Raw genomic sequence first — 46,406 nt, 5'->3', positions numbered from 1 at the left:
GCGAACACCACGTCCGGGTGCGCGAGCAGGAAGGCGTCCACCAGCGAGTCCATCACCGCGGCGCCCGGCTCCTCGTTCCCGATGCCGAACGACATGTTGAGCACCAGCGGCAGCCGCCGCTCGGCGGCGAACCGGACCGCGTAGTCCATCGCCCGGATCATCGACCCGGTCGTGGAGAGGCCGCCGCGCGCGTCGTTCGCGATCTTGAGCCCGATGATCTGCGCGCCGGGCGCCACGCCGTCGAAGCCGCGGACCGAGTACAGGTCGTGGCCTGCGGCGATCCCCGCCACGTGGGTGCCGTGGCCGGCCGTGTCCAGGACCAGCGAGAGGCGCGGGCGGCCGGCCTCGTCCACGCCGAGGTTCACCGCGCCGGTGATCGGGCCCGTGCCGCGGGGACCGGAGCGCGGCCGGAACGCGAACGTCTGGCCCTTCACCAGGTAGTCGCCGAGCGGCGTCTCGTCGGCCAGGGAGCCGTTGCCGTTGGTGTCGATGAAGGCCACCCAGCCCGCCGCGCTCCGGACCACCACCACGCCGAAGCGGTCGCGGTTCGAGCCGTTGCCGTTGAAGTCCGCGGCGGGCGGGTCGCCGAACGACAGCTCGCGGATCACGCCGCCGTACCACTCGGAGTCAACGGCGGCCGCGCGCACGACGTCGGCGCCCTCGAGGGTGAGGCCCCCCGGGAGCACGATCAGGTCGCGCGCGTCCGGGCGCACCGGCACGAGCGCGACGTCGCCCTCGCCCGAGAAGTTCCGCAGGTCCAGGATCTTGGGCTGGCCCGTCGAGGTGGTCTGGAGCCCTGGCACGCCCGGGTCCACGCCGCTGTCCAGGATGCCGATCAGGACGCCGCGTCCGTCCCACGCCGGATGCGCGGCGTGCCAGGCGGTGACCCCGGTGAGATCCAGCGGCATCAGTCCCAGCATCATCGCGGTGGCGGGCGGCGCCACCGGCTGCCGGGGCTTCGGCGTCGCGTCCGGGACCACGGCCGGCTCGGCCGGTGCAGCGGCAGCGGGCGCCCCCGCGGACGGCACGGGAGCGGCCGGCTCCGGAGCGCGCGCGGCGGTGGCGCACGCCGCGAACGCCACCGGGAGCGCGGCGAGCAGCGCCGGTCGAGGACGCAGACGCAGCCCCATCAGGCGAGTGCGCTCGGAAGCACGTACGGGCCGAGATGCGGGCCGTCGTGGTTGGCGACGATCCGCAGGATGAACGCCAGCTGCCCGCGCAGCTCCTCGGGGGTCAGGATCGCATCCACGTAGCCCCGCGCGCCGGCGAACTTCGCGTCGAGCTGGTGCTCGTAGTCCGCCCGCATCACTTCCACCGCCGCCTCCAGCTTGGGGGGCGTCGCCCCCTGCTTGCCCGCCGCCTCGAGGGCGGGGCCGTGTACCGCCTGGACCGCCGACTCGCCCTCCATCACCCCCATCCGGCCCGTGGGGAGCGAGACGATGAAGTCCGGATCGAAGCCCTGGCCGGCCATCGCGTAGTACCCGGCGCCGGACGCGTGGTTGACCGTGAGCACCAGCTTGGGAACGGTGGCGGTCGCCATCGCCTCGACGAACTCGGCGCCCGCGCGGATGATGCCGGAGCTCTCCGCCTCGGGCCCCACCATGAAGCCGGAGACGTCCTGGACGAACAGGATCGGGGTCCGCTCGCGGTTGGCGGTCTCGATGAAGTAGGCGACCTTCCTCGCGCTCTCGGTGTACACGATGCCGCCGAAGCGCGGTGCCTCGCCCGCCCTGCCCTTGATCAGCTTCCGCTCGTTGGCGATCAGCGCCACGACCCGCCCCTCGATGGCGGCGTGGGCGCAGATCATCTCCTGGGCGACGTCGCGCTGGAACTCCTCGAGGGCGCCGTCGTCCACGAAGCAGGCCAGGATCTCGCGCATCTCGTACGACATCCGGTGGTCGCCCGGCAGGATCTCGTAGAGATCCGTGGCGGGCCGGCGCGGCGGACGCGCGACCCGTTGCGGCGCCAACCGCTCGGGGCTCGGCCGCGGCAGGCGGGCCACCGCCTCGCGCAACACGGCCAGGCACTCCCGGTCGTCATTGGCGAGGTAGTGGGCCACCGCGCTCGTGCCGGTGTGCATCCGCGCGCCGCCGAGCGACTCGCTGTCCACGACCTGGCCGGTGGCCCCCTTCACGAGGTTCGGCCCGCCGAGGCCCATGAAGCTGGTGCCGTCCACCATCACGATGACGTCGGAGAGCGCGGGCAGGTAGGCCCCCCCGGCGACGCACTGACCCATCACCGCCGCGAGCTGCGGCACCTTGAGGTAACGCCGCATCAGCGAGGTGTAGTAGAAGATGCGGCCGGCGCCGTACTGGCCGGGGAAGACGCCGCCCTGGTAGGGCAGGTTCACGCCGCCCGAGTCCACGAGATAGACGATCGGGACCCGCTCGCGCATCGCGATCTCCTGCGCGCGCAGGATCTTCTTGATGGTCTCCGGCCACCACGAGCCGGCCTTCACGGTCGCGTCGTTGGCCACCACCACGACCTCGCGGCCCACCACCGTGCCGACCCCGGTGACCACCCCGGCGCCGGGCGCCTGCCCGTCGTACTGGTCGTAGGCCACCAGCAGGCCGATCTCCAGCCACGGCGCTCCCTCGTCCACGAGGAGCGCGACGCGCTCGCGCGCGGTGAGCTTCCCCGCGGCGTGCTGGCGCTCGACCTTCTCCGGGCCGCCGCCCTGCCGCAGCCGCTCGGCCAGGGCACGGTACTCGTCGGTGAGGATCTGGAGGCGGTGGGGAGACGAGGCCATCAGGGCCGCAGGTGCTCGCGGGCCCAGTCGTGGATGTAGGCGATCAGCTCGGCGGTCGGCGTGCCGGGACCGAACAGGCTGCCGACGCCGCGCGAGCGCAGGCTGCTCATGTCCTCCCGGGGGATGATGCCGCCGCCGGTCACGAGGACATCGCCCCGGCCCGCCTCGCGCAGCAGCTCCACCACGCGCGGGAACAGCGTCATGTGCGCGCCCGAGAGCACCGACAGCCCGACCACGTCCACGTCCTCCTGCACCGCGGCCGCGACGATCATCTCCGGCGTCTGGTGCAGGCCGGTGTAGACCACTTCCATGCCCGCGTCGCGCAGCGCCGCCGCCACCACCTTGGCTCCGCGGTCGTGGCCGTCCAGTCCCGGCTTCGCGACCAGGATGCGGATGGGGCGCGGCAGAGCGCCGGCCGCGGGCGTGGACGGTGCGGTGGGCATAGCGCGCGGAACCTAGCCGCGGCTCCGCGTCGATACAAGCTCGTCGCGGGGCACGCTAGTCGGACGCGCGGAAGCGGAGGATCGCCGCGAGGCGGTCGAACCGCCCGGCGTCGGCGCCGCGGACCACGGCCACGCGGGCCCGCTGGCGCAGGGCGTCCTCGATGGCCTCGTCCAAGAGGTCGGCGAGCGGCAACGGCTCGCCCTCGCCGCGGGTCCCGGCGGCGGTCTCGGCGAGCCGGCCGCTCGTGCTCCACCGGTAGCCGGGCACCGTGGCGTCCGCGTTCACGATCAGGGTGCGCACCTGGCCGCGGGACAGCGCGCGGAGCGTCGGCTCGACCGCATCGGTCGCCAGGCCGCCGTCGCGCAGCGCCGCCAGCTCGCGCAGGGCCGCGGCGGAGGCCTGTTCGGCCGCGGCCGACAGCAGCTCCAGCGCCTGCGCGCGGATCTCCGCCTCGCTCACCTTCCGGGGCGCGAGGTGCAGCACGCCGAGCACGCGCTCGCGCAGCTGCGGGGCGAGGTGCGGCAGCAGCGCACTGGCGTCCACGCCGACGCCGCCGACCACGAGGCCGTCGTACGAGCGCGCCCGCAAGTGCGCGGCCACGGTCTCGGCCACGAGGGCGAGGTGCCGGTGCCGCTCCTCCCGGATGCGGTTGTGGAAGCGGTACTCCCCCACGCCGGGCATCACGCCCCGGCCGCCGCTCAGGCGCGTCATGCCGCGCTCGCCGTGAAAGCGGGCGGGCCGCGTCGCGCCCGGCGCCACGATGCCGTCCAGCTCCGACACGCCCTCCAGCCCGACGTCGAAGAACCGCGCGGAGCGGCGATCGGCCACCACCGCCAGGAGCCGGGTGCCGGCCTCGACCAGCGCCACCAGCTCTCCCACCACCGGCGTCCGGTCGACGACCACGCGGCTCTTGAGCACGTAGGGCAGCGGCACGGCGCGGAACAGCCCGGCGGCGGCGAACACCGCGACGCCGCGGGTCCCGGGCAGACCCGAGGAATCCCCGAAGAAGGCCTCGACCCGGTCCAGCTGCCGCTTCACGGCTTCGCGGTCGTCGTGCGAGAAGCCGAGGATGTCCAGGCGCTCCGCCGCGCGGCGCAGCCGGTTCTTGAGCTTGATGCGGTACTTCTCGCCGGCCCGGTCGCCGGGCTCGAGCTTCTGATAGCAGGACACGACCCAGCCGCGCGACGTGCCGAGCGCCAGCAGCTCGGCCAGGGCGCCGCCGACGCCGCTGCCCGCGCGGCGACCGGCGGCCGGCCGGCTAGAAGAAGATGGGCTCGCGGTACGAGCCATAGACGTTCTCCAGTGCTTCCCGGATCTCGAACAGGGTCGCCCACGCTCGAGCGGCGTCGAGCATGGCGGGGATCAGATTGTCGCCGCGGCGCGCCGCCTCCGCCAGCGCGTCCAGGCGCCGCCGCGCGACGTCGCCGTCCCGGGCGCGCCGCAGCCGCGCCAGCCGCTCGGCCTGCGCGCCCGCGGCTTCCTCGCCGATCCTGAGGAGCGGGATCGGGACCTCCGGCTCGTCCACCACGAAGTCGTTCACGCCGACCACCACCCGGCGGCGCTGCTCCAGCTCGCGCTGGTGGCGCGCCGCCGACTGCGCGATCTGCCGCTGGAACCAGCCGGTCTCGATGCCCCGCACCACGCCCCCCATGCGCTCGATCTCGGCGAAGGTGGCCTCCGCCTCGTCTTCGAGCTGCCGGGTCAGCGCCTCGACGTACCAGGAGCCGCCGAGCGGATCGCTCACGTTCGCGACGCCGGTCTCGTAGGCGAGCACCTGCTGGGTCCGCAGCGCCAGCTGGACCGCCTGCTCGGTGGGCAAGGCCAGCGTCTCGTCCATCGAGTTGGTGTGCAGGGACTGCGTGCCGCCGAGCACGGCGGCCAGGGCCTGGTACGCCACCCGCACCACGTTGTTCAGCGGCTGCTGCGCCGTGAGCGTCACGCCCGCCGTCTGAGAATGGAACCGCATCATCAGCGAGCGCTCGGACTTGGCGCCGTAGCGCTCGCGCAGGTGCCGCGCCCAGATGCGGCGCGCCGCCCGCAGCTTGGCGATCTCCTCGAAGAAGTCGTTGTGGATGTCCCAGAAGAAGCTCAGCCGGGGCGCGAAGGCGTCCACGTCCAGGCCGCGCGCCAGCCCGCGCTCCACGTAGGTGAAGCCGTTGGCGAGCGTGAACGCCAGCTCCTGGGCCGCGGTCGCCCCCGCCTCCCGGATGTGGTAGCCGGAGATCGATATCGTGTTCCACTGCGGCGCGTGCGTCGCGCTCCACTCGAACAGGTCCACGATGATCTTCAGGGCCGGCTCCACCCCGTAGATCCAGGCGTGCTGCGCCATGTACTCCTTGAGGATGTCGTTCTGGACCGTGCCCCGGAGCTTCGTGCTCGCGACGCCCTGCCGCTCGGCCGCGGCCACGTAGAAGCAGAACAGCATCGCGGCCGGCCCGTTGATCGTCATCGAGGTGGAAACCCGGTCGAGCGGAATGCCGTCGAACAGGGTCTCCATGTCGGCCAGGCTCGAGATCGCGACACCGCACTTCCCCACCTCGCCCATCGCGCGCGGGTGGTCGGAGTCGTAACCCATCAGCGTCGGGAAGTCGAAGGCCACCGACAGTCCCGTCTGGCCCCGGCCCAGGAGGAACTTGTAGCGCGCGTTGGTCTCGACTGCGGTGCCGAAGCCCGAGAACTGGCGCATCGTCCACAGCCGTCCGCGGTAGCCGGTGGCGTGCACGCCGCGCGTGTACGGGTACTCGCCCGGCAGGCCCAGCTCGGCGCCGTGATCCAGGTCGGGCACGTCCAGCGGCGTGTACACGGGCGCCACGGGCCGCCCCGAGGCCGTCGTGAAGTCCACGTCGCGGACCTCGCCCCGAGCGACCTTCTCCTGCCACGCGGACAGCTCGCGCCGCAGGTCCTCCAGCTCGCGCTGCTTCGCCTCGAGCTGCTCCGCCAGCCGCCTGACCACCAGATCGGACTCGAACACGCTCATGCGCCGTCGCTCCTCCGGATCCGATTCACCACCGCCGCCGCCGCATCGTACGGGCTCCGGCGGCCCGCCGCGACCTCGGCGAGCGCGGCCTCCAGGTCCGCCCTCGGCCCCGCGTCCGACCAGGCCCACCGCCTGAGCGCCCGCTCGAACACGTCCCGCGTGCGCCGCTCGAGCTGGCGTGCGCGCCGCGCCGCCAGCGCGCCGTCGCGCTCCAGGAACGCGAAGTGCCGGTCCAGGGCGCCGCTCAGCTCCGCGACGCCCTCGTCCCTGGGCGCCACCGTGGCCAGCACGGGAGGCTGCCACGCGGCGTCGTCCCCGCCGATGGCCGGTGCAGCCGTGTCCCCTGCCGTCTTCCCCGTCGGGATCCGGGTGCCGTGATGTGCCGGCACGTGGCGGAAGACCTGGCCGCTCTTGAGGCTGATCGCCACCTCCAGCTCCTGTCGCAGCCGGTCGGCCCCGGGCCGGTCCGACTTGTTCACCACGTACACGTCCGCGATCTCCATCAGGCCGGCCTTCATCACCTGGATGCCGTCGCCCGACTCGGGCACCAGCACCACCACCGTGGTGTCCGCCACCGACGCGACCTCCAGCTCCGACTGCCCGACGCCCACGGTCTCGATCAGGATCCGGTCGAACCCGTAGGCATCCATCACGTCGGCCACCTCGCCGGTCGTGGTCGCCATGCCGCCCAGCGAGCCGCGCGACGCCATCGAACGGATGAACACGCCCGGGTCCAGGGCCGCACGCTCCATCCGGATCCGGTCGCCCAGGAGCGCCCCCCCCGTGAACGGGCTCGATGGGTCGATGGCGATGATGCCGACCGTGAGGCCGCCCGCCCGGCAATGCGCCGCGAGCCGCTCGATGAGCGTGCTCTTGCCGCCGCCCGGGGGCCCGGTCACGCCGATGCGGCGCGCCGAACCCACCAGGGCATGGAGCCCCGCGAGCAGCGCCTCGGAGCCCGGCGCGCCGTTCTCCACCAGGGAGATGGCGCGCGCCAAGGCGGCGGGCTTGCGGGCCCTCAGACCCTCGAGGATGTTCGCGGGTTCCACCATCTAAATTGAGTCAGGACATAAGGCTAGGTCAAGCGACCTCAGCCAGTTCATCGGCTCGCCGGCGGTGCGGGCACGCTCGGGCCGGCTGCCCCCGGCGCCGCCCGGACCACCAGCCGGACGAGCCTGGTGGGGGTGGCCTCCAACACGTCGAACTCCAGGTCCCCGAGCACGGTGCGCTCGCCCGCCTTCGGGATCCGTCCGACGCCCCAGGCCAGGTACCCCCCCACCGTCTCGACCCGCGGCGGAGCCTCCAGGGGGACGGCGAAGTGCTCCCGCACCGCCGCCAGGGGATGGGAGGCGTCCACCACCAGCACTCCCCGCTCGGGCGCGACCGGCTTGGGGCCGGGCTCGTCCAGCTCGTCGAAGATCTCGCCGACCAGCTCCTCGAGCAGGTCCTCCATCGTCACGAGGCCCGCGGTGCCTCCGAACTCGTCCAGCACGACGGCCATGTGGCGCCGTTCCCGCCGGAGGTCGAGCAGGGCGTCGGCGCAGCGGCGGGATCCCGGCACGACGGCCACCGGCCGCACGCCGACCTTGCCGCCGGGGCCGGCCTTGATGACGTCGAAGGCGTGGACCATTCCCACGATGTCGTCGGGCGAGGAGCGGTACACCGGGATCCGCGTGTAGCCCGACGAGGCCACCAGCGCCGCGAGCTCCGCGGCCCCGGCCGACTGGGGCGCGGCGACGATCCGGGTGCGCGGCGTCATCGCCTCGCGCACCACCCGGTCCGCGAACGCCATCACGCCGGTGACGATCTCCAGCTCGTCCTCGCCAGCCAGGCCCGCGGTGGCGCTGTCGCGGAGCAGCGCCGCCAGCTCGGCCCGTTCCGTGGCGGCCCGGCCGCGGACGATCCGGCCCACCAGCGCTCCTCCCTGCCGCAGCCGCGGCACGAAGGCGCGCACCAGCGACTCCGGCCAGCGGCGGCCCACGGCGCGCGGGAGGAAGTACGCGACGAAGCACAGCACGGGCACCCCGACCACCAGCTCGAGTGCGAGGGTGGTCCCCAGCGCGGCCGTCCGCAGCGCCCACGGCGCGCAGACGCCGGCCACCGCGACGCCGACGGCCACGAACGCGTCGGCCGCGGCGGCCACGTCGCCGGGGCGCGACAGCAGCGTCACCGCGGCGTCCGCGCCCTCCAGCCGGCGCGCGACCCAGCGGGTGAGCTCCAGCCGGCTCACCGCGCGGACCGCCACCGACGCGGTGGCGCCGAGCGCGGCCAGCGCGAGCCCGAGCAGCACGAGCAGGAGGCTCACGCGCCCGCCCGCTCGAACCGCAGCCGGCGGATGCTGCGGCGCACGACCTGATCCACCGTCACCTGCCAGCCGTGCAGCTCCAGCCGCTCGCCCGCGACGGGCACGTGACCCAGCGCCGAGTAGGCGAGGCCGCCGGCCGTGGTCACCTCTTCGTGGGCGAACGGCGTGCCGAGCGCGCCGGCCAGCTCGTCGAGCGGCGTCCGCCCGTCCACCAGCCAGCTCCCGTCCGCCTGCTCGGCGACGTGCCCCACCTCGGAGGCGTCGTACTCGTCGCGGATCTCGCCGACGATCTCCTCGAGGACGTCCTCGAGCGTCACGATGCCGGCGGTGCCGCCGTACTCGTCCACGACCACCGCCAGGTGGCCCGGGCCGCGCTGGAAGTCCCGCAGCTGCGCGTCCAGGGTCTTGGTCTCCGGCACGATGTCCACGGGCCGCACCAGCGAGCGCCAGGCGCCCCGCGCCCCCGGGTCGGCACTGAACAGCGCGGGCAGCAGATCCTTGGCGTACAGCACGCCGACGATGTGGTCGAGGTCTCCGTCGAAGGCGGGAAGCCGGGCGTGCTCGGCGCTCGCCACCACGGTCACGGTGTCCTCGAACGTGCGGGCGCAATCCACGCCGACGAGGTCCACGCGTGGGGTCATCACCTCGCTCACCATCGTGTCCGCCAGCGCGAATACGCCGAGCAGCATGTCGCGCTGGGCGGGGTCGGGCGCGGCGGTCTGGCCGCCGGCCGCGATGCCGACCAGCCGGCCGAGCGCGCGGTCCACGATCCCGGCCGCGACGATGAGGGGGACGATGATGTCGAGGGACGTGGCGGCCGTGCGCACGGCAGCGGGCCCGAGCCGCGCGCCGCGCCACAGGCCGAGCGCGCGGGGCCCGAGGTCGCCGACAGCGGCGACCACGACCACGACGGTCGCCAGCGCCAGGGCGGCACGGGCGATGTCGGTGCGCCACCACGCCAGCGCCCCCGAGGCCCCGACCGCGGCGAGGGCGAGGAAGACGATGCGGCCCAGCGCGAGCGCGCGGCGGAACCGCTCGGGCTTCTCGGCGTAGGCGCCGACCAGCGCCGTCTCGGCCAGGGCCGGATCGGCAGCCAGGGCTCCGTCGGCGAGCGCCAGCAGCGCCGCCCACGCCGTGGCGAGGGCGGCCCCGGCCAGGGGCACCGCGACGCCGCTGGTCACCGGCGGCCCAGGCGCGCCAGCAGCAGCTCCTGGCGGCGCCACATCCGGCCCCGGGTGCGGCCCGGGCCCTCCGGATGGTCGTAGCCCAGCACGTGCAGGACCCCGTGCACCACCAGGCGGCGCAGCTCCTCGCGCTCGCCGGTCCCGAACCGCGCGGCCTGGCGGGCCGCGATCTCCGGCGCGCAGTAGATGTCGCCCACCACCAGGCCGCTCACGCCGCCGAGACCGAAGGCCAGGACGTCGGTCTCCCGGTCGTGACCGAGGTGGCGGCGGTTGAGGCCCCGGATGCGGCGCCGGCCCACGAACGAGATGGACAGGACGGCGCGCCGCACGCCCTCGGCCCGCAGCACGGCGCGCGCCAGCCGCACGGCCTCCGCCCGCGGCAGCCTCGCGCGCACCCCGGCCGACACCCGCACGTCAACCGTGGTGGCCGCTCTCCCAGTCAGCGGTGATGCCGCCGGAATCCTCCGGGTACTCCACGCGGTTGTGGAACATCGCCGTGTAGGCGCGCACGAACTCCTGCTTGACCGTCTCGATCTGCGCGAGGGTGAGCGGCGCCTCCCGCAGCTGCCCGCTCTCGACCCTGGACTCGATGAGGTGGTCGATGGCGTCGGCCACCGTCTCGGGCGTCGGGTCGTCGAGGACCCGCAGCGCCGCTTCCACCGCATCGCCGAGCAGCGCGACCGCCGTCTCGGCCGAGCGCGGCAGGGGGCCGGGGTAGCGGAACAGCTCCTCGCGGGCGAGGGCGGACGGCTCCTCGGCGCGGGCCCGCTCCAGGAAGAAGGAGATCGGCGAGGTGCCGTGGTGCTCCGGGATGAAGGCCCGCACCGCCTCGGGCAGCCGGTGCTCGGCGGCCAGGGCAAGCCCGTCCTCCACGTGGCGCCGGATGACCGCAGCCGACACGCTGGGCCGGAGCTGGTCGTGCGGCCGCTTCCCGCCGCTCTGGTTTTCGGCGAAGTACTGCGGGTGCTTGAGCTTCCCCACGTCGTGGTAGTAGCAGCCGACCCGGGCCAGCAGTCCGTTCGCGCCGATCGCGTTGCACGCGGCCTCGCACAGGTTGGCCATGGCGACGGAATGCGCGTAGGTGCCCGGGGCCTCCGTCGCGAGCCGGCGCAGCAGCGGCCGGTCGGGATCCGACAGCTCCAGCAGCGTCAGGTCGGTCGTGCTGCGGGTGAAGCGCTCGGCCAGCGGCAGGACCAGCATCGCGAGCGCCGCCGACGCCAGGGCGTTGATGCCGCCGAGGACGGCCGATCTCCCGATCGCCGCCGCCGGCTCGCCGGCCGCAGCCCCCGAGACCACCGAGGCGACGGCGTAGACCGCGGCGACGATCGCGATGGAGTAGTACGTCTGGGTGCGGCGCCGGATGCGCTGCACCGAGAGCGCCGCCGCGACGCCGCCGACGAAGGTGAGGAACAGGGCCTGGGAGCCGCCCGAGGCCGGCTGGACGCCGATCACGGCCGCGAGCACCATCGCGGCGACCGCCGCGATGCGGCCGTCGAACAGCACGGAGAACGGGATGGCCGCGAGCGCGATCGGAATCAGCTCCGGCGTGGCCGGCGCCCAGCGGGCCAGCATCCCCGCGGCGGCGACCACGACCGCGAAGCCGGCGGCGAAGAACCCGAGCGAGCGCAGGGACTCGTACAGCGGGCGCCGCACGAAGTAGCACACGACGCCGAACAGCACGCACAGCACGGTCTCCAGGCCCACCAGCCCGAGGGCCGAGACCGCGCCACGCACCCGGCCGGCGCCGCCCCGCTCGAGCACCGCGCGGTAGGCCGCGAGCTTCGCCGCGGCGAGCTGGTCCACGACCTCGTGCGCCCCGATGATCTTCTCGCCCGGCTGGACCGACGCCTCGACCGAGTCGACGGTCAGGCGCAGCGCGTCCCGGCGCCGCTCGGTCTCGGCGCGCTCGTACACCAGCGTCGGGCGGAAGAACGTCCCGAGCAGCCGCTCGTAGACCTGCTCGGCGGCCGCCGCGCGGCGCTCCGGCTGCAGCTGGGCCGCCCGCTCGAGGAAATCCCCGAACGGCCGCAGGCTGTCGCTGGTGACGACCCGCTCGTCGGCCCCGCGCCGCAGCACGACATCCCGGCCGAGCTCCGTGGTGGACAGGCCGGGCGCGAGATAGCCGTCGGCGGACTGGCGCAGCGCCGCGACCAGCGAGCGCCGCAGCGCCGCGCGCTGCCCGGGGCCGGCGAGGGCCGCGAGGTCGGCGCCCTCGAGCGGCACGCCGGCCGCGCGGGAAGCGTCCCGGAGCGTGCCGCCGGCCGCGACCGCAGAGTCCAGCGCGGCGAAGTAGTGCGCCGCGGCGTCCGCCGCGCTGTCGGCCAGCTCCGGGTGGGAGGTGATCAGCGGCTTCACGGTGGCGGCCAGCGCCTCGGCCTCGCGGGCGCGCTGCGCGGCCGTCTTCGGCACCAGGAAGCCGAAGGGCGCGATCACGTCCACGCTGGCCACGGCGCCCACGGCTCGCGGCGCCGACACCAGCCAGGCCGCCCGCGGGAAGGCCAGGTACGCCACGACCGCCACCAGCAGCGCGAGCAGCAGCCGGGAGGCGTGGCGGCGCACCGCGGGCAGCAGCCTCACCGGCTCTGCTGATCCTCCCGGTACGCGCGAATGATCTCGCGCACCAGCCGGTGCCGGACCACGTCGGCCTCGTCCAGGTAGCAGAAGGCGATGCCGTCGATGCCCGGCAGGATGCGCTCGACCTGCACGATCCCCGACTCCTCGTGCTGCGCGAGGTCGATCTGCGTCTTGTCCGCCGTGATCACCGCCCGCGAATTCACGCCCAGCCGGGTCAGCAGCATCTTCATCTGCATCCCGGTGGTGTTCTGCGCCTCGTCGAGGATCACGAACGCGTCGGCCAGCGTCCGGCCCCGCATGTACGCCAGGGGCGCGATCTCGATCACCCGCGTCTCGAGCGCGTGCTGCACCCGGTCGTGCGGCATCATGTCCTCGAGCGCGTCGTACAGCGGGCGCAGGTACGGGTCCACCTTCGCCTGCATGTCGCCCGGCAGGAACCCGAGCCGCTCGCCGGCCTCGACGGCCGGACGCGCGAGGATGATGCGCCGCACCCGCTTCTTGTGCAGCAGGTCCACGGCGACGGCGACCGCGAGGTAGGTCTTCCCGGTCCCGGCCGGGCCGATGGAGACCACGATGTCGTTGTCGAGCATCGCCTGGACGTAGGCGCGCTGGCCGGCCGTCTTCGGCGCCACGATCCGGCGCAGCCCCGGCAGCACGATCTTGAGGTCGCCGTTGGGCGCCGGCGCCCCGTGCCCCGCGCCCTCCTCGGCGATGCGGCGCACCTCCTCCGGACCGAACGCCTCACCCATCCGGGCCAGGTCCACCAGCGCCTGCGCGAGCCCGGTCGCGCGCTCCACCGCCTCGAGCGTGCCCGCCAGCGAGAGCTGGTCGCCCCGCAGCGAGACCCGGACGCCCGCCAGCCGCGCCAGCTCGTGCAGGTTGGCGTCGTGCACGCCGGAGAGCGCCAGCGGGTCCGCGCCCTCCACGCTGAGGCGGTGCACGACGTCGGCCGAGCCGGTCACTCGACGATCCTCACCCGCAGCACGTCGAGGTCCTCCTGGCGCACGTGCGTCGGCGCGCCCTCGAACAGGGCGCGCGCGGCCGCGGTCTTGGGGAACGCGATCACGTCCCGCAGCGACTCGCCCCCCGCCAGCAGCATGGCGATCCGGTCGAAGCCGAGCGCGATGCCGCCGTGCGGCGGCGCCCCGGTGCGCAGGGCTTCGAGCAGGAACCCGAAGCGGTGCTCGGCCTCCTCGGCGCTCAGCCCGAGCCGCTCGAACACCAGCGACTGGAGCGCCGGATCGGTGATGCGGATCGAGCCGCTGCCCAGCTCGACGCCGTTGTAGACCGGGTCGTAGTGCAGCGAGCGCGCCGCCTCCGGGTTCGCGGTCAGCAGCCCGACGTCGTCCGGATGCGGCGCCGTGAACGGATGGTGCATGAACGTGAGCGCCCCCGTCTCGAGCTCGCGCTCGAACAAGGGGAACTGCTCGATCCAGACGAACGCGTGCTCGCGGGCGGGCGCCGGCTCCAGCCGCGCGATCACCGCCAGCCGCACCCGGCCCAGGGCGGGCAGCGCCACGGCGTCGGGGCCCGCGCACCCCAGCACCAGGTCGCCCTCGGCCAGCGCCAGCGCCTCCAGCGCCGCCTCCCCGAAGGCCTTCGCGCCCGGCCCGGTGACGCCGTCCGCGGCGCGCTTCGCCCACACCAGCCCCGACGCGCGCATCGTCTTGGCCTCGGCGGTGAGCTGATCCAGGTCCTTGCGCGACAGCGCCGCCCCGCCGGGCACCACCAGCGCGTGCACGTGCTCGCCGCGCGCGACCGCGGCCCGGAGGAACTCGCCGCTCCCCTCGCCGATCCGCGCGGTGAGGTCGCGGATCTCGAGCCCGAAGCGGAGGTCGGGCTTGTCGGTGCCGTAGCGCGCCATCGCGTCGCGATACGCCATCCGCGGGAACGGCGCCTGGACCTGCTTGCCCGCCTCGTCCCACAGCGCGACCAGCACCGCCTCCGTGACCGCGTAGATGTCCTCGGGCGTGACGAACGAGCACTCGAGGTCGATCTGCGTGAACTCGAGCTGGCGGTCAGCCCGCTGGTCCTCGTCCCGGAAGCAGCGGGCCAGCTGGAAGTAGCGGTCGTACCCCGACACCATCAGCAGCTGCTTGTAGAGCTGCGGCGACTGGGGCAGCGCGTAGAACTGCCCCGGGTACACGCGCGAGGGCACCAGGAAATCCCGGGCCCCTTCCGGCGTCGGCTTGGTGAGGATCGGGGTCTCGACCTCGAGGAAGCCGCGGCGCGCCAGCTCGCTCCGGGTGCGCTGCAGCAGGCGGTGCCGCAGCTCCAGGCTCCGGTACAGCTCGGGGCGCCGCAGGTCGAGGTAGCGGTAGCGCAGCCGCAGCTCCTCGGCCGCCAGCGCCTCCCCGCGCACCCGCGCGACGGGGATGGCCGGCGTGACGGTCGGGCCGACGATCGCGACCGAGGTCGCATGCACCTCGACCTCGCCGGTGGGCATCTCGTCGTTGGCCTGCCCCGCGGGACGGCGCTCCACGACGCCGTGGACGATGATGGCCGCCTCGGCCACCAGCGCTCCCGCGCGCTCGAGGACCTCCGGCGGCGACCAGCCCGGGCCGAAGGCGACCTGGACGATCCCCTCCCGGTCGCGCAGGTCCACGAACACGATGCCGCCGAGGTCGCGCCGGCGGTGCACCCAGCCGCCGAGGCGGACCTCCGAGCCGGCATGCGCCGCGCGCAGCTCTCCGCACCAGTGCGTGCGCAGTGACGTCGCGGCTAGCGAAGCCATCGGGCGAACCTCGAATTCATCAGTCGCATCCCCACGTAGAGTCCCAGCGCACCGCCCACGGTGTCGCTCACCCAGTCGCTCACCTCGGCGTCGCGGCCCGGAATGAACAGCTGGTGCAGCTCGTCGAGCGCGGCCCACGCCGAGAGCAGGATCCCGGCCACGACGAGGCGCCGAGACGGCCAGCGCCGCAGCACCCCCACCCGCGCCACCAGCCCCCCGATCCCGGCGTACAGGGAGGCGTGGCCGAGCCAGTCCAGCGGATGCGGCAGGTCGACCGGGATGGCCTTCCCCGGCAGCGACGTCAACGTCACCTGCAGCACCAGCCACAGGACCAGCGCCACCCACGCCCGGCTCGGGACGTCCTGATCCGGGCTCACTGCCCCTCGGCCTCGCGCACCACCTGGCAGAACGCCTCGGCCGTTCCCGCCTCCAGCAGCCGGTCCCGCACGTACTCGCGCCGCACCAGGCGGGCGATCCGGGCCAGCACGCGCACCTGCGATGCCGCCACGGTCTCGGGCCCCGCCAGCAGGAAGAACAGCCGTACGGGCTTGCCGTCCAGGGCCCCGTAGTCGATGGGGGTCGAGGTCTGACCCGCCACGAGCATCAGGCCCGGCAGCGAAGGGGTGCGCGCGTGGGGGATCGCCACTCCGTGGCCGAAGCCCGTGGACTGGCAGTCCTCCCTCTCGCGGACGGCGTGCAGGATGTCCTCGGGCGAGCCGCCGGAGGAGTGGACCAGCAGCTCCACCAGCTCGCGAAGGATGGTCGCCTTGTCCCGCGAGACGAGGGGGACTCGGACGCGTTCTGGGGCCAGCAGTTGGCTCAGGAGCACGACGGCGGGAGGCGCCTCATGACGCGCGGAAGTTAATGGCGCTCCACAACTTGAGCAAGCTGACCGATCGCTTGACAGCGGCCAATCCACGGGTGAAGCTTCGCCCATGCGCGCCCGCGGAGCCGTCCTCGCCCTCGTGGTCGTCGGCCGTCTCGGCATCGCGCGCGACGCGTTCGGCCAGGCGGCCGTCGCCTCCGACCTGTGGCAGGTCGCCGGCGCGACGCTCGTGGTGCCGCCGCCACTGGTCGAGGACGGGTCGGCCGCCCTCTGGATGCCCGCCGTGGTTCTCGACCGGTCCGGCTCGATGCTGCGCATCGGCGTGGAGGCGATCCACGCCCCTTCCGACGTCGGCGTGAGCGGAGGCATCGCTGCGGTGGGGATCCGCCTGGGCGCGCTCGGCACGCTCAACGCGGTGTACGGCCGGCTGGGCGTGGACGGCCTGGTCCGCACGGAGACGAGCCCGGAGGGCATCGGGGGCGACGTCCCCGTGTACGCGGAGGTGATCTCGCTGGGCTTCGCCCGCTCCGTCGCTCCGGGCCTGGTGGCGGGCGCGGCGGTGCGCAGCATGGCGGGGCAGCTCGATGTCGAGTCCCGCAACCAGCTGGGGCTGGACGTGGGCCTGCGCTACACGGACCCGAACCGCATCACGCTCGCGTTCGCGACCCGGTTCTTCGATCCGACGTTCCGGCAGGCGGAGGAGGCGGCGTCCTACAGCGTCGCTACCTCCTACCGCACACTGCCCAGCCCGATGCTGGGCAGCAGCGGCGTCGTGACCCTGCGCTACGGCGCCACCTGGTCCCACGGGGAGGGCGTGCAGCACCTGCTCTCCGCGGGCCTCGCGCTGGCGCGCGTGCTCGAGGTGGACGTGGGCGCGGCGCGCGAGGTCGAGGACGGCGTGTCCGTGTGGCGCAGCCGCCTGGGCTTCGGGGTCGTCGCCGGCCGGTATCGGGTCTACCTGGCCCGGGACGGGGGGGTGAACGACTTCGGCGCGACCTACCGGTTCGGCCTCACGACGGCGTGGCGATGAACAACCTGCTGGACCTCGTGCCCGCTGCGGCCAGGGATGCGCTGGGCACGTGGCTGGCCGGCCGCGGAGAGCCGCCCTATCGCCTCACCCAGGTGCTGCCGCGGCTGTGGCAGCGGCCGGTGCGCCGTTGGACGGACGCCACCGACCTTCCGGTGGCGCTGCGCGAGGCGCTCGACGCCGAGTGGCCCCTGCCCTCGCTCGTGCTCGAGACCCGGCAAGTCTCGGGCGACGGAACGGAGAAGATGCTGTGGCGGCTGCCCGACGGGGAAGCGATCGAGTCGGTCCTGATCCCCGAGGGAGCGCGCCGCACGCTGTGCATCTCGTCCCAGGCCGGGTGCCCGCTGCGCTGCGCCTTCTGCGCGACCGGCACGATGGGCCTGAAGCGCAATCTGGCGGCGTGGGAGATCGCGGCGCAGGTGCGCGAGCTGCTGCTCGCAGCCGAGCCCGTGACGCCGACCAACGTCGTGTTCATGGGAATGGGCGAGCCGCTGCTGAACTGGCCGGCCGTCTCGGCCGCCCTGACGCTGCTCAACCACCCGGACGCGCTGGGCATCGGGGCGCGGCACATCACGGTGTCCACGGTGGGGATCCTGCCGTCGCTCGCCGAGCTGGCGAAGCGGCCCGAGCAGTTCCGCCTCGCCGTGTCGCTGCACGCGCCCACCAGCGCGACCCGGCTCACCCTGATGCCGATCGAGAAGCGCTACCACCTCGGCGACCTGCTGGCCGCGCTCACGGCGTTCCGCCGGCGGGTGACCTTCGAGTATGTGCTGATCGACGGGGTGAACGACCGCGACGAGGACCTGGTCGAGCTGGCGCGGATCGCGCGGCGCGCCGGCGCGATGGTCAACCTGTTGCCCCTGCATCCCGGCGGGGCGCCGGGGCTGGCGCCGACGCCGCGGGGACGCATCGCCGGCTTCGCGGCGGGACTGCGGCGCCGCGGCGTCGAGGCGGTCGCGCGGCGGAGCCGCGGCCTCGACATCGCCGCCGCGTGCGGCCAGCTACGGATTCTGCGCGGCGAGCCGGGTGGCGAGGTCCCTGCCCAGGCGCACGGTGACGTCCACCAGCCGGCCGGCATCCGGGAGCTGGCGCACCGTCCGGACGCCTAGCGCGCGCGCCACCCGCGTCCCGCCCGCCAGGCTGCCCCGCCGCACCAGCACCTGGGTCGAATCCCCGACCTGTCCCGTATCCGAGCCGAAGTAGACCACGTCGATGCCGGCGTCGCGCAGCAGGCGGGTGGCGGCGCGGGCCAGCCCCACGGCCGGCGTGGGGTTGAGCACCTCCACCACCACGTGGTCGCGCTCGCCCGGGATCGGCCGAGCGGGCGCGACACGCGCGGGCGTGCGCGCCCACCACCAGGTGGCGAGCACCGCGGCGGCCACGCCGAGCCCGATCAGCCCGACGACGACGAGGCGTCCGCGACGAGGCTGTTCCAGAATTCCCACGTCTCCAGGGCGATCGGGCCGCCGGACTTGAGCCGCCACCCGATGCGCATCGCCGCCACCTCGCGGAGCACCGCGGCCGGCTCGGCCGGGCAACGCGCCAGCCAGCCGTCCAGCGCCACCCGTTCGTAGGTGCGCCCGGGCTCGATGTAGTCGGCGAGGTAGAGCATGCGTCCGGCCGCGTCCCACCGGGCGTAGCCGAAGGAGTGGTAGCGCACGGCGTCGAGCACGCCCTGGTCGTGCTCGCCGTCGGCGGCGGCGGCGGTCGCCGCTGCGGGCCCGTGCCAGGTCTTCACCGGCCAGGGCGGGTGAGGGCCGTAGCGCCCGAGCACGGTCTCGTCGGCGTCGCGCAGCGCGTCGTGCAGCAGGGCCGCGCGACGCCACCGCGCCAGCTCGGCCGCCGGCACGCCACGCCCGGCGCCCCACCGCTCGAGCACCGCCACCACCCGGGCGATGTGCTCGATGCGGCCGGCCCCCACGACCGACCAGGGCGGCAGCGCACGGCGGACCTCATCCGGCGACACGGACGTCCCCCTCCAGACCCGCGCCCAGAACCACGTTGTCGATGAGCCGCGTGCCGCCCACCCGGGCCGCCACCGCCAGCACCGATCGTGCGTCCACCGATTCGAGCGGCTCGAGATCGTCCGGGCCGACGCACGCCACGTAGTCCACGGCCAGGCCGGCGCCCTCGAGCACCCGCCGGGCGCTCTCCGCGACGGCGGCCGCTCCGCGCTCGCCTCCCCGGAAGACCGCCGCGCCGCAGGCGAGCGCGCGCGCCAGGGCCGTCGCGGCCGCGCGGGACGACGCGTCCAGGTAGGCGTTGCGCGACGAGAGCGCGAGCCCGTCCGGCTCCCGGACCGTCGGCACCACCACGATCTCGACCGGCAGGTTGAGGTCGCGCACCATCCGCCGGATGAGCGCGGCCTGCTGGAAGTCCTTGCGTCCGAACACCGCCACGTCGGGCTGGACGACGCCGAACAGCTTCAGGACCACGGTCAGCACCCCGGTGAAGTGCCCGGGCCGCGTCGCTCCCTCCAGCCGGTCGGCGGCGGGCCCCGCCACGACCGTGACCTGCGGCGGCTCGGGGTACATCCCTTCGGTCGAGGGCGCCCACAGCACGTCCACCCCGGCGCCGCGCGCCACGGCGCTGTCCCGCGCCAGGTCGCGGGGATAGCGCGCGAAGTCCTCGCCCGGGCCGAATTGCAGCGGATTGACGAACACGCTCATCACCACGAGGTCGGCGCGCCGGCGCGCCTCCGCGATCAGGGCGACGTGGCCTGCGTGCAGCGCGCCCATCGTCGGCACCAGGCCGACGCGCTGCGCGGCGCGACGGGCCTCCCGGGCGTGCGAAGCCATGGCGGACGGCGCCGAGACGGACAGCATCGGGGGGCTAGAAGGAGTGGTCGGCGTCGGGGTACGCGCCGCCGCGCACTTCCTCGCCGAACCGGGCCACCGCGGACCGCACTTCCCCGGCCAGCGATGCGTAGCGCTTGAGGAACTTCGGCTCGAAGCCGTCGTTGAGGCCGAGCAGGTCGGGCAGGACGAGCACCTGGCCGTCGCACGCGGGGCCGGCGCCGATGCCGATGGTCGGGATGCCGCGCGCCGCGGTGATCCTGCCCGCGAGTGCAGCGGGCACCAGCTCCAGCACGAGGCTGAAAGCGCCGGCGCTCTCGAGGGCCGCCGCGTCGCTCTCCAGGCGTCGCGCGGTCTCCTCCTCCCGCCCCTGCACGCGGTAGCCGCCGAGCGCGTGGACCGACTGCGGGGTGAGGCCCAGGTGGCCCATCACCGGAATCCCGATCTCCACCATCGCCTGCACCGTGGCGGCCATCGTCGCGCCGCCCTCCAGCTTCACCGCCTGGGCGCCGGTCTCCTTCATGATCCGGCCGGCGTTGCGCAGCGCCTCCTCGCGGCTCACCTGGTAGCTCAGGAACGGCAGGTCCACCACCAGCAGCGCCCGCTTCACGCCGCGTCGCACCGCGCGGGCATGGTAGATCATCTGCTCGACGGTGGCCGACAGGGTCGAGGGCTCGCCGGCGAGCACCTGGTTCACGGAGTCGCCCACCAGCACGCAATCCACGCCCGCCTCGTCCACCAGCCGGCCGAACAGCGCGTCGTAGGCCGTCACGGTGACGATCCGGCGGCCCGCGGACTTCCAGACGAGGAAGTCGCGGGTCGTGACGGGGGCGTCCTTGGTGGGGGCGGACATCGGTGTGGAACGCTAACAGAGAGCAGCAACGACGGAAAGAGTCGGCAGTGGAGTTGCGAGACGCACAGTTGCGAGTGGTTGGGAGAGGCGAGTCGTGAGGCGGACGGACCGGTTGTCGTTACCGCCCACTCGCCTGCACCCTCCCAGCTCCCAACTCATCACCACTCACACCTCGGCGTCCCGCAACTATCCCGCCTTCTGCGCACTCCCCACGGCCCACCCGGGATCCATCCCGATCTCCTTCAGCTCCCGGATCCAGAACTCGCGATTGGGCAGCTCGGGATGCGGCACCCGCAGATCGCGGAGATCCACGCGCTGGTCCGCGTACAGCACCAGATCGCAGTCGAGCGTCCGCGGTCCCCAGCGCATCGCCCGCACGCGGCCCTCCGCGCGCTCGACGCCGAGCAACGCGTCGAGCAGCGCCCACGGCCCGAGCGCCGTCTCCACCTTGAGCATCTGGTTGAGGTAGGGGCCCTGCGGGACCGGGCCCAGCGGCGCCGTCTCCTCCACGGCGCTGGCGGCCACGACGCGCGTGGCCGTCAGGCGCCCGATCGCGTCCCGGGCCCGGGCCAGGATGGCGGCCCGGTCCCCGAGGTTCGATCCGAGCGCGACCGCCGCGACCGCGCTCAGAACGAGAGCTGCAGGCCGGCGGAGAGGATGGTATCGGCCTTCTTGAACCCCGGCTGCGGCTGGTTGGCGACGTGCACCACGTAGCCGAGCTTGAGGCCCACGTTGTTGGAGATCGGCGCCGCCAGCGCGCTCTCGGTGTTGATCAGCATGTTCTTGGGATTCTCGACGTCCGCCAGGTACTCGACCTTCTGCTCGAAGAACGCCCGGCTGGTGAAGTTGAGCTTGTAGTGCGCGGCCAGCCGCCCGGTCCAGAACTGCTGCACCGGTCCGGCCACACCGGCCTGCTCGATTCGACCGGCGCCGGCTTCGAGGTCCAGGACGCTGGTGGGGCCGGTCAGGACGCCGCAGGCGAGCCCCGCGGCTTCCTCGAACCGTCGCGCGATCCCGGCGAACCGGTTGCGGGTGAAGTCGCCCAGCGCGTAGACCCGGAGCCGCGCGCTCACCGCGCGGTCCGCCCTGAGGCCGGCAATGAGCGTGTTCACGGTCTCCACCCCGCTCGTGTATCCGTTCACGATCGAGAAGGTCTGGGTGAACTTCCACGGCTCGGGCCGGACGACCAGTTGCTCGGCGACGTTCAGCGTGCGGACGCTGGAGTTCCCCGACGTGCTCACGAATCCGAGGTCGATCTGGGTCCGCACCAGCGGGGGCGGCGGTGCGGGTGCGGCGGCCGGCGCAGGCGCCGGAGCCGGCGTCTGCGACCGCGCCACGGCCGGGGCGGCGATGGCCGCGCCCAGCACGAGGAGCCAAAGGCGTTCGTGCATCCCCACTCCGGGAATCAGGCGGTTGGACCGGCTTCCTCCCGGGAGCGCTCGATCACCACTTCGACCGACTCGAGCGGCCCGGGAATCGGGGCGTGCGGCTTGCGGGCGGCCACGCGGACGCGCGCGACGTTGTCGAGCGCCAGCGCCTTGGAGGCCACCAGCTCGCACAAGCCCTCGAGCAGGCGGTGATGGCTGGTGCCCACCGCCTCGGCCACCAGGCGGTAGAGGAGCCGGTAGTCGAGCAGCGCCTTCGGTGAATCGGTGACGCCCACGCGCCGCAGCGACAGGAAGACGGTGACGTCCAGCTCCAGCGGCTGCGGGATGTGCTCTTCGTGCGGCAGCAGGCCGACCAGCGTGTGGAACCGCATCCCCCGCAGCGTGATCGCGTCGTTCGGCATGCAGCAACGGTATGCGGGTCAGCCCCGCGCGTCCAGCGCCGCGCGTACCGAGCGCAGCCACTCCAGCGCGGCGGGAGCGCCGCCCCGGGCCATGCACGCCACCACGGCGCTGCCGATGACCACGCCGTCGGCGAGCCTGGCGACCGCCACCGCCTGCTCGGCCGTGGCGATGCCGAACCCGATCGCGAGGGGGAGCCGGGTCGTCGCCCGCAGGGCCGCGACCTGCGGCGCCAGCGCGGCCGACACGCCCTCGCTCGCGCCGGTCACGCCCAGGCGCGACACCAGGTAGAGGAACCCCTGGCTGCGCGCGGCGATGACGGCCTGGCGCGCGGCGGACGTGGTGGGCGCCACCAGGCGCACCAGCGGGAGACCGGTCGATCCCAGCGCCGATTCGACCGCATCGTCGGCGCCCACGGGGAGATCGGTGATCAGCACGCCGGCCGCGCCCGCGTCGCGGGCCTCGCGCGCGAACCGGGCGGGGCCGCGCGCCAGCACGGGATTGAGGTAGGAAAAGATCACGGTGGGGGCGCCGCGGCCGGCGCGCGCGAGCAGCGCCAGCGCGCCGCCCAGCGTCATGCCGCCGGCGAGGGCGGCGTGCGTGCTGGCCTGGATGGTGGGGCCGTCCGCCACGGGATCGCTCCAGGGCACGCCCAGCTCCACGACGTCCACCCCCGCCGCCGGCGCGCCGCGCAGGAACGCCGTCGTCTCGGCCGGGCTCGGATGGCCGGCGGTCACGTACGCCACCAGGCCCGGCCGTCCGGCCTCGCGGAGCCGGGCCCAGCACGCGGCGAGGAGGCCGGCGGGCGCCGGCTCAGACAAAGTAGTCGGAGACCCGGATGCCGTACTTTTCCGGATTCGAGACCTTGATGATGCTGCGCAGGAAGTTGCCGCCGGCGTCCCGCTCGGAGAGGTCCACGACGTGGCCGGGGTACACCACCGTGCCGGTGGCGTCGGAGACGACCCGCGCCATCGGCCGGTGGAGGAACTCCGGATTGGGATTCGAGGCCGCGACGATCGCCAGCTCGTAGGAATCGAGGATGATCAGCGTGCCCACCGGGTACACGCCGATCAGATTGATGAAGGCCTTCACCAGGATCTGGTCGTAACCGCGCTTGGGGTTCTCGAGCATCTCCTTGAGGACCCCGTCGGGCTGGATCGGCGTCGTCTGGTAGGTGCGCCGGGACGTGGCGGCGTCGAAGCCGTCGGCGACCGCGATGATCTTGGAGAAGATCGACACCTGCCGGGGCCGCAGCGTCTTCGGGTACCCGGTGAGGTCCGACTTCATGTGGTGCTCGTAGGCGGTGATCATGCTGCGGTACGGGATCTCGCCGTAGCCGCGCATCGCGAACAGGGTCAGCACCCCGAGCCAGGGGTGCGCGGTCATGATCCGCCACTCCTCCTCGTCGAGGCTGCCGTCCTTGTTCAGCACCTCCAGCGGCACGCGGGACTTGCCCACGTCGTGGAACAGCGCCGCCATCCCGAGGTCGTAGAGCTGCAGCTTGGTGAGGCCGAGCTTGCGGCCGAGCGCGACCGCGAAGATGCACACGTTGACCGAGTGCGTGAACGTGTAGTCGTCGTAGTCGCGCAGCGTGGTGAGGCCCACCAGCGCCGACTCGGCCGAGAGCACCTGGTCCACGATCGCCTGCACCGCCCGCTTCACCTTCTTCACGCTCGCCGTCCGTCCCATCCGCACGGAGTTGATGACCTCCTTGGTCACCGCGACGGAGCGCTGGTAGGTGCGCTTGGCGTGCTCCTTCGCCCGCTCCTCCTCCTCCTCGCTCGCCTCCGACTCGACGGGCGGCTCGACGACGATGTGGGTGACGCCGCCCTCCTGGAGCTTGGTGATGAGCTCGAAGAAGCGGTTGACCGTCGCGTCGCGCACCGACACGGCCAGCAGCAGCGACAGCAGCGTGGTCCACTCGCGCCGGTCGGCCCCCTCCGAGGCCCGCACCACGCCGACGCCCACGGCCTTGAGGATGCCGAGCACGTGGGAGAAGGAGGCGTAGTTGTCGAGGTCGAGCCGCAGCCGCGTGGCATTCACGAAGATGAACTCGCCGGTGACCCGCAGCTCGATCTCCTTCTCGCGCTCCAGCAGCCCGTTCACCGCGGCGATCAGGTCGTCGAGCGACTTCTGTACCTGGGCGTTCTCGAGCGGGTAGAGCTTGAGCGAGCGCAGCACGGTGTACAGCGCGACCAGGAACGTCCGGCCGGCGCTCCGGATGTACGCGTCCGAGGTCTGGATCGAATCCACCACGGAAGGCCGGCGTCCCGGTTCCGTCATCTCAGCTCCCCGGCGGCAGGCCGCGCAGCGCGCGGCTGACGGCGTTGCGAATCAGCGCCTCCTTCGACCCGGTGGCGCGCTCCAGCGCCTGGCGCGCCGAGGGCGTGCCGATCCGGCCCAGTGCGAGCGCCGCGCACGCGCGGGTCTCCGGGTCCTCCTTGCGCTTGAGGAACCCGCCGCTGTTGAGCATCGCGTCGAGCGCCGCCACGCCCGACTCGCCCACCAGCGAGCCATAGGCCTCGAAGAACGCCATCTTCTCGGTGAGGTCCGCCGCCCGCACCGACTTGCCTTCCACCGCGGCGGTGACCCTGGGCAGCGCGCCCCGGTGCCGGTGCTGCATCAGCACGCGCACCGCCGTCAGCCGCACGTCCCGGTCGGCGTCGTCGAGGGCGCGCTCCAGCCCCTGCAGGGCAGCCGGGGTCGCGAAGTCGGCGAGGGCCTGCACGGCCGCGACGCGGATGGCGGTCTCCTCGTGCCCCAGCGACTGCGCCAGGGCCGCGATCGCCGGCTGGAGCTTGAGCCGGCCGGCCAGCTTCACGGCTTCCAGCGCGACCGCCGGGTCGGCCCCCGCGATGGCGCCCACCAGGTCCGGCACGTGCTCCGCGGCCAGGCGCTGCAGCGACTGCTCGAGCACCACCTTCAGCCGCTGGTTGGTGACCCGCGGCAGCCAGGAGAGCAGCGTGGGCAGGGCCTCGGGCCGCAGCTCCGCGAACAGCTCGCCCAGCTCCTCGGGCGACGGATGGGCGGCGGCCTCGTCGAGCGACTGCAGCAGCTGCGACAGCGCCTCCGGCTGCGACAGCCGGCCGGGCAGATCCGCCAGCGCCTTGCGGTGCTCGGGGAGCAGCTCGCGCGCCCGCTGCAGGACCGTGCGGACCTCGCGCAGCACGTACGCCACCGACAGGAAGTCCCCGGCCCCCAGCAGGTGCGGGAGGAAGCTGTCGAGGATCGAGATCAGCTCGGCGCGGACCGTGGGGAACGGCTGCAGCTCCATCACGTCGAACAGCACCGCGAGCACGCTGCGGCGGAGGTCCTGCGCGTACTCCCGGTTCACTTCCTCCCGGAGCTGAGTGATCTCGCGCTCGTCCAGGAAGTACAGGGTCGTGTCGAACTCGTCGGCCCGCACCAGGCCGGGCCGCGGCGGCGCCTCCTCCTCCACGGCCGCCGCGACCTGGTGCGTCGCACCGGCCGTGGCGGTCAGCTCGTCGGTGGAGGGCAGCTGCATCCCGCCGGCGTCGGTGGCCAGCTCCTGGAAGACGTAGCGGATGCGCTGGAAGTCCTTCTCCCACAGCAGGGTCAGCAGGTCGTCGCTGTCGTCGGGCTGCAGCGTGCGCGCCCGGTGCACGACGTCGAGCAGCCCGAGGATCTCCTCCTGCTCGACCCCGGCGAGGAGGGTGAGCGAGCGCACGCCGTCCTTGAAGAACACCCACGCGAAGCTCTCGCTGCGGGACGGCTGGCTGTAGACGACGTTGCCCTCCCAGTGCAGCTCGCCCTCGAACACGTCCAGCACCAGCTCGTCCTGCGCCTCCCAGATGGGCTTGAACGCGGCGCGCAGGTTCTCGATGGCCTTCTGGTAGACCGGATTGTTGGGGAGGTAGAGCTGGTGGGCGCGCAACCCCTTGGCGAGAGCCTGCATCAGCTCCTCGACCGCCGTCGGCGGCAGCGCCAGCTCGGGAGTCGCACCCATCGTCACTCGGCCCTGCTCTCGAGTGCCGCGGCCGCGGCGACGTCCTTGTCGCCGCGCCCGCTGAGGTTCACTACCACGACCGCACCGGCCTTCCAGCGGCCGGCCTCGCCGAGCACCCACGCCACCGCGTGCGCGCTCTCCAGCGCCGGGATCACGCCCTCCAGCCGGCTCAGCCGCGCGAAGGCGTCGAGCGCGGCGGCGTCGTCCACGGCCACGTAGCGCGCGCGGCCCGCATCCTTGAGCGCCGCGTGCTCCGGGCCGACCCCCGGGTAGTCGAGTCCCGGGGCCACCGAGTGCGCGGGGCTCACCTGCCCGTCGGCGTCCTGGAGCAGGTAGCTCAGGCTCCCGTGCAGCACGCCCGGCCGGCCCGCCAGGAGCGACGCCGAGTGCGTGCCGCCGGCCAGCCCCGTGCCAGCCGCCTCGACCCCGACCAGCTCCACGCCGGCGTCGGCCAGGAACGCCGTCCAGATCCCCAACGCGTTCGAGCCGCCGCCCACGCAGGCCACCACACAGGCAGGAAGCGCGCCGACCCGCTCCAGGCACTGCCGCCGAGCCTCGCGCCCGATCACGGCCTGGAGGTCGCGCACCAGTCGTGGATACGGGTCGGGCCCGACGACGGAGCCGATAATATAGTGCGTGGTCTCCACATTCGTGACCCAATCGCGGATGGCTTCGCTGGTCGCGTCCTTGAGGGTGCGGGTGCCCGAGGAGACCGGCCGGACCTCCGCGCCGAGCAGGCGCATCCGGTACACGTTCAGCGCCTGCCGCGCCATGTCCTCCTCGCCCATGTAGATCACGCACCCGAGGCCGAACCGCGCGCACACGGTCGCCGTCGCCACCCCGTGCTGGCCGGCGCCCGTCTCGGCGATGATGCGCCGCTTGCCCATCCGCCGCGCGAGCAGCACCTGGCCGAGCGCGTTGTTGATCTTGTGCGCCCCGGTGTGGTTCAGGTCCTCCCGCTTCAGCAGCACGCGGGCCCCGACCGCCTCCGAGAGGCGCGGCGCCTCCGAGAGCGGCGTCGGCCTTCCCACGTAGTCCGCGAGCAACCCGTCGTACTCCGCCCAGAACGGCGCGTCGGCGGCGAGCCCATCCCAGGTCGCGGCCAGCTCCTCCAGGGCGCGCATCAGCGTCTCGGGCACGTACCGCCCGCCGTACGCACCGAACCGCCCGGTCACGGCGCGCGCTCCGCGCGGCCGCGCCGCTCCACCCCGACGAGCGAGCCGAGCGCCGCGCCCGGATCCGCCGCGCCCGAGATCGCGGTGCCCACCAGCACGGCATCGGCCCCGCGCGCCGCCACCCGCTCGACGTCGCCGCGCGTCGCCAACCCGCTCTCCGCCACGGCCACCACTTCCCCGGGTATCCGCGGGATCAGCCGCTCCACCAGCGCGGCGTCCATCGCGAGCGTGTCCAGGTCGCGCGCGTTGACGCCCAGGGCCGCCGGTCGCGCCGCCAGCGCGGGCATCAGCTCGCTGTCCGCGTGCACTTCCACCAGACAGGCCAGGCCGAGGCCGCGCGCCACGTCGGCCAGCTCGGCCAGCCGCTCGCCGGGCACCACGCGCGCAATGAGCAGGACCGCGGCTGCTCCCGCAGCCCGTGCCTCGTAGAGCTGCGCCGGATCGAGCAGGAAGTCCTTCCGCAGCACCGGCACGCGCACCGCCGCGGCCACGCGCACGAGATCCTCCAGCGACCCGTCGAAGTGCCGCGGCTCCGTCAGGACCGACAGGGCGGCCGCGCCCGCCTCGGCCAGCCGGCGCCCCAGGGCCGCCACGTCGCCCGCGACCGCCGCCCCGAGCCGGCCCGCCGATGGCGAGCGGCGCTTGATCTCCGCGATCACCGCCACCCGCCCTCCGGCCGCGAGCGAGGCCACGAAATCGGGCGGGTCCGGCGCCCGGGCCGCCTCGCGCTCGAGCCGCGGGCGCTCCCCACGCGCGGCGGCAGCCCGCCGTTCCGCCTCCCGCAGGATCCCGGGCAGCACCCCAGCTTGTGCTTCGGCTTTCATTCGGCTAGCTTGTTTTCGGCGTATGTTCGGGGAAGCCGTCCGTCCCGGCCCGGAAGGAGCCATGGTACCGCTCACCAAGCGTCAGCGCGAGATCCTGGACTATCTGACCGGCTACATCGGAGACCACGGCTTCGCGCCGAGCTTCGAGGAAATCGCCTCGGCGATGAAGTACGCGTCCCTCGCCACGGTCCACGAGCATCTCACCAATCTCGAGCGCAAGGGCGTGATCCGCCGCGCGTACAACGAGAGCCGGTCCATCGAGGTGCTCTCCAGGGCGCGCGCCCCCGGCGTGGTCGAAGTGCCGCTCCTCGGCGCCGTCGCGGCCGGCGAGCCCATCGAGGCCGTCCAGGAGCAGGAATCGATCACCCTGCCCGAGGAGATGCTCCCGGCCACGGGCCCGAACTACGTCCTCCGGGTGCGCGGCGACTCGATGATCGACGAGCAGATCCGTGACGGGGACTACGTCGTCGTCACCAGCCGCAACAGCGCGCGGAACGGGGAGATGGTCATCGCGCTCCTGCAGGGCACGCACGCCACCGTGAAGAAGTTCTACCGCGAGAAAAGCGGCTGGATACGGCTGCAGCCCGCGAACGCCGCCGTGGAGCCGATCGTCGTTCACGAGGACGACGTCACGATCCAGGGCGTCGTGGTAGGCGTGATCCGCAAGTACTAGCCTCACCGCTCGGCGCGCAGCCGCTCGAGCACCGCCAGCGCCGCGCCCGACTCCAGGGCGTCGGCCGCACGGGCGACCGCCTGCTCCCACTGCTCTGCGACGCCGGCGGCCACCAGGGCCGCCGCGGCGTTGATCACGACGGCGCTCCGGCGCACCGTCCGGTCCTTCCCCGCGAGGATGGCGGTCACGATCCGGGCGTTGTCCTCCGGGCTTCCTCCGGCCAGCTCCTTCGCGTCCCCCGTCTCGAGGCCGAACCGCTCCGCGTCGAGCGTCCAGTGCCTCACGCGGCCGGCCACCACCTCGTGGACCTCGGTCTGGCCGAGGCCGGGCGGCGCGATCTCGTCCAGGCCCGCGCGCCCGTGCACGACCAGGGCGCGCTGCGCGCCGAGGAGGCCCAGGGTGTCGGCCATCAGCCGCGCGCGCTCGGGATCGGCGACGCCGGCCACCTGGCGCAGCGCGCCGGCCGGGTTGGCCAGGGGGCCGATCAGGTTCATGATGGTCGTCAGGCCCAGCTCGCGCCGCACCGGGCCGACGTGCCGCATCGCGGGATGGAACAGGGGCGCGAACAGGAACACCATTCCGCAGCGCTCCAGCACGCCGGCGGCGCGCGACGGGTCGAGCTCGATCTCGACGCCCAGCGCCTCGAGCACGTCGGCGCTGCCCGAGCGCGAGGTGAACGAGCGGTTGCCGTGCTTCACGACGCGCGCGCCGGCTCCTGCCGCGACCAACGCCGCCCCGGTGGAGATGTTGAAGGTCCCGATCGCGCCGCCGCCGGTGCCGCAGGTGTCCACCAGGGCTTCCGGCGCGCCCGCGTCGATGCGCACCATCGCCGCGCGCAGCGCGAGGGCGGCACCCTCGAGCTCCGGGGCCGTTTCGCCCTTGACGCGGAGCGCGACCAGCAGCGCGGTGGTCTGCACCGGCGTCGCCTCGCCCGCCATCACCTGGCCGAACGCCTGGGACGCGAGCGAGGCCGGGAGGTCGCGGCGCTCGGCGAGCATGCCGATGGCGCGGGAGACGGGATCGGTGGGGGGCATCGGTCGCGCGTGCGCTCGTGGTCTCGGAGTTCGGTGGAAGGCCCCGGCGAGCGAGGTCGCCGGAGCCGTGCTTTCTCAAATAGAACAAGCACTTGCGTCGCTTGACCACCCCCCGAGCCGCGGCTAGGTTTGGCGCACATGGCGGCGCGGCCGACCCTCTTGCTGCTGCAGTACGACGGCGGGGCATTTGCGGGGTGGCAGCGTCAGCCGGCAGCGCGCACGGTCCAGGGCGACGTCGAGGACATCCTGGCGCGACTCCTGGGCAGGCCAACGCCGGTGATCGGGGCCGGACGCACGGACGCCGGGGTGCATGCCACAGGTCAGGCGGCGGCGGCGATGGTCCCCGAGCGGTGGACACCGCAGGACCTGGTGCGCGCGATGAATGCACTCCTACCCTCCGACATCTGGATCGCGTCGGCGTCCCGCATGGTCGCCGGCTTCAACCCGCGGCGCCACGCGGTCGAGCGCACCTACTGCTACCGCATCGGCACCGATGCGGCGGCGCGCTCGCCGTTCCGGTGGCGCTACGAGTGGGGCCTCGCCGGCCCGCTCGACGCGGCGCTGCTCGCGGCGGCGGCCCGCCAGCTCGTGGGCGAGCACAGCTTCCTCGCCCTCTCGGCCAAGGGCCCGGAGCGCGCGCACTGGCGCTGCAAGGTGCTGGAGGCGCTGTGGCTCCGGCGCGAGCAGGCGGAGGGGCTGGAGTTCTGGATCACCGCCGACCGGTTCCTGCACCACATGGTGCGGTTCGTGGTCGGCCTGATGGTGGACATCGCGCGCGGCCGGCGGCCGCTGGGCGACCTGCGCCGGCTGCTCGCGGCCCGGGACAACCGGGAGGCCTCGCCCCCGGCTCCCGCGCACGGCCTGTTCCTGGTGGGCGTGCGCTATCCGAAGCACCTCTACGTCACGGTCTCATGAAGATCTATCTCGACACCGCGAAGCTCGAAGACATCCGCTGGGCTGCCGCCGCGGGGCTCATCGACGGCGTGACCACGAACCCGAGCCTGCTGGCCAAGGTCGCGGGCGAGGCGGATCCGCGGGCGCTGCTGGTGGAGATCTGCCGCACCGTCGAGGGCCCCGTCTCCGCCGAGGTGGTCGCGGTGGACGCCGAGGGGATGTACCGCGAGGGCAAGGAGCTGGCGAAGCTCGCGGAGAACGTGGTGGTCAAGATCCCGATGATCGAGGAGGGACTGACCGCGATCCGGCGGCTCTCCGGCGACGGCATCCCGGTCAACGTGACGCTCGTCTTCTCGGCGATGCAGGCGCTGCTCGCGGCCAAGGCGGGAGCAGCCTACGTGAGCCCGTTCGTCGGCCGGCTCGACGACGTCGGGCACGAGGGGATGGAGGTCGTCCGTCAGATCCGCACCGTGTTCCGCAACTACGACATCGAGACCGAGCTGCTGGCGGCGTCGCTCCGGCACCCGCTGCACGTGTTGCAGGCCGCGCTGGCGGGGGCGGACATCGGCACGATGCCGCCGGCCGTGCTCCGGCAGCTGCTGCTGCACCCGCTCACCGACCGCGGCCTCGACCAGTTCCTCAACGACTGGAGCAGGCTCGCGGCACGCGCCAAGGCGGAGGAGCCCACGCCGTGAGGACCGCCCCGATGGTCGCCGCCGCGCTGGCGGCGCTGGGCTGCGCCGGACGGCTGGCGGCGCAGCAGCAGCCTTACGACGTGGTGGGCGCCGGCCGGCATTCGGCGCTGAGCGTCGCGGCCGCCCGCGTGGGCCCCGCGGTCGTGAGCGTGAACGTCGTGCGGCGCGAGCGCACCCTGCCCCGCACCGTGTTCGACCTGTTCTTCCTGCCCCCCGGCTCGGAGCGGGTGGTCCAGGGCCTCGGCTCCGGGTTCATCGTCACCGCCGACGGCATGATCATCACCAACCAGCACGTGGTGACGGGGGCCGACTCGATCGTCGTGACGCTGCGCGACGGCCGCAACTTCCCCGCCCGGCTGCTGGGCGAGGACGCGCGCACCGACGTCGCGGTCGTCAAGATCGAGGGCAGCGACTTCCCGGTGGCGCGCATCGGCCGCACCGGCGACCTCGCGACCGGCGACTGGGTGGTCGCGATCGGCAATCCGTACGGCTTCCTGCTCGGCAACAGCGAGCCCTCGGTGACCGCGGGCGTCGTGAGCGCCCTCAAGCGCTCGGTGGTGCCCTCCGCCGGCCAGCCGGGCCTGTACGTGGACATGATCCAGACCGACGCGGCGATCAACCCGGGCAACTCCGGCGGGCCGCTGGTCGACGCGGCGGGCGAGGTGGTCGGCGTCAACTCGTTCATCCTCTCCGAGTCGGGCGGCAACGTCGGCCTCGGCTTCGCGATCCCGATCGAGCGGGCGATGCGCGTGGCCCGCGACCTCAGAGCGTACGGCCGCGTGCGCCGCGGCTGGACCGGCGTCCAGATCGCGGAGCCGAGTGCCACCTCCGACGCGTGGCGGCGCCAGGTGGGCGTGGTGGTGCAGCACGTCGCGCCCGGCAGTCCGGGGGACCAGGCCGGGATCGCCGAGGGCGACACCATCATCCGGGTCGGCAGCCGGCCGGTGCGCAACTACCTCGACTGGGAGGCGTCGCTCCTCGACCTCGACGTGGGCGACACGCTCCACGTCGCGCTGCGCCGCACGGGAGGGATCTCCCTCGCGACGGTCCGCGCCTCGGACCTGCCGTCCGAGCGGGCCCAGCGGGTCACCCTGGGCGACCTGGAGCTGGTGACCGTCACGCCGGCCATCCAGGCGGAGCGCCAGCTGCGGAACTCGTACGGCGCCCTGGTGGTGAGCGCGGGCCCGGAGTCGCAGCAGACTCTGGGCCTGCAGGCCGGCGACGTGGTCCTGCGGATCAACAACGAGGACATCACCGACGCGGAGCAGGTGCGGAAGGTCATCGCCTACTTCCGCAATCGCGGCGAGGTGACGCTGTGGTTCGACCGGCACGGCCAGTACAACTGGGTCCAGTTCTGAGCGCGGCGTGAGCGACCAGGAGCGCTACGTCTCGCCGCTGGCCACCCGCTACGCCTCCCCGGCGATGCAGCGCCTGTGGGGCGCGGCGACCCGCATCGGCCTGTGGCGGCGCCTGTGGATCGCGCTGGCGGAAGCCGAGCGCGAGCTGGGGCTCGCGATCCCGGCCGAGGCGATCGAGCAGATGCGCGCCCACGCCGACGAAGTGGATTTCGAGCGGGCCGCGGAGTACGAGGGCCGCTTCCGCCACGACGTGATGGCCCACGTCCACGCCTTCGGCGACGTCGCCCCGGCGGCGCGGCCGTTCATCCACCTCGGCGCGACGTCGGCGTTCGTCACCGACAACGCCGACCTCCTGCTGCTGCGCGAGGCGCTGCGGCTGGTGGAGCTGCGCCTGGGCGCCGTGCTCCGCGCGTGGCGCGGCGTCGCGGCCCGCCATCGCGCGGTCCCGACGCTGGCCTACACGCACCTGCAGCCCGCCCAGCTCACCACGGTGGGCAAACGCGCGGCGCTGTGGATGCAGGGCTTCGCGGCCGACCTGGCGGAGGTGCGGCACCGCCGTGAGGACCTCGCCCTGCTCGGCTGCAAGGGCACCACCGGGACCCAGGCCTCGTTCCTCGACCTGTTCGGGGGCGACCACGACAAGGTCCGCCGGCTCGACCGGTGCATCGCCGAGAAGATGGGCTTCGCGCGCGTGGTGCCGATCAGCGGCCAGACATATCCGCGCAAGGTGGACGCGCAGGTGCTGTCGGTGCTCGCGGGCGTCGCGCAGTCGGCGGCCAAGTGCGCGGCCGACCTGCGGCTGCTGCAGCACCTCGGCGAGGTGCTCGAGCCCTTCGAGGCCGAGCAGGTGGGGTCGTCCGCGATGGCTTACAAGCGCAACCCGATGCGTGCCGAGCGGATCGCGTCGCTGGCGCGCTACGCGATGCACCTGCCCGCCAACGCCGAGGAGACCGCGGCCCAGCAGTGGTTCGAGCGGACGCTCGACGACAGCGCGAACCGGCGGGTGGTGCTCCCGGAGGCGTTCCTGGCGGTGGACGCGATCCTGGTGCTGATGGCGGACGTGGCCTCCGGCCTCGAGGTGCGGGAGGCGGTGATCGGCCGGCACGTCGCCCGCGAGCTGCCGTTCATGGCCACCGAGCGCTGCCTGATGCTGGGGGTCAAGGCCGGCGGCGACCGGCAGAGCCTGCACGAGGTGGTGCGGCGCCACAGCCTCGCCGTGGCGAAGGCCGTGGCCGAGCAGGACGCGCCGAACGACCTGCTGGAGCGGCTCGCGGCCGACCCGGCCTTCCGCGCGGTGCCGGTCGCCGAGGTGGCGCGCTCCCTGGCGCCGGCGGCGTTCGTCGGCCGGGCACCGGAGCAGGTGGACGAGTTCCTGCGCGACGTGATCGATCCCCTGGTGGCGGGCCTGCCCGAGGCGCCGCCCGCGGAGGTGAAGGTATGACGGTGACGATGCGGAGCGACCTGCCGCTGCCCCTCGAGCGCCGCGGCAAGGTGCGCGAGGTGTACCGCGTGGACGACGGGCGGCTGCTGATCGTGGCCAGCGACCGCATCAGCGCCTTCGACGTGGTGTTGGGCGAGCCCGTCCCGCACAAGGGCGAGGTGCTGACCCAGCTCAGCGCCTTCTGGTTCGCCCGCCTCGCCGCCGCGGTACCGCACCACTGCCTGACGGCGGACGCAGCCGAGATCGTCGCCGCGGTGCCCGCGCTCGGCACCCACCGGGCCGCGCTGGCGGGCCGGGCGATGCTGGTGCGCCGCAGCGAGCCGGTCCCGTTCGAGTGCGTGGTGCGCGGCTACATCTCGGGCTCGGCGTGGAAGGAGTACCGCCAGTCCGGCACGCTGGCCGGCGAGCCCATGCCGGCGGGACTCAGCGAGTCGGACCGGCTGCCCGAGCCCATCTTCTCCCCGGCGACCAAGGCCGAGGTCGGGCACGACGAGAACGTCACGTTCGATCAGGTGGCCGAGGCGCTCGGCGACCGGCTCGCCGGCGAGCTGCGGGAGCGCTCGCTGGCCCTGTACGGCGAGGCGCAGGCGTTCGCCGCCGCCCGCGGCATCATCATCGCCGACACCAAGTTCGAGTTCGGCCGCTCCGCCGACGGGCGGCTGGTGCTGATCGACGAGGTGCTGACCCCGGACTCGTCGCGCTTCTGGCCGGCGTCGGGCTACCGCCCGGGCCGGGGACAGCCCAGCTTCGACAAGCAGCCGGTCCGCGACTACCTGGAGGGACTGCGGCGCGCCGGCACCTGGAACGGCGAGGCCCCGGCCCCGCCGCTCCCGGCCGAGGTGGTGCGCGCCACCACCGACCGGTACCGCGAGATCTTCCGCCGTCTGACCGAGTCCACCGTGGAGGCATCGTGATGCGCATCGCGCCCGAGGGATGGCCGTTCATTCGAGTGGCGCTCGCTCTGGACGCGGCGCTCGCCGTCGTGTGGTACTCGTGGCCGGGCTGGACCTGGCTGCTGCTCGCGGTGGGGATCGTCCTGACGGCGTGGGTCGCGGCCTTCTTCCGCGATCCCGAGCGCACGGGGCCGCGCGGCGAGGGGGTGGTGATCGCGCCGGCCGACGGCCGGGTGTGCAGCATCGCCCAGGTGGACGAGCCGATGTATCTTCACCACCAGGCGACCCGCATCTCCATATTCATGAGCGTGTTCGACGTGCACGTGAACCGGCTCCCGGTTTCCGGAGAGGTCGAGGTGGTCCATTACAACCCCGGGGAGTTCACCGTGGCGAGCCACGACAAGGCGTCGCTGGTGAACGAGCAGTCGTCGGTGGGCATCCAGACGCCCCGCGGGCAGGTGCTGGTGCGGCAGATCGCGGGCAGCATCGCGCGCCGCATCGTGACCGACGTGGGGCCGGGCGACCGCGCGGAGCAGGGCGCACGGTTCGGGATGATCCGGTTCGGGTCGCGGGTGGACGTATTCCTCGAACCGTCGGCCGCCGTGAAGGTGGAGCTGAACCAGACCGTGCGCGCCGGCGAGACGGTGCTCGCGGAGCTGCGCGCGTGACCGCGCCGCGGCCCCGCCCGCGCGGCATGCGGCGGGCCATCGTCATCCTGCCGAGCGCCTTCACGTCGGGCAACCTGTTCTTCGGCGTGTGGTCGATCATCGAGTCGGCGCGCGGCGCGTTCGCCACCGCGGCGTGGTTCATCGTCGTGGCCGCGGTGCTCGACCTGCTGGACGGCCGCGTCGCGAGGATGAGCCGCACCGGGAGCACCTTCGGCGCGGAGCTGGACTCGCTGGTGGACATCGTCTCGTTCGGCGTCGGGCCCGCGATGCTGGTCTACTTCTGGCGGTTCCACACCGGCGACTGGGGATGGCTGGTGTCGTTCATCTACGTCCTGGCGGCGGCGCTGCGGCTCGCGCGGTTCAACGTGATCCAGGCCGGCCAGGCCAAGACCCACTTCATCGGCCTGTCCTCGCCGGTGTCGGGCATCACGCTCGCGTCGTCGTACACCTTCACGCAGACGTCCTGGTTCGCCCATGACCTCGGCTTCGTGCCGGTGCCGCAGCTCGTGGTGCTGCTGACCATCGTGCTGGCGCTGCTGATGGTGAGCCAGGTGCCCTACCCCGTCTTCCCGAAGGTGGGCCTGCGCAGCTGGCGGGGCCGGGTGTCGCTGGCGGGGCACGTGGCCGCGGTGGCGCTGGCCCTGTACTACCCCGAGTACTTCTTCTTTCCGGCGGGCCTCGGGCTCATCACGTTCGGGCTGGTGCGGGCCGTGTTCCTCGGGCTGCTGGACCGGCTCCCCGAGCGCGACCCGATGCGGGACGACGACGAGGACGAGACCCGCCAGGTCGAGTACGACCTTGCGCCGGGCCGCATGCGCTTCCACCTCGGCCGGCGCCGCCATCGCGGCGGGCCGCGGCCGGGAGCCGGCGCGCTGTGAGCCGGTTCCTCGCCCGGGTGCGGGTGATGCCGCGGCCCTCGATCCTCGATCCGCAGGGCCAGGCGGTGTCCCACGCGCTCGGCGAGCTGGGCTTCGGCGGCGTGGGCGACGTGCGCATCGGCCGCGCCGTGGAGCTGCTGCTCGACGCCGCCTCGCCCGACGCCGCGCGCGAGGGCGCGCTGCGGATGTGCGAACGGCTGCTGGCCAATCCGGTGACGGAGGACTACGTGCTCGAGACGGTGGAGCCCGCCCCGTGAAGGTCGCCGTGGTGCGCTTCCCCGGCTCCAACTGCGACGCGGACGCGTGGCACGCGGCCCGGGCGGCGGGAGCGGAGGCCGTCTACGTCTGGCACCGGTCCGCCGACCTCGGCGGCGCGGACGTGGTGGTGCTGCCGGGCGGCTTCTGCTACGGCGACTACCTGCGCCCCGGCGCCATCGCGCGCTTCTCGCCCGTGATGCGCGCCGTGGCCGCGCACGCGGCCGCGGGCCGGCCGGTGCTCGGCATCTGCAACGGATTCCAGGTGCTGTGCGAGGCCCGCCTGCTGCCGGGCGCCCTGGCGCGGAACAGCGGCCTGTCGTTCGTCTGCCGGCCGGTCACCGTGCGGGTGGAGTCCGACGCGACGCCGTTCACGGCGCGCTACGACCGCGGCCAGCTGCTCACCATGCCGGTCGCGCACGGCGACGGCCGCTACGTGGCGGACGAGGCCACTTTGGACCGCCTGGAGCGCGAGGAGCGCGTGGTGTTCCGCTACGCCGGCGGCAATCCCAACGGCGCGATGCGGGACATCGCGGGTATCACCAACGAAGGGCGCAATGTGGTTGGCCTGATGCCGCACCCGGAGCGGGCGTCGGACGCGCTGCTCGGCTCCGACGACGGTGCGGCCATGTTCGCGCTGGCGGGCGTCGCGGCCGGCGTATGAGGAGGGAGCCATGAGACAGGGCACCATCTGGACGGCCGTGGCGGCCGCGGCGCTGTGCGCCGCCCCGCTGGCGGCCCAGGACACCACCAGCGCACCCGCCAAGCCCGACACGGCGGCCGCGCCGGCCGCGCCCGCCGACACCACGGCGCAGGCCGCTCCCGCCGCCCCCGCCGCCCCCGCCGCTCCGGCCGACTCGGCCGGCGCCGTGAAGCCGGGGATGAGCGAGGCCGACGTCCGCGCCCGCTGGGGCGACCCCGTCACCGTGCGGCGGATGAACGACTGGACCTACCTCTTCTATCGCAACGGGCGGGAGCGCGAGGTGGGGTTCTACGACGTCGTCTTCCTGCAGGGCGGCCAGGTGGTGGACGCGATCGTGCGGTCGGAGAGCCACGTGTACGCCGGCCAGAGCAGCTCGCCCGAAGGGCGGACACCCGTGTTCACGCCGCCCGACCCCGCGGCGGCCGACAGCGCGGGCGCCGTGACCGGCGTGCGGGTCAAGCCCAGCCAGTGACGGCGCGTCCCCGCCCCGGGGATCCCCCCGTCACCCCGGAGCTGGTCCGCCAGCACGGCCTCACTTCCGAAGAGTTCGAGCGCATCCGGTCGCTCCTGGGCCGGGAGCCGACCTACGTCGAGCTGGGCATCTTTTCCGCGCTGTGGAGCGAGCACTGCGCGTACAAGCACTCGCGCCCGGTGCTCAAGGCCTTCCCGACCCAGGGCCCGCAGGTCCTCCAGGGCCCCGGCGAGAACGCCGGGGTCGTGCGGATCGGCGAGGGCTGGGCCGTCGCCTTCAAGATGGAATCGCACAACCACCCGTCGGCCGTGGAGCCGTACCAGGGCGCAGCCACGGGCGTCGGCGGCATCCTGCGCGACATCTTCACCATGGGCGCCCGGCCCATCGCCGTGCTGGACTCCCTGCGCTTCGGTCCGCTGGAGCGGGACCGGCAGCGCTATCTGATGAAAGGGGTGGTCCGCGGCATCGGCGACTACGGCAACTGCGTCGGCGTCCCGACGGTGGCCGGCGAGGTCGCCTTCGACGCGGCGTACGAGGGCAACCCCCTGGTGAACGCGATGTGCGTCGGGCTGCTCCGCGAGGACGAGCTGATCCGGGCCCGCGCCGCCGGCCCCGGCAACCCGATCATCGCCGTGGGCGCGCGCACCGGGCGCGACGGCATCCACGGCGCGTCGTTCGCCTCCGAGGAGCTGTCGGCGAAGAGCGAGGCGCGCCGGCCCCAGGTCCAGGTGGGCGACCCGTTCACCGAGAAGCTGCTGGTGGAGGCGTCGCTCGAGCTGATCCGGTCGGGGCACATCGTGGCGATCCAGGACATGGGCGCGGCGGGCCTCACGTCCAGCTCGGCCGAGATGGCGGCCCGCGGCGGCGTCGGGGTGGAGATCGACGCCAGGCTCGTGCCGACGCGCGAGAGCGGGATGACCCCGTACGAGGTCCTGCTGTCCGAATCGCAGGAACGGATGCTGGTAGTGGCGCGCCGCGGGCGGGAGCGCGAGGTCGACGCGATCTGCCGGACCTGGGAGCTGGGCAGCGCCGTCATCGGCCACGTGACCGACGACGGGATGTACCGCGTGCGCTGGGGCGACGACGTCGTGGCGGAGATCCCGGGCCGCGACCTGGTGGATCGCGCGCCGGTCTATCACCCCGAGGCGCGCGAGAGCGCCGAGGTCGCGGCCCGCCGCGCGCGGCCGCTGCCGCCGCTCCCGCCCGGCCAGGACCTCGGCGAGGTGCTCGAGCGGCTGCTCGACCTGCCGACCATCGCCTCCAAGCGCTGGGTGTACGAGCAGTACGACACGTCGGTGCAGACCAATACGGTCTTGGGGCCCGGCGGCGACGCCGCCGTCCTGCGGGTGCGCGGCAGCCGCCTGGGCATCGCGGTGAGCTGCGCGGCCAGCGGGCGCTACGTCTGGCTCGACCCGTACGAGGGCGGCAAGGCGGCGGTTGCCGAGGCCGCGCGCAACCTCGCGGTGACGGGGGCGCGGCCGCTGGGCATCACCGACTGCCTGAACTTCGGCAATCCCGACAAGCCGGAGGTGTTCTACCAGTTCCGCGAGGCGTGCCGCGGCATCGCGGACGCGTGCCGCGCGCTGGACACGCCGGTCACGGGCGGCAACGTCTCGTTCTACAACGAGAGCCCGTCGGGGGCGGTGCTGCCGACGCCGGTGGTGGGCATGGTCGGCGTGCTGGCGGACGCCGCGGCCCGCGTGCCGGCGCCGTTCCAGCGTCCGGGCGACGCGATCCTGCTCCTGGGGCGGCTGCGCGGCGAGCTGGGGGCGTCGCAGTATCTTTCCCTGCTGACGGGTGAGGTCTTCGGGCAGCCCCCGCGCGTGGATCTCGCCGCCGAGCGGGCCCTGGTGGAGTGCCTGGTGGCGTGCGCCGGCCGCGGCCTGCTGGCTTCGGCGCACGACGTCGCGGAGGGCGGCTTCGCGGTGGCCCTGGCCGAGAGCGCGGCGCTGGCGCTGCTGGGCGCCGACGTGCGCCTGGAGCCGGAGCGCGAGGGCGCCGGCGCCGCCGCCCTGCTGTTCGGCGAGGACCAGGGCGTCGTGGTGGCCAGCGCGCCTGCCGACCGGGCCGCGGCCGTGGCGGATCTGGCGGCGCGCCACGGCGTGCCGTGCCGGGCCATCGGGACGGTGGGCGCGAGCGGGGGCGACGTGACGATCCGCGTCGGAAGCGAGCAGGTCGTGCGGCCGGTGGCGCGGCTGCGCCGGATCTACGAGGACGCGCTGCCGCGGCGGCTCAACGGCGCCGGCGGCACGCAGCTTGCGCGAGGCAACTAGGCTCGATGTGCGGCATCATCGGCGTATCGAATCATCCTGAGGCGGCGCGGCTGGCCTATCTCGGCCTGTACGCGCTCCAGCATCGCGGCCAGGAGTCGGCCGGCATCGTGTCGGTGGACGACGCGGGCGTGGCGCGCACCCATCGCGGCATGGGCCTGGTGTCCGACGTCTTCTCCGAGGGCGTGCTGGAGAGCTTCGAGGGCACGACCGCCATCGGCCACACCCGCTACAGCACGGCGGGCTCCAGCGTCCTCGCCAACTCGCAGCCGGTGCTGGTCCGGTTCAGCGGCGGGACCCTCGCACTCGCCCACAACGGGAACCTCACCAACGCGGCCGAGCTGAGGCGCGAGCTGGTGGACGGCGGCAGCATCTTCGGCTCGACGATGGACTCGGAGATCCTGGTCCACCTCATCGCCCGCTCGCGCCACGACGATCCGGCGGACCGGATCCGGGACGCGCTGTCCCGGGCGGAGGGCGCCTACTCGCTGGTGATCACCGTCAACGGCCAGCTGTACGCCATCGTCGATCCGCGCGGCTTCCGGCCCCTGATGCTCGGCAAGGTGGGCGACGCCCCGGTGGTGGCCTCGGAGAGCTGCGCGCTGGACATCGTGGGCGCGCGTACCGTGTGCGAGCTGGAGCCGGGATCGTTCGTGTGCATCGACGGCGGCCGGATCGACTACCTCGAGCCGCTCCCGGAGCGGGCGCCGGCCCACTGCGTCTTCGAGCTGGTGTACTTCTCGCGGCCCGACAGCCTCATCTTCGGCGAGAGCGTGGATCAGTTCCGGCGCAGCCTCGGCCGCCAGCTGGCGCGCGAGCAGCCCGCGCCCGGCTGCGACTGCGTGTTCTCCGTGCCGGACTCGTCGAACGCGGCCGCGCTCGGGTTCTCCGACGAGTCGGGCATCCCGCTCGAGCACGCCCTCATCCGCAACCACTACGTGGGGCGGACGTTCATCCACCCCGCGCAGGCGGGACGCGACGCCAAGGTCAAGATCAAGTACAACCCGGTGCGCGAGGTGCTGTCCGGCCGGAAGGTCGTCGTCGTGGACGACTCCATCGTGCGGGGCACCACCAGCCGCGGTCTGGTGGAGATGATCCGGCGCGCGGGCGCGAGCGAGGTGCATTTCCGGGTGGCGTCGGCCCCGATCGTCGGGCCGTGCTACTACGGCATCGACACGCCCGACCGCGACGAGTTGATCGCGGCCACGCACTCCATCGAGGAGATCCGCGCGTTTCTCGGCGTGGATTCGCTCGGGTACCTGTCGCGCGAGGGCATGCTCGCCGCCGGGACCCGCGATGCGGGCCGTTTCTGTGATGCCTGTTTCTCCGGGCATTACCCCACGCCCGTGCCGGCCGAGGCCGCCAAGCTGCGCCTCGAGGCCGGGCTCGAACCTACCCACAAGGGTCCGTCATGAGTCGCTACGTCTACTCCTTCGGCGCGGGTCGCGCCGACGGCTCCGCCAAGATGAAGAACGTGCTCGGCGGCAAGGGCGCCAACCTCGCCGAGATGACCAACCTCGGCATCCCGGTGCCCCCCGGCTTCACCATCAGCGCCGAGCTGTGCAACGCCTACATCGCCAACCAGACCTACCCGCCGGAGCTGAAGGGCGAGGTACAGGCCGCGCTGAAGAAGGTCGAAGCGGTGATGGGCCGCACGTTCGGGGCGGCGACCAAGCCGCTGCTGGTGTCGGTGCGCTCCGGGGCCGCGGTGTCGATGCCGGGGATGATGGACACCATCCTGAACCTGGGGATGAACGACGCGGTCGCCGCCGCGCTCGCCCAGGAGACCGGCAACCCGCAGTTCGCCTACGACGCCTACCGGCGCTTCGTGCAGATGTACGGCGACGTCGTGCTGGGCCTCAAGGGCAGCCGCAGCCCGTTCGAGCCGCTGCTGGCCGCGAAGAAGAAGGCGAAGAAGGTCGAGCGCGACATCGACCTGCCGGCCGAGGACCTCCGGGCCCTGGTCGGCGAGTACAAGGCGGCGCTCAAGAAGCTCCTGCCCTCCGGGTTCCCCGAGGAGCCCGAGGCCCAGCTGTGGGGCGCGATCGAGGCGGTGTGGCGTTCGTGGATGGGCGACCGCGCGGTGGCCTACCGGCGCATCCACCACGTGCCGGAGACCCTGGGCACCGCCGTCTCGGTGATGGCGATGGTGTTCGGCAACTTCGGCGAGGACTCGGGTACGGGGGTGGCGTTCACCCGCGACCCTTCGACCGGGGAGAAGCGGTTCTTCGGCGAGTTCCTGGTCAACGCGCAGGGCGAGGACGTGGTGGCCGGCATCCGCACGCCGGAGCCCGTCGAGCTGATGGCGAAGAAGTTCCCGCCCGCCTACCAGCAGCTGGTGGACACCTACCAGCGGCTCGAGAAGCACTACCGCGACATGCAGGACCTCGAGTTCACGGTCGAGCGCGGCAAGCTGTTCCTGCTGCAGACGCGGAACGGGAAGCGCACCGGCGCGGCGGCCGTGCGCGTCGCGGTGGACATGGTGGGCGAGAAGATGCTCACCGAGCAGGAGGCGCTGCTCCGCGTCTCGCCGGACGCCCTGGACCAGCTGCTCCACCCGATGGTGGACCCGGCGGCGCCGTGCACCGTGCTGGCGACCGGGCTGCCGGCCTCGCCGGGCGCGGCGGCCGGCCAGGTCGTGTTCGAGGCCCACGAGGCGTTCGATTGGGCCAAGGACGGCAAGGCGGTGGTGCTGGTGCGGGCCGAGACCTCGCCCGAGGACATCAAGGGCATGGCCGCGGCCAAGGGGATCCTGACGGCGCGCGGCGGGATGACGTCGCACGCGGCGGTGGTGGCGCGCGGGATGGGCAAGTGCTGCGTGGTGGGCGCCAAGGCCGTCGAGGTGGACGAGGCGGCCGGCGTGTTCCGCGCCAACGGCCGCACCGTCAAGCGCGGCGACTGGGTCACCCTCGACGGCTCGACCGGCCGGGTGATCGACGGGCAGGTCAAGCTGGTCGAGCCGAAGCTCTCCGGCCAGTTCGCGCAGTTCATGCAGTGGGCCGACCGCGAGCGGACGATCAAGGTGCGCACCAACGCCGACACGCCGCTCGACGCGCGGCGGGCGCGGGAGTTCGGCGCCGAGGGGATCGGCCTGTGCCGCACCGAGCACATGTTCTTCGAGGGGGACCGCATCGCGGCGATGCGCGAGATGATCGTCGCGCGCGACGTGGCCGGCCGCCGCAAGGCGCTCGCCAAGCTGCTCCCGATGCAGCGCGAGGACTTCGAGGGGATCTTCACCGCGATGGACGGCTACCCGGTCACCATCCGGCTCCTGGATCCGCCGCTGCACGAGTTCCTGCCGCACGAGCCGGAGCTGGTCGCGGCGCTGGCCAAGCAGATGGGCATCAGCGCGGCCGAGCTGACGGCGACGGTGGAGTCGCTGCGCGAGGCCAATCCGATGCTCGGCCACCGCGGCTGCCGCCTCGGCATCACCTATCCCGAGATCACCGAGATGCAGGCGCAGGCGATCTTCGAGGCCGCCGTGAACGTGGCCGCGAAGGGCGTCAAGGTGATGCCGGAGGTGATGGTGCCCCTGGTGGCCGTCGTCGCCGAGCTGAAGAACCAGGTGGACATCGTGCGGCGGGTCGCGGCCGAGGTGTTCGCGAAGGCCAAGCGCGAGGTGCCCTACCTCGCCGGCACGATGATCGAGCTGCCGCGCGCCGCGCTGACGGCCGACGAGATCGCCCAGGTCGCGGAGTTCTTCTCCTACGGCACCAACGACCTGACCCAGACCACGTTCGGCCTGTCGCGCGACGACGCCGGCCGGTTCCTCCCGGCCTACGTCGAGGCCGGCATTCTGGAGAACGACCCGTTCCAGGTGCTCGACCAGCAGGGGGTCGGCAAGCTGGTGCGGCTCGGCATCGAGCTGGGCCGCAGCGTGCGCAAGGACCTCAAGGTCGGCATCTGCGGCGAGCACGGGGGCGAGCCGTCGAGCGTGATGTTCTGCCACGACGTCGGCATGAACTACGTGTCCTGCTCGCCGTTCCGGGTGCCGATCGCCCGGCTGGCGGCCGCGCAGGCTGCACTCAAGGCCAAGGGCGCCGAGGACCGGACCGGCGCCACGGTGTGACGATGGCCGGGCTGTCCGCGCCGCGCGGCAGCCCACAACTTCATCCGGAGGGGATGCACGCCATGAACCGACGCACGTCGTCCCGCCTCCTCGGGGCCGCCGGCTTCGTGCTGGCCGTCGCCGTCGGGGCGGTCCCCCGTCCGCTCGCCGCGCAGGCGGCCGATTCGGGCCAGGCGAAGGCCGACACCGGCAAGCCGGCCGGCGTCGCGCCGGCGGCGGGGCCCGCCGTGACCCAGCTCGCCCAGCGCATAGGCGTGCCGGGCTACCTGCTCTCCCACGCGCGGGCCCTCAACCTCACGCCCAAGCAGGTCGACCGCGTCCGCAAGGTCGAGGACTGGCTGAAGGGCGCGGACTCGGCCTCGCGGGCCCAGTGGCAGCAGGTCACGGGCGGCCGTCCGCTGCGCGCCATCCCGCCGGCCGAGCGCCGCCGGCTGGCGCCGCAGCTCCAGCCGATCCGGCAGCAGCTGGGGGCCAACAACGCGGCCGCGCTCGACTCGGTGAACGCGATCCTCGCGCCGCGGCAGCAGCAGAAGCTCCAGACCCAGCTCGCGGAGTACCGGCAGCTGATGCAGCACCGCGCCCAATCGGGCGCGCAGCCGCCCGCGCAGCACTAGTTGCACGGGCGCGACGTCGCGGGCCGGGCCGCCGAGCGGGCGGCCCGGCCCGCTCGCTTCCCCGCCCCGCGCCTGCCCTCGCTTAACGCCTCCGGGCGCCGTCCGTCAGATTGGGCGTGGTCGGCAACACGGCACCGGAGGGGGAAAGGTGAGCACCATCACAGCGAAGATCCGCGCGGTTGTCGGGGCCCTGGGCATCATCGCGTGCGCCACGCCGCTGGCCGCGCAGACGCATCGCCGCGGCGCCGAGATGCGCTACGCGGCGCAGTGGGTCGGGCGGAGTCAGGCGGGGTTCCGCGCACACCGGCCATGGCCGGGCCGCGGCTGGCGCACCGCGCGCTTCGGGTGGGGATGGGGCGTCGCGGTCGGGCCGGGCTGGCGCTCGCCCGGGTGGCGGCGCGCCTGGGTGCGGCGGGACATGGCGTGGCGGTTCGCGCGCCCCGCGTACCCGGCGTATCGCCGGCCGGGGCGGCGCGCCTGGATCGGCTGGCGGTATCGCGCCGGCTGACCCCGGCGGTCGAGCGTGGTGCGCGGGCCGGGCCTCCGTGACCGGAGGCCCGGCCCGCCGAGTTTCAGCCTCCCGCGGCCTTCATGCCGACGGCGCCCAGCGCCGCCAGGCCGGTCAGCAGGATCAGGAACGAGATCAGGGCCGCCGTCCACGCCGCACCCGTGGACACCTTCCCGAGCGTCTTGAGCCCGATGGCCGTGATGACGAGCTGCCAGATGGCCAGCGGCCCGATGCCGGCGAGGAACAGGCGGAGGAAGGCGCTCAGCGCGGCGTCCGACGGCACCAGGAGGTCCGCTCCGAACGACACCTGGACGTCCCACACCGACTGGATGCTGTCCACCCCGCGGATCGAGAGCGCGACGTAGGTCAGCACCTGCTGCAGGATCGCGATCGGCCACGAGAAGATGACGACCGTCAGCATCTTCTTGAAGGTCGTCTGGCCGCCGAACACCAGCAGCAGAAGGTAGAAGATGCCGGCGGCGATGCACGCCAGGATCAGCACCGTCAGCGCTCCGGTGGCGAAGCCGATCACCGTCCGCACGGCGCTGACGCCGCCGGGGGGGATCGGCTGCCCCATCTTCTGCAGCACCAGGTCGCGCACCCGCAGCTGGAAGGGCCGCTGGAGGATCTGCAGCACGACGAACACGACGCTCACGATGATCCACGGCATCCAGAAGGTGGGCGCCGCCTGCTGCTCCTCGAACACGGCCTTGGGGGCGAAGGGCGCGCGCACCAGGCGCCACAGATCGGTGAGCACGGG

46 protein-coding genes are annotated in these 46,406 nt (G+C 73.5%); 18 read left to right on the top strand and 28 right to left on the bottom strand.

Annotation, left to right across the window (positions count from 1 at the left end):
- The 14 genes from VMF70_05490 to VMF70_05425 all read right to left on the bottom strand — a co-directional run.
- Nucleotides 1-1,130 (bottom strand): S8 family serine peptidase (locus tag VMF70_05490; GenBank protein HTT67463.1); only part of this gene is annotated, 1,130 nt, incomplete at its 3' end.
- Nucleotides 1,130-2,749 (bottom strand): carboxyl transferase domain-containing protein, encoded by a 1,620-nt coding sequence (locus tag VMF70_05485; protein HTT67462.1) that lies wholly within the window; start codon nt 2,747-2,749, stop codon nt 1,130-1,132. The genes VMF70_05490 and VMF70_05485, both read right to left, overlap by 1 nt.
- Nucleotides 2,749-3,192, bottom strand: coding sequence for a cobalamin B12-binding domain-containing protein (locus tag VMF70_05480; GenBank protein HTT67461.1), 444 nt, complete (start codon nt 3,190-3,192; stop codon nt 2,749-2,751). The genes VMF70_05485 and VMF70_05480 overlap by 1 nt, the downstream gene beginning before the upstream one ends.
- A gap of 55 nt (nt 3,193-3,247) precedes the next feature.
- On the bottom strand, nt 3,248-4,483 hold the full coding sequence (locus VMF70_05475) for a hypothetical protein (GenBank protein ID HTT67460.1): 1,236 nt from the start codon (nt 4,481-4,483) through the stop codon (nt 3,248-3,250).
- Complete coding sequence (locus VMF70_05470; protein HTT67459.1) at nt 4,452-6,170, bottom strand: methylmalonyl-CoA mutase family protein; 1,719 nt, start codon at nt 6,168-6,170, stop codon at nt 4,452-4,454. The genes VMF70_05475 and VMF70_05470 overlap by 32 nt, the downstream gene beginning before the upstream one ends.
- Nucleotides 6,167-7,222 carry a methylmalonyl Co-A mutase-associated GTPase MeaB gene (gene meaB / locus VMF70_05465; GenBank protein HTT67458.1) on the bottom strand — a complete coding sequence of 352 codons (1,056 nt, stop codon included), beginning with the start codon at nt 7,220-7,222 and terminating at the stop codon, nt 6,167-6,169. The genes VMF70_05470 and meaB overlap by 4 nt, the downstream gene beginning before the upstream one ends.
- Nucleotides 7,223-7,269: 47 nt before the next feature.
- Complete coding sequence (locus VMF70_05460; protein ID HTT67457.1) at nt 7,270-8,475, bottom strand: hemolysin family protein; 1,206 nt, start codon at nt 8,473-8,475, stop codon at nt 7,270-7,272.
- On the bottom strand, nt 8,472-9,656 hold the full coding sequence (locus VMF70_05455) for a hemolysin family protein (protein ID HTT67456.1): 1,185 nt from the start codon (nt 9,654-9,656) through the stop codon (nt 8,472-8,474). The genes VMF70_05460 and VMF70_05455 overlap by 4 nt, the downstream gene beginning before the upstream one ends.
- Nucleotides 9,653-10,054: an rRNA maturation RNase YbeY gene (ybeY, locus tag VMF70_05450; GenBank protein HTT67455.1), complete on the bottom strand. Its 402-nt coding sequence runs from the start codon at nt 10,052-10,054 to the stop codon at nt 9,653-9,655. The genes VMF70_05455 and ybeY overlap by 4 nt, the downstream gene beginning before the upstream one ends.
- 19 nt (nt 10,055-10,073) lie before the next feature.
- Nucleotides 10,074-12,236: an HDIG domain-containing protein gene (locus VMF70_05445; protein HTT67454.1), complete on the bottom strand. Its 2,163-nt coding sequence runs from the start codon at nt 12,234-12,236 to the stop codon at nt 10,074-10,076.
- Nucleotides 12,233-13,195: a PhoH family protein gene (locus tag VMF70_05440; GenBank protein HTT67453.1), complete on the bottom strand. Its 963-nt coding sequence runs from the start codon at nt 13,193-13,195 to the stop codon at nt 12,233-12,235. The genes VMF70_05445 and VMF70_05440 overlap by 4 nt, the downstream gene beginning before the upstream one ends.
- The gene (gene aspS / locus VMF70_05435; GenBank protein HTT67452.1) at nt 13,192-14,967 is read right to left on the bottom strand and encodes an aspartate--tRNA ligase; all 1,776 of its coding nucleotides are present in this window, start codon (nt 14,965-14,967) and stop codon (nt 13,192-13,194) included. Before aspS ends, VMF70_05440 begins: the two co-directional genes overlap by 4 nt.
- Nucleotides 14,955-15,344 carry a VanZ family protein gene (locus VMF70_05430; GenBank protein HTT67451.1) on the bottom strand — a complete coding sequence of 130 codons (390 nt, stop codon included), beginning with the start codon at nt 15,342-15,344 and terminating at the stop codon, nt 14,955-14,957. The genes aspS and VMF70_05430 overlap by 13 nt, the downstream gene beginning before the upstream one ends.
- On the bottom strand, nt 15,341-15,796 hold the full coding sequence (locus tag VMF70_05425) for a PTS sugar transporter subunit IIA (protein HTT67450.1): 456 nt from the start codon (nt 15,794-15,796) through the stop codon (nt 15,341-15,343). Before VMF70_05425 ends, VMF70_05430 begins: the two co-directional genes overlap by 4 nt.
- Nucleotides 15,797-15,902: 106 nt before the next feature.
- Between VMF70_05425 and VMF70_05420 the strand changes: the two genes are divergently transcribed.
- Both VMF70_05420 and rlmN read left to right on the top strand, forming a co-directional pair.
- Nucleotides 15,903-16,823, top strand: coding sequence for a hypothetical protein (locus VMF70_05420; GenBank protein ID HTT67449.1), 921 nt, complete (start codon nt 15,903-15,905; stop codon nt 16,821-16,823).
- A complete protein-coding gene (gene rlmN / locus VMF70_05415; protein ID HTT67448.1) occupies nt 16,820-17,929 on the top strand; it encodes a 23S rRNA (adenine(2503)-C(2))-methyltransferase RlmN in 1,110 nt (369 codons plus the stop codon). Before VMF70_05420 ends, rlmN begins: the two co-directional genes overlap by 4 nt.
- Here rlmN and VMF70_05410 read toward each other — a convergent pair.
- The 12 genes from VMF70_05410 to VMF70_05355 all read right to left on the bottom strand — a co-directional run bounded on the left by VMF70_05410 (nt 17,822) and on the right by VMF70_05355 (nt 28,197).
- Nucleotides 17,822-18,265 (bottom strand): LytR C-terminal domain-containing protein, encoded by a 444-nt coding sequence (locus VMF70_05410; protein HTT67447.1) that lies wholly within the window; start codon nt 18,263-18,265, stop codon nt 17,822-17,824. The genes rlmN and VMF70_05410 overlap by 108 nt on opposite strands.
- A complete protein-coding gene (locus tag VMF70_05405; GenBank protein ID HTT67446.1) occupies nt 18,214-18,786 on the bottom strand; it encodes an HD domain-containing protein in 573 nt (190 codons plus the stop codon). The genes VMF70_05410 and VMF70_05405 overlap by 52 nt, the downstream gene beginning before the upstream one ends.
- On the bottom strand, nt 18,773-19,618 hold the full coding sequence (panC, locus tag VMF70_05400) for a pantoate--beta-alanine ligase (GenBank protein HTT67445.1): 846 nt from the start codon (nt 19,616-19,618) through the stop codon (nt 18,773-18,775). Before panC ends, VMF70_05405 begins: the two co-directional genes overlap by 14 nt.
- Before the next feature lie 34 nt (nt 19,619-19,652).
- Complete coding sequence (panB, locus tag VMF70_05395) at nt 19,653-20,468, bottom strand: 3-methyl-2-oxobutanoate hydroxymethyltransferase (GenBank protein HTT67444.1); 816 nt, start codon at nt 20,466-20,468, stop codon at nt 19,653-19,655.
- 186 nt (nt 20,469-20,654) lie between these two features.
- The gene (gene folK, locus VMF70_05390) at nt 20,655-21,098 is read right to left on the bottom strand and encodes a 2-amino-4-hydroxy-6-hydroxymethyldihydropteridine diphosphokinase (GenBank protein HTT67443.1); all 444 of its coding nucleotides are present in this window, start codon (nt 21,096-21,098) and stop codon (nt 20,655-20,657) included.
- Complete coding sequence (locus VMF70_05385; protein HTT67442.1) at nt 21,095-21,859, bottom strand: DUF481 domain-containing protein; 765 nt, start codon at nt 21,857-21,859, stop codon at nt 21,095-21,097. Before VMF70_05385 ends, folK begins: the two co-directional genes overlap by 4 nt.
- A gap of 14 nt (nt 21,860-21,873) precedes the next feature.
- Nucleotides 21,874-22,257, bottom strand: coding sequence for a dihydroneopterin aldolase (locus VMF70_05380; protein HTT67441.1), 384 nt, complete (start codon nt 22,255-22,257; stop codon nt 21,874-21,876).
- A gap of 18 nt (nt 22,258-22,275) precedes the next feature.
- Nucleotides 22,276-23,076, bottom strand: coding sequence for a tryptophan synthase subunit alpha (trpA, locus tag VMF70_05375; protein HTT67440.1), 801 nt, complete (start codon nt 23,074-23,076; stop codon nt 22,276-22,278).
- Entirely contained in the window at nt 23,069-24,538 is a 1,470-nt protein-coding gene (locus VMF70_05370) for an HD domain-containing phosphohydrolase (GenBank protein HTT67439.1), read from the bottom strand. Before VMF70_05370 ends, trpA begins: the two co-directional genes overlap by 8 nt.
- Nucleotide 24,539: 1 nt before the next feature.
- The gene (locus tag VMF70_05365; GenBank protein ID HTT67438.1) at nt 24,540-26,222 is read right to left on the bottom strand and encodes a HEAT repeat domain-containing protein; all 1,683 of its coding nucleotides are present in this window, start codon (nt 26,220-26,222) and stop codon (nt 24,540-24,542) included.
- Between the two features lie 2 nt (nt 26,223-26,224).
- Nucleotides 26,225-27,397, bottom strand: a complete 1,173-nt coding sequence (gene trpB / locus VMF70_05360) for a tryptophan synthase subunit beta (GenBank protein ID HTT67437.1) — start codon at nt 27,395-27,397, stop codon at nt 26,225-26,227.
- Nucleotides 27,394-28,197, bottom strand: a complete 804-nt coding sequence (locus tag VMF70_05355) for an indole-3-glycerol phosphate synthase TrpC (protein ID HTT67436.1) — start codon at nt 28,195-28,197, stop codon at nt 27,394-27,396. The genes trpB and VMF70_05355 overlap by 4 nt, the downstream gene beginning before the upstream one ends.
- An 85-nt stretch (nt 28,198-28,282) precedes the next feature.
- Here VMF70_05355 and lexA point away from each other — a divergent pair, with 85 nt between their 5' ends.
- Nucleotides 28,283-28,894, top strand: a complete 612-nt coding sequence (gene lexA / locus VMF70_05350) for a transcriptional repressor LexA (GenBank protein HTT67435.1) — start codon at nt 28,283-28,285, stop codon at nt 28,892-28,894.
- Between the two features lie 2 nt (nt 28,895-28,896).
- Here the strand turns inward: lexA and trpD are convergent, their stop codons facing one another.
- Entirely contained in the window at nt 28,897-29,928 is a 1,032-nt protein-coding gene (gene trpD, locus VMF70_05345; GenBank protein ID HTT67434.1) for an anthranilate phosphoribosyltransferase, read from the bottom strand.
- Between the two features lie 138 nt (nt 29,929-30,066).
- On the opposite strand from trpD, the gene truA reads away from it, so the two are divergent.
- The 15 genes from truA to VMF70_05270 all read left to right on the top strand — a co-directional run bounded on the left by truA (nt 30,067) and on the right by VMF70_05270 (nt 45,646).
- The gene (gene truA, locus VMF70_05340; GenBank protein ID HTT67433.1) at nt 30,067-30,843 is read left to right on the top strand and encodes a tRNA pseudouridine(38-40) synthase TruA; all 777 of its coding nucleotides are present in this window, start codon (nt 30,067-30,069) and stop codon (nt 30,841-30,843) included.
- Entirely contained in the window at nt 30,840-31,517 is a 678-nt protein-coding gene (gene fsa, locus VMF70_05335; protein ID HTT67432.1) for a fructose-6-phosphate aldolase, read from the top strand. Before truA ends, fsa begins: the two co-directional genes overlap by 4 nt.
- Complete coding sequence (locus VMF70_05330; protein ID HTT67431.1) at nt 31,514-32,875, top strand: trypsin-like peptidase domain-containing protein; 1,362 nt, start codon at nt 31,514-31,516, stop codon at nt 32,873-32,875. Before fsa ends, VMF70_05330 begins: the two co-directional genes overlap by 4 nt.
- A 7-nt stretch (nt 32,876-32,882) precedes the next feature.
- Entirely contained in the window at nt 32,883-34,316 is a 1,434-nt protein-coding gene (gene purB, locus VMF70_05325; GenBank protein HTT67430.1) for an adenylosuccinate lyase, read from the top strand.
- Nucleotides 34,313-35,230, top strand: coding sequence for a phosphoribosylaminoimidazolesuccinocarboxamide synthase (locus VMF70_05320; GenBank protein ID HTT67429.1), 918 nt, complete (start codon nt 34,313-34,315; stop codon nt 35,228-35,230). Before purB ends, VMF70_05320 begins: the two co-directional genes overlap by 4 nt.
- Entirely contained in the window at nt 35,230-35,877 is a 648-nt protein-coding gene (locus tag VMF70_05315; protein HTT67428.1) for a phosphatidylserine decarboxylase family protein, read from the top strand. Before VMF70_05320 ends, VMF70_05315 begins: the two co-directional genes overlap by 1 nt.
- On the top strand, nt 35,874-36,755 hold the full coding sequence (pssA, locus tag VMF70_05310; protein ID HTT67427.1) for a CDP-diacylglycerol--serine O-phosphatidyltransferase: 882 nt from the start codon (nt 35,874-35,876) through the stop codon (nt 36,753-36,755). The genes VMF70_05315 and pssA overlap by 4 nt, the downstream gene beginning before the upstream one ends.
- A complete protein-coding gene (gene purS / locus VMF70_05305) occupies nt 36,752-37,012 on the top strand; it encodes a phosphoribosylformylglycinamidine synthase subunit PurS (protein HTT67426.1) in 261 nt (86 codons plus the stop codon). Before pssA ends, purS begins: the two co-directional genes overlap by 4 nt.
- A complete protein-coding gene (gene purQ / locus VMF70_05300) occupies nt 37,009-37,674 on the top strand; it encodes a phosphoribosylformylglycinamidine synthase subunit PurQ (GenBank protein HTT67425.1) in 666 nt (221 codons plus the stop codon). The genes purS and purQ overlap by 4 nt, the downstream gene beginning before the upstream one ends.
- Nucleotides 37,675-37,684: 10 nt before the next feature.
- The gene (locus tag VMF70_05295) at nt 37,685-38,185 is read left to right on the top strand and encodes a hypothetical protein (GenBank protein ID HTT67424.1); all 501 of its coding nucleotides are present in this window, start codon (nt 37,685-37,687) and stop codon (nt 38,183-38,185) included.
- On the top strand, nt 38,182-40,458 hold the full coding sequence (purL, locus tag VMF70_05290) for a phosphoribosylformylglycinamidine synthase subunit PurL (GenBank protein ID HTT67423.1): 2,277 nt from the start codon (nt 38,182-38,184) through the stop codon (nt 40,456-40,458). Before VMF70_05295 ends, purL begins: the two co-directional genes overlap by 4 nt.
- A gap of 5 nt (nt 40,459-40,463) precedes the next feature.
- Entirely contained in the window at nt 40,464-41,870 is a 1,407-nt protein-coding gene (gene purF, locus VMF70_05285; protein ID HTT67422.1) for an amidophosphoribosyltransferase, read from the top strand.
- Nucleotides 41,867-44,524: a pyruvate, phosphate dikinase gene (ppdK, locus tag VMF70_05280; protein ID HTT67421.1), complete on the top strand. Its 2,658-nt coding sequence runs from the start codon at nt 41,867-41,869 to the stop codon at nt 44,522-44,524. The genes purF and ppdK overlap by 4 nt, the downstream gene beginning before the upstream one ends.
- 62 nt (nt 44,525-44,586) lie before the next feature.
- A complete protein-coding gene (locus tag VMF70_05275; GenBank protein HTT67420.1) occupies nt 44,587-45,138 on the top strand; it encodes a hypothetical protein in 552 nt (183 codons plus the stop codon).
- Nucleotides 45,139-45,286: 148 nt separating this feature from the next.
- Nucleotides 45,287-45,646: a hypothetical protein gene (locus VMF70_05270; protein HTT67419.1), complete on the top strand. Its 360-nt coding sequence runs from the start codon at nt 45,287-45,289 to the stop codon at nt 45,644-45,646.
- Nucleotides 45,647-45,710: 64 nt separating this feature from the next.
- Here the strand turns inward: VMF70_05270 and VMF70_05265 are convergent.
- A partial coding sequence (locus VMF70_05265) for a YIP1 family protein (protein HTT67418.1) occupies nt 45,711-46,406 on the bottom strand: 696 nt, incomplete at its 5' end.

The organism is Gemmatimonadales bacterium (genome assembly GCA_035502185.1).
In the GTDB taxonomy this organism is placed as follows: Bacteria; Gemmatimonadota; Gemmatimonadetes; order Gemmatimonadales; family JACORV01; genus Fen-1245.
The sequence above is the reverse complement of the archived record's forward strand: the minus strand, read 5'-3'. Positions and strand labels throughout refer to the sequence as shown.

Coding starts and splice junctions, on each gene's coding strand:
- VMF70_05485 (HTT67462.1), bottom strand. CDS start 2,749: ATGGCCTCGTCTCCCCACCGCCTCCAGATCCTCACCGACGAGTACCGT.
- VMF70_05480 (HTT67461.1), bottom strand. CDS start 3,192: ATGCCCACCGCACCGTCCACGCCCGCGGCCGGCGCTCTGCCGCGCCCC.
- VMF70_05475 (HTT67460.1), bottom strand. CDS start 4,483: ATGGCTCGTACCGCGAGCCCATCTTCTTCTAGCCGGCCGGCCGCCGGT.
- VMF70_05470 (HTT67459.1), bottom strand. CDS start 6,170: ATGAGCGTGTTCGAGTCCGATCTGGTGGTCAGGCGGCTGGCGGAGCAG.
- meaB (HTT67458.1), bottom strand. CDS start 7,222: ATGGTGGAACCCGCGAACATCCTCGAGGGTCTGAGGGCCCGCAAGCCC.
- aspS (HTT67452.1), bottom strand. CDS start 14,967: ATGGCTTCGCTAGCCGCGACGTCACTGCGCACGCACTGGTGCGGAGAG.
- VMF70_05420 (HTT67449.1), top strand. CDS start 15,903: ATGCGCGCCCGCGGAGCCGTCCTCGCCCTCGTGGTCGTCGGCCGTCTC.
- rlmN (HTT67448.1), top strand. CDS start 16,820: ATGAACAACCTGCTGGACCTCGTGCCCGCTGCGGCCAGGGATGCGCTG.
- panC (HTT67445.1), bottom strand. CDS start 19,618: ATGGCTTCGCACGCCCGGGAGGCCCGTCGCGCCGCGCAGCGCGTCGGC.
- panB (HTT67444.1), bottom strand. CDS start 20,468: ATGTCCGCCCCCACCAAGGACGCCCCCGTCACGACCCGCGACTTCCTC.
- VMF70_05385 (HTT67442.1), bottom strand. CDS start 21,859: ATGCACGAACGCCTTTGGCTCCTCGTGCTGGGCGCGGCCATCGCCGCC.
- VMF70_05380 (HTT67441.1), bottom strand. CDS start 22,257: ATGCCGAACGACGCGATCACGCTGCGGGGGATGCGGTTCCACACGCTG.
- VMF70_05370 (HTT67439.1), bottom strand. CDS start 24,538: ATGACGGAACCGGGACGCCGGCCTTCCGTGGTGGATTCGATCCAGACC.
- VMF70_05365 (HTT67438.1), bottom strand. CDS start 26,222: ATGGGTGCGACTCCCGAGCTGGCGCTGCCGCCGACGGCGGTCGAGGAG.
- lexA (HTT67435.1), top strand. CDS start 28,283: ATGGTACCGCTCACCAAGCGTCAGCGCGAGATCCTGGACTATCTGACC.
- trpD (HTT67434.1), bottom strand. CDS start 29,928: ATGCCCCCCACCGATCCCGTCTCCCGCGCCATCGGCATGCTCGCCGAG.
- truA (HTT67433.1), top strand. CDS start 30,067: ATGGCGGCGCGGCCGACCCTCTTGCTGCTGCAGTACGACGGCGGGGCA.
- fsa (HTT67432.1), top strand. CDS start 30,840: ATGAAGATCTATCTCGACACCGCGAAGCTCGAAGACATCCGCTGGGCT.
- VMF70_05320 (HTT67429.1), top strand. CDS start 34,313: ATGACGGTGACGATGCGGAGCGACCTGCCGCTGCCCCTCGAGCGCCGC.
- VMF70_05315 (HTT67428.1), top strand. CDS start 35,230: ATGCGCATCGCGCCCGAGGGATGGCCGTTCATTCGAGTGGCGCTCGCT.
- VMF70_05295 (HTT67424.1), top strand. CDS start 37,685: ATGAGACAGGGCACCATCTGGACGGCCGTGGCGGCCGCGGCGCTGTGC.
- purF (HTT67422.1), top strand. CDS start 40,464: ATGTGCGGCATCATCGGCGTATCGAATCATCCTGAGGCGGCGCGGCTG.
- ppdK (HTT67421.1), top strand. CDS start 41,867: ATGAGTCGCTACGTCTACTCCTTCGGCGCGGGTCGCGCCGACGGCTCC.
- VMF70_05275 (HTT67420.1), top strand. CDS start 44,587: ATGAACCGACGCACGTCGTCCCGCCTCCTCGGGGCCGCCGGCTTCGTG.